Annotated in this window: 48 protein-coding genes (1 of these 48 only partly in view); 27 read left to right on the forward strand and 21 right to left on the reverse strand. The window is 66.4% G+C overall.

Going from position 1 to position 52,760, the window contains the following annotated elements:
- The 3 genes from QME71_09510 to QME71_09520 form a co-directional block, all read right to left on the reverse strand.
- Positions 1–859: the 5' portion of a CaiB/BaiF CoA-transferase family protein gene (locus QME71_09510; GenBank protein ID MDI6858534.1), read on the reverse strand. 293 nt of this gene lie to the left of the window's left edge; the window shows 859 of its 1,152 coding nt (coding positions 1–859); it begins with the start codon at positions 857–859; the stop codon falls past the left edge of the window.
- 361 nt (positions 860–1,220) lie between these two features.
- Positions 1,221–2,396, reverse strand: coding sequence for a sensor domain-containing diguanylate cyclase (locus tag QME71_09515; protein ID MDI6858535.1), 1,176 nt, complete (start codon positions 2,394–2,396; stop codon positions 1,221–1,223).
- 51 nt (positions 2,397–2,447) lie between these two features.
- Positions 2,448–3,299 (reverse strand): hypothetical protein, encoded by an 852-nt coding sequence (locus QME71_09520; GenBank protein MDI6858536.1) that lies wholly within the window; start codon positions 3,297–3,299, stop codon positions 2,448–2,450.
- A gap of 224 nt (positions 3,300–3,523) precedes the next feature.
- Between QME71_09520 and QME71_09525 the strand changes: the two genes are divergently transcribed.
- Complete coding sequence (locus QME71_09525) at positions 3,524–4,561, forward strand: zinc-binding dehydrogenase (protein MDI6858537.1); 1,038 nt, start codon at positions 3,524–3,526, stop codon at positions 4,559–4,561.
- Here QME71_09525 and QME71_09530 read toward each other — a convergent pair.
- The 8 genes from QME71_09530 to QME71_09565 all read right to left on the reverse strand — a co-directional run bounded on the left by QME71_09530 (position 4,558) and on the right by QME71_09565 (position 14,185).
- A complete protein-coding gene (locus QME71_09530; protein ID MDI6858538.1) occupies positions 4,558–5,748 on the reverse strand; it encodes an ArsA family ATPase in 1,191 nt (396 codons plus the stop codon). The two genes, QME71_09525 and QME71_09530, sit on opposite strands and share 4 nt — an antisense overlap.
- Before the next feature lie 4 nt (positions 5,749–5,752).
- Positions 5,753–8,926 carry an efflux RND transporter permease subunit gene (locus QME71_09535; protein ID MDI6858539.1) on the reverse strand — a complete coding sequence of 1,058 codons (3,174 nt, stop codon included), beginning with the start codon at positions 8,924–8,926 and terminating at the stop codon, positions 5,753–5,755.
- 130 nt (positions 8,927–9,056) lie between these two features.
- A complete protein-coding gene (locus tag QME71_09540) occupies positions 9,057–9,533 on the reverse strand; it encodes a PaaI family thioesterase (GenBank protein MDI6858540.1) in 477 nt (158 codons plus the stop codon).
- 63 nt (positions 9,534–9,596) lie between these two features.
- Positions 9,597–11,063: an NAD(P)-dependent oxidoreductase gene (locus QME71_09545; GenBank protein ID MDI6858541.1), complete on the reverse strand. Its 1,467-nt coding sequence runs from the start codon at positions 11,061–11,063 to the stop codon at positions 9,597–9,599.
- A gap of 123 nt (positions 11,064–11,186) precedes the next feature.
- A complete protein-coding gene (locus QME71_09550) occupies positions 11,187–12,059 on the reverse strand; it encodes a metal ABC transporter permease (protein MDI6858542.1) in 873 nt (290 codons plus the stop codon).
- Positions 12,052–12,855, reverse strand: coding sequence for a metal ABC transporter ATP-binding protein (locus tag QME71_09555; GenBank protein ID MDI6858543.1), 804 nt, complete (start codon positions 12,853–12,855; stop codon positions 12,052–12,054). The genes QME71_09550 and QME71_09555 overlap by 8 nt, the downstream gene beginning before the upstream one ends.
- Complete coding sequence (locus tag QME71_09560) at positions 12,852–13,763, reverse strand: metal ABC transporter substrate-binding protein (GenBank protein ID MDI6858544.1); 912 nt, start codon at positions 13,761–13,763, stop codon at positions 12,852–12,854. The genes QME71_09555 and QME71_09560 overlap by 4 nt, the downstream gene beginning before the upstream one ends.
- The gene (locus tag QME71_09565; protein MDI6858545.1) at positions 13,760–14,185 is read right to left on the reverse strand and encodes a Fur family transcriptional regulator; all 426 of its coding nucleotides are present in this window, start codon (positions 14,183–14,185) and stop codon (positions 13,760–13,762) included. Before QME71_09565 ends, QME71_09560 begins: the two co-directional genes overlap by 4 nt.
- A 148-nt stretch (positions 14,186–14,333) precedes the next feature.
- Here QME71_09565 and QME71_09570 point away from each other — a divergent pair, with 148 nt between their 5' ends.
- Genes QME71_09570 through QME71_09580 form a run of 3 tightly spaced genes read left to right on the forward strand, consistent with a single transcriptional unit; the run spans position 14,334 to position 16,521 of the window.
- The gene (locus QME71_09570; GenBank protein ID MDI6858546.1) at positions 14,334–15,257 is read left to right on the forward strand and encodes an alpha/beta fold hydrolase; all 924 of its coding nucleotides are present in this window, start codon (positions 14,334–14,336) and stop codon (positions 15,255–15,257) included.
- Between the two features lie 17 nt (positions 15,258–15,274).
- Complete coding sequence (locus tag QME71_09575; protein MDI6858547.1) at positions 15,275–16,024, forward strand: thioredoxin domain-containing protein; 750 nt, start codon at positions 15,275–15,277, stop codon at positions 16,022–16,024.
- Entirely contained in the window at positions 16,021–16,521 is a 501-nt protein-coding gene (locus QME71_09580) for a vitamin K epoxide reductase family protein (GenBank protein ID MDI6858548.1), read from the forward strand. The genes QME71_09575 and QME71_09580 overlap by 4 nt, the downstream gene beginning before the upstream one ends.
- 3 nt (positions 16,522–16,524) lie before the next feature.
- Here QME71_09580 and QME71_09585 read toward each other — a convergent pair whose 3' ends face one another.
- Positions 16,525–17,088, reverse strand: coding sequence for an HDIG domain-containing protein (locus QME71_09585; protein ID MDI6858549.1), 564 nt, complete (start codon positions 17,086–17,088; stop codon positions 16,525–16,527).
- 329 nt (positions 17,089–17,417) lie between these two features.
- Here QME71_09585 and QME71_09590 point away from each other — a divergent pair, with 329 nt between their 5' ends.
- The 5 genes from QME71_09590 to QME71_09610 all read left to right on the forward strand — a co-directional run bounded on the left by QME71_09590 (position 17,418) and on the right by QME71_09610 (position 22,362).
- Positions 17,418–18,611: a radical SAM protein gene (locus QME71_09590; GenBank protein MDI6858550.1), complete on the forward strand. Its 1,194-nt coding sequence runs from the start codon at positions 17,418–17,420 to the stop codon at positions 18,609–18,611.
- A 112-nt stretch (positions 18,612–18,723) separates the two neighbouring features.
- Positions 18,724–19,089: a spore germination protein GerW family protein gene (locus QME71_09595; protein ID MDI6858551.1), complete on the forward strand. Its 366-nt coding sequence runs from the start codon at positions 18,724–18,726 to the stop codon at positions 19,087–19,089.
- A 48-nt stretch (positions 19,090–19,137) separates the two neighbouring features.
- Entirely contained in the window at positions 19,138–19,959 is an 822-nt protein-coding gene (locus tag QME71_09600; protein ID MDI6858552.1) for a transketolase, read from the forward strand.
- A complete protein-coding gene (locus QME71_09605) occupies positions 19,956–20,870 on the forward strand; it encodes a transketolase C-terminal domain-containing protein (protein ID MDI6858553.1) in 915 nt (304 codons plus the stop codon). Before QME71_09600 ends, QME71_09605 begins: the two co-directional genes overlap by 4 nt.
- Positions 20,871–21,117: 247 nt before the next feature.
- On the forward strand, positions 21,118–22,362 hold the full coding sequence (locus QME71_09610) for an aminotransferase class III-fold pyridoxal phosphate-dependent enzyme (GenBank protein ID MDI6858554.1): 1,245 nt from the start codon (positions 21,118–21,120) through the stop codon (positions 22,360–22,362).
- Here QME71_09610 and QME71_09615 read toward each other — a convergent pair.
- A complete protein-coding gene (locus QME71_09615; protein MDI6858555.1) occupies positions 22,359–23,786 on the reverse strand; it encodes an amidase in 1,428 nt (475 codons plus the stop codon). The genes QME71_09610 and QME71_09615 overlap by 4 nt on opposite strands.
- A 146-nt stretch (positions 23,787–23,932) precedes the next feature.
- Here QME71_09615 and QME71_09620 point away from each other — a divergent pair, with 146 nt between their 5' ends.
- Positions 23,933–24,688, forward strand: a complete 756-nt coding sequence (locus tag QME71_09620; GenBank protein MDI6858556.1) for an alpha/beta hydrolase — start codon at positions 23,933–23,935, stop codon at positions 24,686–24,688.
- Positions 24,689–24,836: 148 nt separating this feature from the next.
- On the opposite strand, the gene QME71_09625 is transcribed toward QME71_09620, so the two are convergent.
- Genes QME71_09625 through QME71_09645 form a run of 5 tightly spaced genes read right to left on the reverse strand, consistent with a single transcriptional unit; the run spans position 24,837 to position 27,879 of the window.
- Positions 24,837–25,496, reverse strand: coding sequence for a hypothetical protein (locus QME71_09625; GenBank protein ID MDI6858557.1), 660 nt, complete (start codon positions 25,494–25,496; stop codon positions 24,837–24,839).
- A 1-nt stretch (position 25,497) separates the two neighbouring features.
- Complete coding sequence (locus QME71_09630; GenBank protein MDI6858558.1) at positions 25,498–26,208, reverse strand: PHP domain-containing protein; 711 nt, start codon at positions 26,206–26,208, stop codon at positions 25,498–25,500.
- Positions 26,209–26,226: 18 nt separating this feature from the next.
- Positions 26,227–26,769 carry a hypothetical protein gene (locus QME71_09635; GenBank protein MDI6858559.1) on the reverse strand — a complete coding sequence of 181 codons (543 nt, stop codon included), beginning with the start codon at positions 26,767–26,769 and terminating at the stop codon, positions 26,227–26,229.
- A complete protein-coding gene (locus tag QME71_09640) occupies positions 26,766–27,035 on the reverse strand; it encodes a 4Fe-4S dicluster domain-containing protein (GenBank protein MDI6858560.1) in 270 nt (89 codons plus the stop codon). Before QME71_09640 ends, QME71_09635 begins: the two co-directional genes overlap by 4 nt.
- Positions 27,036–27,045: 10 nt before the next feature.
- A complete protein-coding gene (locus tag QME71_09645) occupies positions 27,046–27,879 on the reverse strand; it encodes a 4Fe-4S binding protein (GenBank protein MDI6858561.1) in 834 nt (277 codons plus the stop codon).
- A 235-nt stretch (positions 27,880–28,114) separates the two neighbouring features.
- Between QME71_09645 and QME71_09650 the strand changes: the two genes are divergently transcribed.
- The 12 genes from QME71_09650 to QME71_09705 all read left to right on the forward strand — a co-directional run bounded on the left by QME71_09650 (position 28,115) and on the right by QME71_09705 (position 41,123).
- Positions 28,115–29,479 carry an MFS transporter gene (locus QME71_09650; GenBank protein MDI6858562.1) on the forward strand — a complete coding sequence of 455 codons (1,365 nt, stop codon included), beginning with the start codon at positions 28,115–28,117 and terminating at the stop codon, positions 29,477–29,479.
- 69 nt (positions 29,480–29,548) lie between these two features.
- Complete coding sequence (locus tag QME71_09655) at positions 29,549–30,778, forward strand: FAD-dependent oxidoreductase (protein MDI6858563.1); 1,230 nt, start codon at positions 29,549–29,551, stop codon at positions 30,776–30,778.
- 246 nt (positions 30,779–31,024) lie between these two features.
- Positions 31,025–32,074: a hypothetical protein gene (locus QME71_09660; GenBank protein ID MDI6858564.1), complete on the forward strand. Its 1,050-nt coding sequence runs from the start codon at positions 31,025–31,027 to the stop codon at positions 32,072–32,074.
- Between the two features lie 118 nt (positions 32,075–32,192).
- The gene (locus QME71_09665) at positions 32,193–32,828 is read left to right on the forward strand and encodes a methyltransferase domain-containing protein (protein ID MDI6858565.1); all 636 of its coding nucleotides are present in this window, start codon (positions 32,193–32,195) and stop codon (positions 32,826–32,828) included.
- A 153-nt stretch (positions 32,829–32,981) separates the two neighbouring features.
- The gene (locus QME71_09670; GenBank protein MDI6858566.1) at positions 32,982–33,233 is read left to right on the forward strand and encodes an SHOCT domain-containing protein; all 252 of its coding nucleotides are present in this window, start codon (positions 32,982–32,984) and stop codon (positions 33,231–33,233) included.
- Between the two features lie 139 nt (positions 33,234–33,372).
- The gene (locus QME71_09675; protein MDI6858567.1) at positions 33,373–35,406 is read left to right on the forward strand and encodes a copper-translocating P-type ATPase; all 2,034 of its coding nucleotides are present in this window, start codon (positions 33,373–33,375) and stop codon (positions 35,404–35,406) included.
- A gap of 52 nt (positions 35,407–35,458) precedes the next feature.
- Positions 35,459–35,791 carry a non-heme iron oxygenase ferredoxin subunit gene (locus tag QME71_09680; GenBank protein ID MDI6858568.1) on the forward strand — a complete coding sequence of 111 codons (333 nt, stop codon included), beginning with the start codon at positions 35,459–35,461 and terminating at the stop codon, positions 35,789–35,791.
- The gene (locus QME71_09685; protein MDI6858569.1) at positions 35,791–37,014 is read left to right on the forward strand and encodes an FAD-dependent oxidoreductase; all 1,224 of its coding nucleotides are present in this window, start codon (positions 35,791–35,793) and stop codon (positions 37,012–37,014) included. The genes QME71_09680 and QME71_09685 overlap by 1 nt, the downstream gene beginning before the upstream one ends.
- A 169-nt stretch (positions 37,015–37,183) precedes the next feature.
- On the forward strand, positions 37,184–37,783 hold the full coding sequence (locus QME71_09690; GenBank protein MDI6858570.1) for a DUF4389 domain-containing protein: 600 nt from the start codon (positions 37,184–37,186) through the stop codon (positions 37,781–37,783).
- Positions 37,784–37,994: 211 nt separating this feature from the next.
- A complete protein-coding gene (locus QME71_09695) occupies positions 37,995–39,497 on the forward strand; it encodes a PLP-dependent aminotransferase family protein (protein MDI6858571.1) in 1,503 nt (500 codons plus the stop codon).
- A 15-nt stretch (positions 39,498–39,512) separates the two neighbouring features.
- Complete coding sequence (locus tag QME71_09700) at positions 39,513–39,770, forward strand: hypothetical protein (GenBank protein MDI6858572.1); 258 nt, start codon at positions 39,513–39,515, stop codon at positions 39,768–39,770.
- Positions 39,771–40,001: 231 nt separating this feature from the next.
- A complete protein-coding gene (locus tag QME71_09705; GenBank protein ID MDI6858573.1) occupies positions 40,002–41,123 on the forward strand; it encodes a site-2 protease family protein in 1,122 nt (373 codons plus the stop codon).
- 10 nt (positions 41,124–41,133) lie between these two features.
- Here the strand turns inward: QME71_09705 and QME71_09710 are convergent, their stop codons facing one another.
- On the reverse strand, positions 41,134–41,934 hold the full coding sequence (locus QME71_09710) for a MaoC/PaaZ C-terminal domain-containing protein (protein ID MDI6858574.1): 801 nt from the start codon (positions 41,932–41,934) through the stop codon (positions 41,134–41,136).
- Between the two features lie 445 nt (positions 41,935–42,379).
- A complete protein-coding gene (locus QME71_09715; GenBank protein MDI6858575.1) occupies positions 42,380–43,216 on the reverse strand; it encodes a hypothetical protein in 837 nt (278 codons plus the stop codon).
- A 533-nt stretch (positions 43,217–43,749) separates the two neighbouring features.
- On the opposite strand from QME71_09715, the gene QME71_09720 reads away from it, so the two are divergent.
- The 5 genes from QME71_09720 (at position 43,750) to QME71_09740 (ending at position 51,815) form a co-directional block, all read left to right on the forward strand.
- Complete coding sequence (locus QME71_09720) at positions 43,750–46,377, forward strand: family 78 glycoside hydrolase catalytic domain (protein MDI6858576.1); 2,628 nt, start codon at positions 43,750–43,752, stop codon at positions 46,375–46,377.
- 62 nt (positions 46,378–46,439) lie between these two features.
- Entirely contained in the window at positions 46,440–47,624 is a 1,185-nt protein-coding gene (gene rhaI / locus QME71_09725; GenBank protein MDI6858577.1) for an L-rhamnose isomerase, read from the forward strand.
- Between the two features lie 87 nt (positions 47,625–47,711).
- Complete coding sequence (locus QME71_09730) at positions 47,712–49,514, forward strand: aldehyde ferredoxin oxidoreductase family protein (GenBank protein MDI6858578.1); 1,803 nt, start codon at positions 47,712–47,714, stop codon at positions 49,512–49,514.
- Positions 49,511–50,122, forward strand: coding sequence for an aldolase (locus QME71_09735; GenBank protein MDI6858579.1), 612 nt, complete (start codon positions 49,511–49,513; stop codon positions 50,120–50,122). The genes QME71_09730 and QME71_09735 overlap by 4 nt, the downstream gene beginning before the upstream one ends.
- A 202-nt stretch (positions 50,123–50,324) precedes the next feature.
- Complete coding sequence (locus QME71_09740; GenBank protein MDI6858580.1) at positions 50,325–51,815, forward strand: rhamnulokinase family protein; 1,491 nt, start codon at positions 50,325–50,327, stop codon at positions 51,813–51,815.
- Between the two features lie 87 nt (positions 51,816–51,902).
- Here the strand turns inward: QME71_09740 and QME71_09745 are convergent.
- Positions 51,903–52,760, reverse strand: an 858-nt coding sequence (locus QME71_09745) for a hypothetical protein (GenBank protein MDI6858581.1), incomplete at its 5' end; no start/stop codon positions are given.

Here is a 52,760-nt window from a genome sequence, read left to right on the forward strand (position 1 = left end):
GGGTCTTCGTGAGGAAGGTCTCACGCAGGATGGCGTCGAGCTCGGCGTTCCGCTGCATCCTCTCGACAAACGACAGAGCACCGAGGTCCGGACGGCCCATCACCGTCCACAGGTTGCGCCAGAAGTGCGGCTCCAGGGCGACGCTGAGGGTGATGTACTTGCCGTCGCCGGTCCTGTAGACGCCGTAGCCGGCGCCGTCGCCCAGAAACATCGCGCGGCCCGTCTTGAGCTGCGAGTAGAGCGCTGTGGTCATCCAGGAGACGAGGCCGTCCGTCATTGACACGTCGACGTACTGGCCGCGTCCCGTCTGCTGCCGGGCGAAAAGGGCGGCGAGGATGCCCAGCGCCGCGAACATCCCCGACGACAGGTCGCCGATCGCCACCGCCGGACGGTTGGAGAAGCTGCCCCTATCGATAAGATTGGCGAGCAGCCCCGCAATCCCCTGGTAGCTGATGTCGTGGGCTGGACGGTCGCGATAAGGGCCGTCCTGCCCGAAGCCCGATATCGAGCAGTAGACCAGCGCAGGGTTCAGCGTCGACAGCGCCTCGTGGCCCAGGCCCAGGCGGTCCATAGTGCCGGGCCGGAAGCCCTCGACGAAGACGTCCGCCCGCTCGATGAGCCGGCGGCAGACTTCCAGCCCCTCCGCCGACTTCAGGTTGACGGTGATGCTCCGCTTGTTGCGGTTCAGGGCCGCGAAGTGGTCGGACATGCCACCGGGGCCGCGCGACGGGTCGCCGCTGCCGGGGCGTTCCGCCAGGACGACGTCGGCGCCCATGTCGGCGAGGAGGAGCGTGCAGTAGGGGCCGGGGTACTGCTCGGCCATTGAGACGACTCTCACGCCTTCGAGCGGCGGACTCATGTTGGACCCCCAGGCTGATGAACAAGGGGCGAACGCATTGAGGCGCGTTTCGCTGAAGCAGAGGATATCACAGGAGCGAAACCTCACGGAAGGCGAGGAGGAGGCGTGGCGGCGGGCAAGATGCCTGGCGGGCAAGATGCCTGGCGGGCAAGATGCCCGCCCTATCGTTGATGGTGCAGTCCTGCGGGATGAATCCCGCAGCTTTCCGCAGCGAGCGTTGTCGGCTGCTCTGCTGATGCGACGCTCGGCCGCAAGCCTGCCTGCGGTAGGCAGGCATCGCGGCGTCTATCTGCTGAAGAGAGGTCTGGCTGCAAGCAAGCGGCACCGTCTAGGCCCCAGCCTGCGATTACCCATTGCGCTGCTACGCGCGTTCGCTCACGATCCAGCTCAGCGAGTCCCCGGCGCCGCTGCGCGAGTCCTTCTTCTCCCGCTTCGCTTCTTCGAGCGACGCCTCGACCGCCTCCAGCAACTCTTCGCGGTTGCTGCCGTCTTCAGGATAGCAGGCGATGGCCACGCTTGCCGTCACCGGCTCAGGCGGCCCGCTGCCCCCAAACACCGTGACCTGGCCGATCTGCGCCAGCAGCTTGCTCGCCAGCGCCACCGCCGAAGCTCGATTGCTCTCCGGCAGCAGCAGCGCGAACTCGTCGTTTCCGTAGCGCGCCGTCAGTTCCGGCTCCTTAAGCGAGGTCGCGAGGGTCATCGCGACGGAGCGGAGGAGCTTGTCGCCCATCGTCGGACCGTAGCTCTCGTTAAAGACGCTGAAGCCGTCGATATCGAAGAGGACGATTGAAAGGGCACGGCTGTAGCGGCGGGCGCGGGTTATCTCCTCCGACAGCTTCTCCGCGAAGTGACGGCGGTTGTACAGCCACGTCACCTCGTCGACTTCACCAAAGCGGCCGGCCGCGTTCTGATCGAGCGCCGCCTTAAGCGCCAGCATGCAGTGGCCGGCCAGCATCTCCAGCATCTCGACGTCGATGTCCTCGTGATCAAACATGAAGGTGATGAGTCCCAGCGGTTCGTCGCCTATGACGAGCGGCACCATCGCCAGCTTCTTCACGTCCAGCCGCTTCTGTCCGCTTTCGCAGCTTTGCCGGCCGAGAACGTCCTCGGCGAGGTCGCGCACCGTGCTCGTCAGCACCACTTCGCCACCCTCGAGAACGATGCGGCGCGTGCTCCGGAGATACAGGGGAAACTCGAGTTGCGTCATCTCCGCCTCGAAGGCCAGGGACGCCTGGTCCAGCCGCGGGTCGTTCGTTCCCTCCAGCGGCTTGGCGTGCAGCACGTCCCGCCGCCTGTCGAGCAGCAGTGGATAGACGATCTTTGCACCTGTAATGTCCGGCGCCCGTTCGAGGAAGAGGGCCATCATCTCTTCTGTCGTGCCGGCGCTGTGGAGCAGCAGCGACAGTAAGTTAAGCTCGTGCAGCCGGCGCACCTTCGCTTGCAGCACCCCCGGCTCAAGCTCCGCGCCGTCGCCTTCGGCTGCGCGGCGCTTCGTCTTCTCCGAGCCCAGAAGCCACCTGCCTATGCCTCCTTTCATCGGCTGCCGCTCCTCTTTCTGCATCATCTCCATGAATTCTCGCTCCCCGAATCAACTGCTTCGGGCGCTTCGACCTATCTGCACCAGCAACGTGCTCTCATCATGGGTCATGACGCTGCATTCCTGCTTCAGCGTCTTGCTTATCGCGCTCTCCACCTCCGCCGCCGCTATCTCTTCCGTCGCTTCGATGGCGATTGATGCGACGCCGTTCATGTAGCCGATAAGCGACAGATTGCGGATGGCAGCAACATTGTTCAGCGCCTGGTGCAGCGGCACGAGGTCTACCGGCTTCCCCGGCTCCTCGACCGTCATCCGGTATGAGTAGGCCGCGATGGTATCATCGGGCACCAGCGTGACCGGCTTTAGCGCCGCCCGCGGCTCGAGGGCGACCGGCTCCGGCGCCTCCTCCGGCTCCCTTCGGGGCTGCGGCCTTGCCCTTTCCTCCGACCGGCGCCTGAACGACTCCCATCCGACGTCCTGCGGGGTCACCGCTGCCTTCGGTGGCTCTTCTGCCGGCTCCGGCACGACCTCCGGTTCCTCCTCGTCGACATCTTCTACGAGCGTGGGAACCACCGGTCGGGGGAACGGCGTCGGCGTGCGCGCGTCTTCCACGGAACGCTGCGATGGGACGCTCCCTCTCAGCGCGTCCTCCAGGTTCGTCAGGCTCTGCCAGAGCGGCGCCATATCCTGCATCGTGCGGCGCAGGAAGCGAATCGCTTCCGCCGCGTCGTCGATGCTCTTCTGGACGGAACGCAAAGCCTCCGTCCAGCCCTGCATCGCCGCCTTCAGGTCGTCGCCGGCAAGGGATGACTCAGGCCCGCCGGAGCCGTCCTCCGGCTCGCTGTCGTTCTCGAGGCCGTCGCCGTTTTCTTCGGGCGCAACCGAGTCAGCAAGGTCTGGCATTTGACGCAGCACCCACCGGAGAGCGTGTCTGTGATAGAAGCTCTCTCATAGGATCTTCGGCATTTTGCGCGCTGCCAGCATTCCCGCCCCCCCCGCCCGGGGCTCCTGTGGCCCATAACTTTGGCCTTCCTGTAAGATTCTGCCTGGCCGAACGCGCCGCCCTGCTCCGCCTTTCGATACAACCTCGGGGCGGGCGGCAACCGAGCCGGAAGGAGGACGGAAGCGTGAAAGCAGTGGTCTTCGAAGAGCACGGCGGCCCTGAGGTGCTGAAGTACACCGACGTGCCGGAACCGGTGATATCGCCGAATGAGGTCCTTATCAAGATAAAGGCCTCCGGCTGCAACTATAACGACGTCTGGGCGCGCCGCGGCATGCCCGGCATGTCGGTGATCATGCCCCACATCTCGGGAAGCGACGCCTCAGGTGAAGTGGTCGAAGTCGGGAGTGAAGTCAAGAACGTCAAGCCGGGCGATGAGGTCGTCGTCTTCAGCAGCCTCAGCTGCGGCGTCTGCGAGGCCTGCGCCCGCGGCGACGTCTTCTTCTGCCGCCAGTTCAAGATATGGGGCTTCCAGACCGGCCCCCTCGACGGCGGCCACGCCGAGTACGCGAAAGTCCCCGCCTTCAACGTCGTCCCCAAGCCGGCGAACCTGAGCCATGAGCAGGCGGCCTCGATGCCCCTCGTGCTCTTTACCGCATGGCGCATGCTCGTCACCAGGGCGAAGATCAAGCCCGGCGACTTCGTGCTGGTTTGGGGCGCCGGCGGCGGTCTGGGCACGATGGCGGTGCAGATATGCCGGCTGCACAACGCCCGCGCAATTGCCGTCGCCAACAACGATGACAAGCTCGAAGTGGCGAAGCAGTTGGGCGCCGCCTACACCATCAACCGCGGCAAACAGAACGTCGCCGAGGAGGTGCGGAAGATCACCGACCGACGCGGGGTCGACATCGTATTCGAGCACGTGGGCGAGGCGACGTGGGAGACGAGCGTGCAGTGCCTGAAGTGGGGCGGGACGATAGTTACTTGCGGCGCCACCAGCGGCTTCGAGGCGAAGACGGACATCCGCTTTCTCTGGAACAAGCAGCTTAACCTGCTCGGCTCGCACATGGCGAACAAGGCGGAGTTCCTGGAGGCGTTGCGCTTTGTGGAGAGCGGCGACATCAGGCCGGCGATATTCATCGCGCTGCCGTTGAAAGAGGCGGGCCTCGCGCAGCAGCAGATGGAGGACGGCCGCGTGATAGGGAAGATCGTACTCAGCCGCTAGCGCCGGGCCGGTCTCGGCGTCTCGCGCTTGAAGAGGATGTTGAGGCGCGCGTCCTCCATCTCGGCGTTGACTGCGCGCCGTCCGGCGAGGACGCGCGGCAGCAGCACCTCGCGACGGTACGGCCCCGCGCGCACCGTCAGTTCGTCGCCCCGTTGCGCCAGCGACACCTCCGTTTTCTTCACGAAAGGCAGCGCCAGGCTCAACACGTAGTCGCCGTCGCTGGAGCGCACCTCCTGGGCAACGTAGGGGTAGAAGATATCGCTTGGGTCGCGTTCTCCGAACATGTGCCCCGACATCTCGCGCAGCCTGTCGAGCCCGACCACCTCGCGTCCCGCCAGCGGCGCCGTCAGGACGGGCAGCGGCGAAAACGCCTCCTCGATCCGCTTCCGGTGCCGTCGCTGCGCCTTCCTCCACGCCGCGAAGTAGTCCGACTCCACCTGCTCCGGCAGCACCCGGTTGCAGATGACGGCGTCGGTCACGTAGCCGTACAGGTTGAGGTAGGTGAAACTGCGCTGCGTCTCCTTGATGACCATCTTCTCGGGGTTGACCACGAGGCGCACGGTGCAGACCTCCGCGTTCGTGAGGAGCGCGTGTAGGCGCATGAGCCGGTGCAGCAGGTCCTCCGCGGCGTCGAACACCTTTCTGTCCGGTACGGGCATGCCGGTCAGTCCCCGGACGACGGGGCCCGCGATCTGCGCCACCCTTCTCTCCACGGGCAGCACCTTATCGACCCACCAGCGCGCCGATTCGGGAAACGCGAGCAGGCTCAGCGTCTGTCCCGTGGGCGCGCAGTCGACGATGACCACGTCGTAGTTGCCGCTCTCGTAGTGGTCGCTCACCCAGAAGAGGCTGGCAAGCTCTTCCATTCCCGGCAGCACGGCCACCTCTTCCGCCTCCAGCTCCTGCATGCCCTGCCAGATGAGGAGCGCGGTCAGCCACTCCTGGACGATTCCCCACCAGTTCTTAATGCTGAAGTAGACGTCGCTTTCCTGCGCCCAGAGGTTCTCCGTCACGGGCACCGGCTGCGGGCCCAGCGGCGTGTCGAACGAGTCGGCGAGGCTGTGGGCGGTGTCCGTGCTCATCACGACGGTGCGGTAGCCCATGTCCGCCGCGCGCAGGGCGGTTGCCGCCGCCGCCGTCGTCTTCCCGACTCCGCCCTTGCCCGTGTAGAGGATGATGCGCGGCACGGCGTTATCGCTCCTCTTTCTCGCGCGGACGCGGTAGGCGTCGGAAGCGCGCCGAAACCGGCTCTTCGGGCCGCTCTTCTGGTTTCTCTGTGCGGGGCTCCTCGCGCTTGCCTATCTCCGCCGGCCGCGTGGCTACGGGCTTCATCCTCATCTTCCCCCTCAGGTCCATAACGATACTGTACACCACGGGCACGACCAGAAGGGTCAGGAACGTGGAGGTGAACAGTCCGCCGATGACTACCGTCGCGAGCTCCGCCGCCACAAGCGCCCCCTGATGGAAGCCCATCGCCAGGGGCACCAGCGCCAGCATGGTGGCGAGGGCGGTCATCAGTATCGGGCGCAGGCGTGTCCGGCCGCCCTGAATGAGAGCGTCGCGCGGCTCCGACCCTTCCTGCACCAGGCGCCGCACCAGGTCCATCAACACGATGGCGTTCGTCACCACGATGCCGACGAGCATGAGGATGCCGATCAGGGCCGAAAGGCTGAGTGTGCGGTCCGTGATGTAGAGGGCGAAGAACGCGCCTATCGTCGCCAGCGGCAGCGAGAAGAGGATGACGAACGGCTCCAGCAACGAGCCGAAGAACAGCACCATCACGATGTAGACCAGCACAATCGCCAGTCCGATGCCGACGTACATGGAGTTGAAGCTCTCTTCTATCTGGCTGAGCACGCCCCCGACCTGGACCTCCACGCTCTCCGGCAAATCGAGGGCCTCAATGTCGTCTTTCACTTTATTCGCCGCCGCTGCCGTGTCCTTCGCCACGATGTCGCCCGTCACGGTCACCGCCGGCCGCTCGTCTACGCGCGTGATCTGCGCTGGTCTCTGCACGAGCTCAACGTCAGCCACGGAATCGAGAGGGACGCCGTTGCTACCCACCGGTAATTGACGCAGGTTTTCGAGATCGGCAAGGTTTTCTGCCGCGATCGTCAGGACCACGTCGGCCGAACGGTCATTATCGATGGGCGCCTGCGCCACCGTCTGCCCGATGAGCAGGTCACGCATGTAGGCCGCTATCTCCTGCGGGCTGAGCCCGGCGAGGAATGCCGCGTTCGCGTCCACCTGGATGCCGATCTCCGGCCTCTCCCGCGCCACGTCGCTGACCACGTTCTCCACGCCCTCGACCGCGGCCGCGGCCTCCGTTATCATCGGGCCCGCTTCCCGCAGCGCGTCCTCCTGCTCGCTCCAAGCCGTCACCTGCAGCCGCGACAGCGTCGACGTCTGTATATCGGAGACTGATATGAGACTGTTCGTCTCGATCTGCTTCACCTCTTCGCGAACGCGGTCCGCCAGATCGCCGGCGTCGACTCCCTCTTCCGGCCGCACGAACATGTGGGCGGAACTGAAGCCGCGTCCCGCCAGGGCGGCGCCCAACGTTGCCAGGCTCTGCGTCTGGCCGCCTACCACCGTCTCGTACGTTTCGATGCCGGGCGTCTGTGCCAGCACCTCCTCCACCTTCTCCGCCTCAGTCAGGACGGCGTCGATGTCGGAGCCGGCAGGCGCGATGACGGTGATATCGAAAACGTTCTCCATCACCTGCGGAAGCAGGCTCACGGGTATCGTGCGGAGAAGGAACAGGCTGACGAGGAACAGCGCGGCGGCTGAGCCGAGGGTGATGATGCGGTGCCGCAGCGACCAGCGGAGAATGGGGGTGTAGATTCTCTGTAGCCACGTTTCTTCGCTTTCCTTCGCCGCTCCCCGCCCAACGAGAACGCGCGCGAGGCCCGGCACGACCATGAGCGCGACCGCCAGTGATGCGAGCAGGGCAAAGGAGACGGTGAAGCCGAACGGCTGGAACACCTCGCCGACAAGCCCGCCGATCAGGCCCAGCGGCACGAAGACGGCCACCGTCGTCAGCGTTGACGAGGTGATCGCCGACGCCACCTCGCGCGGCGCCGAACGCACCGCGCTCCCGATCTTCTCGCCCTCCTCGTGGACGTGCCGGTAGATGTTTTCCAGCACAACGATGCTGTCATCAATTACGCGCCCGATGGCAATCGTCAGGCCGCCGAGGGTGAAGATGTTAAGGGTGAAATCGAGCCAGTACATGAGCAGCACCGCCACCACCACCGACAGCGGTATCGAGATGGCGGTCACAAAGGTGCTGCGAATGCTGAGCAGGAAGAGGAAGACGACGAGCACGGCGAAGAGCGCGCCCCATCCGCCCTCGCGCAGCATCCCTGCAATCGACCGCTCGATCTGGACCGACTGATCGTAGACGATAATCAGTTCCGCTTCGTCGCCAATCTCGCCTCGCAGCCGGTCGACGGTCGACTGGATGTCGTTGGCCACCCGCACTGTGTTCGCTTCCGGCGACTTGCTGATCGAGATGGCGATGCTCGGCCGGCCGTTCGTGCGGGCGGCGCCCTGCGTGGGAGAGCGTCCCAGGGTAACCTCTGCCACCTCCGAAAGCCGCACGGGCCCTTCCGCGCCGTTGGCGACGACCAGCCCCTGCAACTGCTCCAGCGATTCCGTGGCGCTGTAGGTGCGGACAGGGACGGTGATGTCATCGCTTGTCACAGAACCGGAGGGCACGGCAACGTTGGCAGCCCGGACTGCATTCGCTATCGTCTGGGTCGATACGTTGAGTTCGCGCAGTTTCGCGGGGTCGAGTCTGACGTTGACCTGCGGGACGGCGCCCCCTATCAGCTCGACGCGCAGAACGCCGTCGATGGCGCTCAACTCCGGCACGACCTCTTCCCGCGCTATGCGCTCAAGCTCCTCCACGGGGAGGTCGCCGCCCAGGCTTAACTGGATCACGGGGATAAGCTGCGGGTTTATGCGGGTGATGCTCGGCTGGGAAGCGGCGGCGGGCAGGCCGGCGCCGCGCAGCCGCGTCGCCAGCGTCTCCTCTCGCTGCCGCATGTCGGTGCCGTAGCCGAATTCGAGCAACAGTATGGAGAGCCCCTCCGAAGAGACGGTCTGCATGCGCTTGAGACCCTCCAGCGTTCCCGCCGCCCTCTCCATCGGCCGCGTGACGTCGTCGACGACCTCCTGTGGTCCGGCGCCGGGATATGTCGTGACGACAGTCATGGCCGGGAATTCGACGTCGGGCAGGAGTTCGATCTTGATCTGCGTCGCGGCGTAGAGGCCGCCGGCGAAAAGGGCAGCCACGACGACCGCCATGATGACGGCGCGGCGCAGAGCCAGCTCGATCAGCCAGTTCAGGAGCGAAAGCAACTGTTGCCCCTCTCCGATCGGGTCTCCGCCGATTTCCGCGGATCCCAACACGTCATGATAACCCAACGACCAAGCGCAGACTAGGGAACTTGTCGGAGGGAGTGATTGAGGGGGCGGCGCGCGGGCGTGGTCAAGTGCCGCCGGCGCGCTGGTAGTCCTCCGCGGTCGACCGGCGGAAGTAGATCTCCGCCAGCTCCTCACGCCGCTCGCCCGATACGCGCATAAACAGGGCGTCGGCCTCCGCCAGCACCTTACCCTCTGGCGTTCTCACCTCCGCCTTCACGACCAGCCAGCGGCGGCGGTCCCTCTCGATGAGAGCGCTGACGGTTACGGGCTTCAGCAGCGGCACAGGCTCCCGGAAGCGGACGTTCATCTTCCCTGTCACCGCCCAGGCGCCGCGAAACGCGATGCACCAGCCCATCGCTTCGTCAAGAAGGGTGGCCACCAGCCCGCCGTGCATGTGCCCGGGGTAGCCCTGATGCTCGTGCTGGGGGGTGAAGTCGGCAACGGCGCGCTCGCCGTCCCATCGAAAAGTCAGGCGCAGCCCCTGCGGGTTCAGCCCGCCGCAGCCGAAGCAATAACGGGCCTCGCGGTCTCGCTCGTCCATCCGGTCTTCTGAAAGCATCATGCCGGAACGACGCAAGAATTCGCCCCGGACGCGGGCGGACGATCAGAGCTCCTTCAGGTAGCTATCGATGCCCGACACCGCGCGCTTGGCCGCCGCAATCGCCGTAACAACGAGGTCGGCGCCGTGGACACAATCGCCGGCCGCGAACAGGCCGCGACGGCTCGTCGCCCCCGTCTCCGCATCGGCGATTATCTGCCCCCATTTGTCGGTCTGCAGGCCGGAGCAGCTTTCCGCAACCCGCGGGTCCATCCCGAAGCCGATGGCAAAAACGACGTTGTCGGCGTCGACCATGAACTTGGCGTCGGGCACGGGCACGGGCCGTCGGCGTCCGCTCTCGTCCGGCTCGCCCAGCTCCATCTGCTGGCACTCCAGCTTGCGGACGTGGCGGTTCTCGTCGCCGATGATGCGCAGGGGCGCTGCCAGGAAGTGGAACTTGACCCCCTCGTCGCGGGCGTTGATGCGTTCCGCCGCGCGGCCCGGCATCTCCGCCTCCGTGCGCCGGTACACGCATGTCACCTCTTCCGCGCCCAGCCGCACGGCGCTGCGCACGCAGTCCATAGCGGTGTCGCCGCCGCCGATGACGGCCACCCGCCTTCCGATCTTGACCGGCTCCCTCTTATCGGGAGGAAGCCTTTCGGGGGGCACGTTGGAACGGACGAGGAAGTCCATCGCCCAGAAGACGCCGTCCATCTCCTTGCCGGGCATGGTGTAGGAGCCGTCCGCGCCCTCGCCGGGGATATCGAGTTCCGTCTCCTTCGTCGCCCCGTGTCCGAGGAACACGGCCTGGAACCCCTGCTTGAAGAGGTCGTCGACCGTCAGATCCTTGCCGACGATCGTGTTTTGCACGAACTCGACACCCAAACGCTTAAGGAAATCGACTTTCTCGTCGACGATGCCCTTGTTCATCTTGAAGCTGGGAATGCCGTAAAGGAGCAGGCCGCCCGGCAGCGGCCACGCGTCGAAGATCGTGGAGGCGTGCCCGGCTCTTGCCAGGTACTCGGAGGCCGCCAGGCCGGCGGGGCCGGCGCCGACGATCGCCACGCGCTTGCCGGACGAGGGCAGCATCTCGGGCATGGGGAAACCCTGGGTCTTGCGCTGGTAATCGGCCACGAACGCCTCGAGGCGCCCGATGGAGACCGGCTGCCGGTTCTTGCCCACGACGCACTTGCCCTGGCAGAGGCGTTCCTGCGGGCAGAGCCTGCCGCAGGCCTCCGACATGGGGCTTGTCTCGCGGAACTTGTTCGCCGCGCCGATGACGTCGCCCTGCTCGAGAAGGGCGAAGGCGGCGGGAATGTCGTTGTGCAGGGGGCAGCCGTTATTCACGCACTGTTTTGCGGGGCACTGAAGGCAGCGGCTCGCTTCCCGCTTGGCGGTCTCGAGATCGAGTGGGAGATATATCTCCTCCCAGTCGCGGATGCGCTCGGCGGGCGGCCGCTTCGGCATCTCCTGAGGTGGTATCTGGAGGCGCGCCTTGCGGTCGACCTCCGTCCCTGACTTGGTCCCCTCCATGTTGCTCCTTCCCGACGAATCGAGGCTTTGTCTTCAGCTTATCCGAGGCGCGTTGTCAGGGCAAGCCGAAAGCGTGTGTCTGCCGGCGCGTGGGACACCGATAAGCGGATGGCGTGCGCGCGCCTAGTGGTGGTGCTCCGGCGGCGGCCACGCCAGGTGACGCGGCACCAGCAGCCCCCGCCGCGGCGAAAACAGCATCGCCAGGATGAATATCGCCGTCGCCACCAGCACGATGCTCGCCCCTGACGCTACGGACGCGTAGTAGGACACGTAGAGACCGACAACGGACGAGGCCATTGCCAGCAGCGCCCCCACGATCATCATCTGGTGGACGCGCCGCACCAGCAAAGTGGCCGTCGCCGCCGGCGTGACCAGCATCGCCACCACCAGCACGATCCCCACCGCCTTCAGCGCCACCACTGCCGTCACCGCTATCAGCGCCAGCAGCCCGTAGTGCACGAGCGTCACGGGCACGCCGGAAGCGGCGGCCATGTCCGGATCGTAGGCGTAAAACAGAAGCTCCTTGTAGAAAGCGACGACGAGGCCGATCACGCCCGCCGCCATAGCCGCGATTAGAATCAGATCGGAGCGGCCGACACCGAGCACGCTCCCGAAGACAAAGCTGAACAGATCAACCGCGTAGTTGCTCTGATGGCTGACGATGACGATTCCGAGGGCAAACGCACCCACGAACAGGATGCCGATCGCGGTGTCGAAGTTGAGGCGCGCCCGCCGTCCGACGAAACCGATCGCCAGCGCCGTCGCGACCGCCGCAATCACTGCCCCCAGGTAGATGCTGCCGCCGAAAACAAACGAGACAGCCACCCCCGCAAACGAGGCATGCGCCAGCGCATCGCCGATGAACGCCAGCCCCTTGAGCACGACAAACGCGCCGATGACCGCGCTCACGACGCTCACCATGAGCACCGCGAAGAGCGCGCGCTGCATGAACGCGTACTGGAACGGGTCGCTCAGCCAGCCCCAGATCTCACTCATGGTGATGCTCCACGTAGACCGACTGCTCCATCGGCAGGAGGATGAGGTGGCTCTGAAACGCCTCGTTCAGGTTCTCTTGCGTGAACACCTCCGACGGATTGCCGTACGCCACCTTGCGCCGGTTCAGAAGGAGCGCGCGATCGAAGCAACACGTGACGCAGGAAATGTCGTGCGTCGCTACGATGAGGGTCTTCCCCTCATCTCGCAGCGACTCGAATAGCGCGACCAGCTCGTGCTGGATTGACGGGTCGAGTCCCGCCATCGGCTCGTCGAGGAGGAAGACCTGGGGCTCTTGCGCCAGCGCGCGCGCCACAAGCATCCGCCGCTGCTGCCCGCCCGACAGCTCGCCGATTTGCCGCTTCGCCATCTCCGAAAGCTGCACCCGCTCCAGCGCGAGCTCTACAACCTTGCGGTCGTTCGGACCCGGTTGCCGCAGAGGCCCGAGTCGCCCGTAGCGGCCCATCATCACGACGTCATGTACCGTGACCGGGAACTGCCAGTCGACCGCTTCCATTTGCGGCGCATAGCCGATCAGGTTTCGGGCCGCTGCCGGCTCCTTCCCCATGATGCGGACGCTTCCCCGCCAGGGACGCATCACCCCCAGCATGACTTTTATGAGCGTCGATTTCCCCGAACCGTTCGCGCCCACGAGGCCGACGATTGTCGACCGCGGCACCTCGAAACCGACGTCTTCGAGCGCGACGCGGCCGTCGTAGCCCGCCCATACGCCTTCCGCCCTGATGGCCGTCTGGTCGTCGCCTTCCTGTTCCGGACTCTTCGATGCGAATAGCTTCATGGCCCCCTCAACCCCTGCACGATCTCCTGCGCGTCAAAGCGCATCATCTCGATGTAGCTGCTCACCCTGCCGCCGAACGAGCCTGTGAGCAACGTCCTCACCTGCACGTCCGTATCTCTCGCCACCGCTTCCAGGATTGTGCCCGCGAACTGGGGCTCGATGAAGACGACCGGAACGCCCTCTGCGCCTATTCGGTCAGCGAGATGCGCCAGCTCCTGCGGGCTCGGCTCCCTGCCCGGCGACTCGACGACGACGCCGACGACCTCCAGCCCGTAGCGCTCGGCAAAGTAGGGGAAAGCGTCGTGGAAAGTGACGAGCTTGCGCCGGTCAGGCGGTATTGACTCGATGGCGGCCGAGATCTCCTGATCGAGGGCGGACAGCTCCGCGATGTAAGCCTCCGCGTTTGCCCGGTAGACCTCTGCCGATTGCGGGTCCACCTCTGTGAGGGCGTCGCGGACGCTCTCGACATAATGGATCGCGTATCGCACGTTCAGCCACAGATGCGGGTTGCCGAACTGGTGCTCGTCGCCGCTCTCGTCGATTACCGGCAGCCCTGCCGCCATTTCTATCACCGGGACGCCGCCGCTAACGTTGTTTTCGATGACGTCGCGCAGAGTCTCCTCCAGCCCCAATCCGTTCAGCACCACGAGATCGGCGTTCGCAATTTCCGCTACTTGCGAGGGGACAGGCTCGTACGTGTGGGGGTCGGCGTCCCCGGGCACGAGCGACGTTACTTTCACGCGGTCGCCACCAACCTCCTGAACGAAATCGCCGAAAAGCTGGAGGCTCGTGACCACGCGGACCCTGCCGTCCTCTCCGCCGGCCTCGCCTCTGCACGAGACGAGCGCGAAGACGGCGAGCAGCGCGGCCGGGACTGCCGCCGCGAGTTGCCGCGACACGAGCCTCACCCGTCGCTCCCGGGCGCAGCGCCCTCCGCCGCCTGGCAGGCCGGACAGCGGCCGTACATCTCCAGGCGGTGGCCGTTGATCTCGTAGTCGGTGCGCCGGCTCAACTCAAGGGACAGCGGCCCGAGGTCGCACTCCACGAAGTCCTGCACGTCGCCGCACTCGACGCAGATGAGGTGGTGATGGTGCGCCTCGCGGCGGCTCAACCGGTAGCGGACGGAGCCGTCCTCCAGCAGAACGCGGCAGAGGAGCCCCTGCTCGAGCAGCAACTTGACGGTCCGGAATACCGTCGCGCGCCCGACCGCGGGCAAACGCCGCGCCAGCCCGTCGATGGTGAAATGATCGTCCGACTCGGCAAGCGCCCGCAGCACGCGTCGGCGGCTCTTCGTGACGCGCTGCCCGCCCAGTCTCAACTTCTCGGCCAATTCTTTGTCGGGCTTAGTGATACCTTGTATCATTTACTCCATCTAATCACCGCCGCCTGATTCTGTCAACAGGCGCCGGGGATGTTATACTCTAATCTCGCGGAAGGGACGGTTTTCGCCGCCGCAGGAACGGCCCGCGGAGCCCGCAATGTCGAAGAGGAGACGGCTGTTCTTTCTCGCCGCTCTCGGCGCCATAGGCACCGCCTGGAGCTACTCCAAGCGTGCGCTGCAGCGCTGGGAGAACGTCGAGCTCGACGAAGTGGAGAAGCCCGGCCGCATGGCGCCCGTCGGCGGCGTCGACATGCACTACGTCGAGGCCGGCTCGGGGCCCGTTCTCCTGTTACTGCACGGCCTCGGCGCCTCCACCTTCAGCTTCCGCCGTCTGCTTCCCCTCCTCGCGCCTCACATGCGCGCCGTCGCCATCGATCTCAAGGGCTTCGGTTTCTCCGAACGCCCGCCCGACGGCGACTACTCGCTGAGCGCGCACGCCCGCGCGGTTCGCGACTTCATGGATGTGATGGGCATCGAGAAGGCTTCGGTCCTGGGGCATTCGCTGGGCGGCGCCGTCGCCATGCACGTGGCGACCGCTTTTCCGGAGCGCGTCGAGCGCCTCATACTGGTGTCGAGCGCGAGCCAGAGCGAGGTCGGCAGGGGGGTATTCGGCGCCCGCTTCCTCCGGCTTTTTCTTCCTCTCGTGGCGATGCTCACGCTCCAGAACCGGCGCTTCCGCTCGCTCTCGCTTCGCAGCGCTCTGTACGACCCCGCCTCGCTTACTGATGAGGTGATGGAAGGTTACATCCGGCCCACGCGCATTCGCGGTCACCTTCACGCCCTCGGCGAGCTCATGGTCGATCGCGCAAAAGACCCTCGCATCGACCCTTCCGCTATCCGCCAGCCAACGCTTATCATTTGGGGTAGCGGCGATCGCTGGCTTCCACCCTCGAATGGGCGGCGGCTAGAGCGGCAGATACCGGATGCGCGCATGGTCGTGGTCGACAGGGCCGGCCACCTGGTTCCCGAGGAGCAGCCGGAAGCGACCGCTGAAGCGATAATCGATTTCCTAAAGAGGTGAGAGGGGTCGGCGGCAAGATGGAGAGAAAGAAAGCGCTGAGAAACAAACCGAAACGGCGGAGGCGCCGTTCGCTCCTGCCGATCCTCATTGTGGGCGGCGCTGCGATAGCCGCCGTCCTCGCCTTCATCCTCCTGACGTCGGGTGGCGAGGGGGGAGGGGGGCCGGCGATCATCCCCACGCCAGGCTCTACTCGTGTCGCGGCGCAGACCGGCACCGTCCTGGGGGAGGAAACCGCCCCCGTTACCGTCGTCGAGTACTTCAGCTTCACGTGCCCGCACTGCGGCAATTTCGCCCTTCACACGGCGCCCCTGATCGAAAAGGACTACGTGGAGACCGGGCGCGTCAAGTTCGAGTTGCACGCGTTGGCGGCGAAAGGGCCATCCCTCGACGCCGCCGCTGGCGCGCTCTGCGCCGCCGACCAGGGACGCTACTGGGACTATCATGATGTCCTCTTTGCCAACTACGACGCCGCGGGCTCGGACGCCTATGCCGCGGACAGGCTGAAGGAGTACGCTGCGGGACTCGGGCTGGATGCCGCATCGTTCAACGCTTGTCTGGATTCGGGCCAGTACGAGACTGCGGTGCTCGACGACACGAAGCGGGTGGTGGACGTGGGAATAACGGCTACGCCCAACTTCTTCATAGGGCTGACGAAAGACATGAAGGACTCCGCTCCTCCTTTCCCCGGCGCGAGAAACATCGTCGGCGCGCAGCAATACGACGTCTTCAAGGTCGCGATTGAGGACGCGCTGGGGAAGGTGCCGTGAGTGGAGCGGACGTCGGCGCGGGGGCAAAGCAGGGGCGAGAAAGGACGCTGCGGGCAGCGACCGATTGGTGGGGGCCGCCGGGCGTTATCGCAGCGCTTTCCCTGATCGGGATCGGCGTCGCCGGCTACCTCACGTACACCCACTGGCTCGAGGAATCTGTGGCGTGCGCCGGCTACAGCGGCTGCGACGCGGTTGCCGAGAGCGAGTACGCGCGTGTCTCCGGCGTGCCCGTGGCCTTCCTCGGTGTGCTGGGGTATGCGGCGATCATGCTGACGACCCTGGTGTGGCTGCGCGTGGGCGACCGCTTCGGGGAGACGCCGCCGCTCCTGGTCTGGGGCATGGCGCTGGCGGGGACCACCTACTCCGCCTACCTCACGTATCTGGAGTTTTTCGTTATCGAGGCGGTCTGCATCTGGTGCCTCGCCTCGGCCGCTGTAATGGTCGGCATCCTGCTCGTGGCGACGGTTGCGGTGGTGAGGGCCCGCCGCCAGCTCTGAAGCTCACGATGTCCCGCGCAGGCCCAGCTCGTCAGCGACCCCTTTCAGCGCCTGGATGACCTCGCCGATGTGCTCCTCGAGCGGTACCCCCAGGGCTTCCGCGCCCTTCACGATGTCGTCGCGGTTGACGGCGCGCGCGAACGCCTTGTCCTTCATCTTCTTGCGCACTGACTTCGGTTCGACGTCGAGCACACTTTTGTTGGGCCGGACAAGCGCCACGGCGATGACGAAGCCCGTGAGTTCGTCGACCGCGTAGAGCGTCTTCTTCATCAGCGTGTCGCGGGGGAGGCCGAGGTGGTCGGCGTGGCTGAGGACGCCGTCGATGATCTCTTCCGACACGCCCCGCTGGCGCAGTATCGTCGCCCCTTCCTGCGGGTGCTTATCGAGGGTGGGGTGTATCTCGTAGTCGAAGTCGTGCAGGAGGCCGACGACGCGCCACTTCTCCTCGTCCTCGCCGAACTTTCGGGCGTAGTGTCCCATCGCCGCCTCCACGGCGAGGGCGTGCTTGAGCAGGCTCTCGTTCTTGGTGAACTCGGTTAGCAGTTGCCAGGCGTCTTCTCGCGTCATCGCTTTCTCCCTCTTCGATAGCCGGTCGCGCCATTGTAGGAAGAGGCGCGCGCTGCGGTCAAATCGATCGACTTCCTTTCCCCGGCAAGGTCGGGACTTGTGCTCGACCCGCGCCCGGCGCGCTCTCGCGGCGTCGGCGTTGGTCGCCGAAACATTAGCGTGGTTCTTCCCACCCTCCCACCCACAAGCGTTCTTGGGAACTCCAGGGGGGCACCCCCTGGAACCCCCGTCAGAGGGGGCCAGCCCCCTCTGAACTCCCCCGGGAACCGGGGCAATCCTGCCGTGGCTTGACGAACACACGTTCGTTTGCTACCATGAGGGCGAAGCGCATGGACACGCCGGAAAAGCTGCAGCTCCTCGGCAGCGGCTCGTTCGTCATCGGCGACCGCGACGCTTGCGGCGCCCTCCGCGTCCCGCCCGAACGCGTGCAGGCGCGCGCCATCCCCGGCATTTATCGCGCCGCCGTACCCGGAAAGGGGCGCATCGCCCTCCTGCGCGTCCTCATGACCAACGTCTGTCAGTTCGACTGCCGCTACTGCGCCATCAACTGCCACCGCGACCTCGAACGCGGCGCCTTCCAGCCCGAGGAGCTTGCCCGCCTGTTCATGGACCTCTACCGGCAACGCCGTGTCGAGGGGCTTTTCCTCACGTCCGGCGTCGGCGGCGACCCCGAGAAGGTGCAGGCGCGCATGCTCGACGCCGTGTCCATCCTGCGCCGGAAGGAGGGATTCCGCGGCTACGTCCACCTCAAGATCATGCCCGGCGTCCGCCCCGAGTACATCGAGTGGGCCGCCGGTCTCGCCGACCGGCTGTCGATCAACCTGGAGGCGCCTTCCCGCGAGCGGCTCGCCCTCATCGCGCCCCGGAAAGCGGCCGCTTCCGACGCCCTGGCGGCGATGGAGGCGGTGCGCCTCATCAAGGACCGGACACCCTCGCTCCTCACGGGCGGCCAAACGACGCAGCTCGTCGTCGGCGCGGCGGGCGAGTCCGACCGTGAGATACTGGAGCGCTCGAACCACCTGTACGGCCACATGAAGCTGCGCCGCGTCTACTACAGCGGCTACCATCCCGTCTGCGGCGAGGAGCTTGCGCCGCCGGCACCGCCCGCGCGCGAGCACCGCCTCTATCAGGCCGACTGGCTGCTGCGTCAGTACCCGATACCCTTCGACGAGATGCTGTTCGACGATCACGGCAACCTGCCGCTGGGCGCCGACCCGAAGCTCGTCTGGGCGATGCGCCACCCGGAGCGCTTCCCGGTCGAGGTGAACCGCGCGTCCTACCGCGAGCTGTTGCAGGTGCCGGGGATCGGGCCGCTGGGCGCGAAGCGTATCGTCGAGCTGCGACGGGGGCGGGCGTTCCGCGAGCCGTCGGAGCTGCAGGCGATAGGGGTTGTGACGAAGCGGGCGCGACACTTCCTGCTGCTGGACGGTCGCTACTTTGGCGGCCGCGACGTTATGCACACGCAGCTCCGCCTCCTCGACGAAATCGATCGACCTGAAGCGGTCGCGGTTCCCACAATGTAGGGGAGGCTTCAGCCCTCGACATCCGAACGCACACAAGTCTCGTCCTCTGGCGGCGCGTGGTACCATGAGTGTGTGGGGTGAAAGCGCTGACGTCGCGAAAGGAGGCCCGACAATGCAGGAATCCGCGTCCGTGGGACAGAACATTCTCTCCGGACTCGTCGAACGGCTCAAGCAGAGCGCCCACATTGAGGCCGCGGTCGGCGAGCCCAAGACCGTCGGCGACAGGACGGTCGTCCCCATCGGCGTCGTCCTCTACGGGTTTGGCGCAGGCGCAGGCGCCGGCGGCTCCGAGCGCCAGGACAGGGGTGGCGGCGGTGGCGGCGGCGGGGGCTACGTCCGCGTCCAGCCCATCGCCCTCATGGAGATAACTTCCGCCGGCAGCCGCCTGCTGCCCGTCATCAACTGGACGCAGATCGCCCGCAGCGTCATCATGTTCGCCGGCATCTGGATGATTATTCGCGCTCTCAAAGGACGCTGACACGCGGGCTAGCGACACGGGCGGCGTGGTGGTATTCTTCAGCCGATCATGCTGGAGAAGCCGCCGATAAGCGATCTGCAACAAGAGGCGCTGGATATCCGACGGCACGTCATCGGGCTGGCGGCCGAGCACCTGTGCCACGTCGGCGGCGCCCTCTCCGCGGCCGACATCCTCGCCGCGCTCTACTTCCGCGTCATGCGAATCGATCCCGCCGCTCCCGCTTCACCCGACCGCGACTACCTCATCCTCAGTAAGGGACACGGCGTCCTCGCCCTGTACGCCGCCCTCGCCGGGCGCGGCCTCTTCCCGGTCGAGACACTCGCCTCCTTCGAGCAGACGGGCAGCATGTTCGCCGGGCACCCGACGCTCAAAGTTCCGGGCGTCGAGGTCGCGACCGGATCGCTCGGCCACGGTTTGCCGGTAGGCGTGGGCATTGCCCTCGCCCTCAAGACGGACGGCGACCCCAACCGCGTGTTCGTGCTCATGGGCGATGGCGAGCTTCAGGAAGGCTCGGTGTGGGAGGCGGCCATGGCGGCGCCGCGCCTGCGACTCGATAACCTGGTGGCGATAGTGGACCGCAACCGCTTCCAGGCGTTCGGCGCCGTCGAAGAGATCATGCCGCTGGAGCCGCTCGCCGATAAGTGGCGCAGTTTCCGCTGGGACGTTGTCGAGGTCGACGGCCACGATATGTCGCGGGTGGTCGAGGCGCTGGAGCGGTCTCCGGCGAAGGACGTTCCGCGGGTGATAATCGCTTCGACGGTCAAGGGTAAGGGCGCGCCCTGCATCGAGGACACGCCGCGCGCGCACTTCACAAAACTGACCCCGGAAGAGGCCGAGGAGGCGCTGCGCGCCCTGGGGGTAACGGCGTGAGCATCCAGGACAACGTCAAGTCGTTCTTCGAAGTGCTGCTCGAGCTGGGCGAGGCCGATCCGAACGTCTTCGTCATTAGCCAGGACATGGGCAGCGTCGGGCCGTTCGCGCAACGCTTCCCCGACCGCGCAATCGACGTGGGCATCACGGAGCAGAACCTCGTAGGCGTAGCCGCCGGCCTGGCGATCCGGGGGAAACTGCCGTTCATCTACGGCATGGCGCCTTTCGTCACCATGCGCGCCTTCGAACAGATACGCACCGATCTCGCCTACAACGGACGCAACGTCAAGATCCTCGCCGTCTTCACCGGGCTGGCCGCCGGCGCCTGGGGCGCGACGCACCACGCCCTCGAAGACATCGCCCTTATGCGCGCCATCCCCGGCATGACCGTCATCGCCCCCGCCGACATGCACGAGACGGAGCGCGCGGTCCGCGCCGCCGCCGCGCATCCGGGGCCGGTCTACCTGCGGCTCGGCGCCTTCCTCCCCGTGCACGAGCAGGAGTACGACTTCGAGATCGGCCGCGCGATAACCCTGCGCAAAGGGACGGACGCGGCGATAATCGCCACCGGCAACATGGTCTGGGCGGCGCTCCAGGCCCGCGAGAGCCTGCAGCAACGGGGTGTCGCCGCCCGCGTCATCGATATGCACACCGTGAAGCCGCTCGACGCCGAGGCCGTCCGAAAAGCGGCCGCGGAGACGGGGCGCCTCGTGACCGCGGAGGAGCACAGCGTGATCGGCGGGCTCGGATCGGCGGTGGCGGAGGTGCTGGCGGAGACGGGGGCCGGCAGGCTGGCGCGCGTGGGTGTGCGTGATGTCTTCTGCACGGAGGTGGCGAGCTATCCCGAACTTTGCGCCATGCACGGCGTGACTGCGGAAGGGATAGAGCGGGCCATCCTCTCGCTCCTCTGACGGCTTGGAGTGGGATGCCGAACGGACAGCCGCAGCGTCTTCGCCGGGGCAACGTGGGCCCTAGTCGCCGTAACATGAGCGCTCTTTGACCCACCTGCCTACCGGCAGGCAGGCCCGCCCGCAGGCGTCTTAAAGGATCTTGGGGGACACGCACTCTGTACACCCCCGCGAACGCCTTGATACTTGGGCCGCGCGCGAATATGATCCGCCTATAGCCGGCCGCTTCACTCGGAAAGGAGACACCTCTATGGCTCCTGACGCACTCTACTCGTTCGAACGCAGCGACGCCCTCTTTGAGCGCGCGCAAAAAGTGGTACCCGGCGGCATATACGGACACCAGAGCCCGCGGCTGCTAACGCTCGGCTCATACCCCAGCTTCCTCGCGCGCGGCGATGGCTGCCGCATCTGGGACGTCGACGGGAACGAGTACATCGACTTCATGTGCTCGTACGGGCCCATCGTTCTCGGTCACCGTCACCCGAAGGTGGAAGCGGCCGCGCGCGCGCAGCAGGAGAAGGCCGACTGCCAGAACCTGCCCTCCGAGGCGTGGGTCGAGCTCGCCGAGCTGCTCGTCGGCATCACCCCCTGGGCGGCGTGGGCCGTCTTCGCCAAGAACGGCTCCGACGTCACCACGTGGTCGCTCGCCCTGGCCCGCGCTTACACCGGCAAGGACAAGATAATCATGGCCCGCGACGCCTACCACGGCGTCGGCGCCTGGTGCACGCCGGGGAAGGCCGGCATCACCGCCAACGAGAAAGCCGACATCCTCTGTTTCGAGTGGAACGACCTCGAAGACCTGCGACGCGTCGTCGACGAGAACCGGGGCGAGATCGCGGGCATAATCCTCACGCCCTTCCGCCATGAAGCCTTCCACGACTCCGTCATGCCCGCGCCCGGCTTTCTCCAGAGCGTGCGCCGCCTCTGCGACCAGGAGCACCTGATCTTCATCCTCGACGACGTGCGCGCCGGCTTCCGGCTCGACCTAGCGGGCTCCGGCGAGTACTTCGGCGTCGAGCCCGACATCACCTGCTACTGCAAGGCGATCGCCAACGGCTACCCGGTTGCCGCCGGGCTCGGTCGCGAAGAGCTCCGCGACTTCGCGCAGGCGGTCTTCTTCACGGGCTCCTTCTGGACCGCCGCCGTGCCGATGGCCGCCGCGAAGGCGACAATCGAGACCCTCCGCGACGAGGGCGGCATTCAGCAGATGGACGCCATGGGCCGGCGCTTCTGGGAGGGGCTCGATCAGCAGGCGCGGTCGTTGGGACTGAAGATAACGCTGTCGGGCCCACCGTCGATCCCGTTCATGTCGTTCAAGGAGGACGAGGCCTTCGAGCGCAACCGGCTGTTTTGCGGCGAGGCAGCGAAGCGGGGCGTTTTCCTGCACCCGCACCACAACTGGTTCATGATGGCGGCGCACACGGAGAAAGACATTGACGAGGCGCTGGTGGCGACCGAGGCCGCGTTCAAGGTGGTGAAGCAGCAATTCGGCTAGCCACGGCGCGACGGAATGTCGCGGGGCCAGCGGTCGTTCCAGGGACGCTCGCACTCGTACGCGTACGCTGCTTGCAGCACCAGGTCGTCGCGGTGACGCGGTCCCACGATCTGCAGTCCTGCCGGCAGCCCCGCGTCCGTGAAGCCCGCGCGCACCGTCGCCGCCGGATGCCCCGTCAGGTTGAAGGGGCACGTGAACGCCACCATGTCCAGCGGCGTTTCCAGCGGCCGGCCGTCGATCTCCTGCGGCATATCGCCGCGCGCCCCGAACGCCTCCGTGGGCAGCGTCGGCGTCAGCAGCAGGTCGTAGCGGTCGAACAGGCGCCACAGCAGGTTCACCAGCTCCGCTCGCACCTTCTGCGCCGCCCCGTACTGCGCGGGCGTCAGCTTCCCGATCTGCTCGATCCCCCTCAGGAAGCCGCGCCCGAACTCCTCGCGGTGCGCCTCCAGTTTCTCGACGATCTCCGCGTATACCTCGCCGCCCGATATCGCCGCCCAGGCGACGCAGCTCTGCGGGAAGACTTCCGGAACCTCTTCGACTTCGTGGCCCAGCCGCTGGAAGACGCCGACGGCCTGCTTCACCTCGCGCATCACGTCCGGCTGCACCTTCGCGTAGCCGAGCGTCGGGCTCCAGCCGATGCGCAACTTCGACGGCAGCCGCTCCAGCGTCTCGACGTACGACAGGCCGGGGTGCGGCAGCGAGTCGGGGTCCGCGGGATGCGGCCCGACCACGGCGTCGAGGTAGAGGGCGGCGTCGCGTACGGTGCGCGTCAGCGGCCCGTAGCAGACGGTATCGCTCCAGGTCAGCATGGTGAAGGGGCCGCGCGGGACCCGGCCGTAGTGAGGCTTGATGCCGAAGCAGCCGACGTAGCACGCCGGTATGCGGACCGAGCCCCCGCCGTCGGAGCCGGTGGCGATCGGCACTATGCCGGAGGCGATCGCCGCCGACGAGCCGCCGCTGGAGCCGCCGGGCGTCCGCGTGAGGTCCCACGGGTTGAGCGTGGCCCCGAACAACAGGTTGCGCGTGAACGCCGTCGAGCCAAACTCGGGCGCGTTCGTCTTCCCCACGACGATGGCGCCCGCCGCCCGCAGCCGCTCGACCTGGACGGAGTCGCGCTCGGGACGGTTCTCCTTGAACGGCACCGACCCGAAGGTGGTGGCAAAGCCCGCGACGTCTTCGAGGTCCTTCACCCCGAGGGGCAGGCCGGCCAGGGGCCCCGGGTCGCGCCCGCGGGCGATGCCGTCGGCCATGGCCTTCGCTTCCGCGAGCGCCCGCTCGCCGTCGACAGCGACGAACGCGTTGATGACGGGATTGACCTGCTCGATGCGCGCCAGGCACGCTTCCATCAGCTCGACAGGCGATAGCTCCCGCGAGCGGACGCGTCGGGCCAGCTCGTACGCGGGCGTGAACCAGAGCTCGGACATAGCGCACCTCCCCGGAGCGAGACGGATACCACGGACCGCCTGCATGATAGCCCAACTTGCGCTATAGTGGGCAATCATTAAGGGACTCAGCCGGCGCCGCGTCCTTCAGGGCGCGGTGTGGGGAGACGACAGAATAGGGGGATGCTATGCCTTTCTTCGACTCGAATGGGGTGAAGATCCACTACGAGGTCGCCGGCGAGGGGCCGCCGATCATGCTCGTGCACGGCTTCGCCAGCAGCCTGAACGGTAACTGGGTGATAACCGGCTGGGTGAAGCGCCTGGTCGACGCTGGAAGGAAGACCATCGCCCTCGATTGCCGCGGCCACGGCGAAAGCGATAAGCCGCACGAGCCGGGCGCCTACAGCGGCGAATCGATGAGCGGCGACGTCGTCAACCTGATGGACCACCTGGCGATTGAGAAGGCCGATCTTTTCGGCTACTCAATGGGCGGCTGGATATCGATGGAGCTGATGACGCGTCACCCGCAGCGCTTCCGGCGCGTCGTGCTCGGCGGCGTGGGCAGCGTCTCGCGCGGCGCCACCGAGTCGTCGGCCATCGCGTCTGCCCTTTCCGCCGACGATGCCTCTGCCGTGAGTCATCCCGTGGGGCAGCGGTTTCGCGAGTTCGCTGAGTCGCAGGGGAACGACCTCAAGGCGCTCGCCGCCTGCGTCAGCCGGCCGCGCTCGCCGCTGGACGCCGAAATGCTGGGCAAGGTGCGCTTGCCGGTGCTGGTCGCCGTGGGGGAGAAGGACGATCTTGTGGGGCGGGCCGACGCCCTCGTGGCCGCGATCCCGGGTGCCCGCTTCGTCTCAATTCCCGACCGCGATCACCTGACGGTTGTGCCCGACCCCCGCTTCAAGGAAGCGATCCTCAGCTTCCTGGCCGAGGAGCCGTTCGCCTAACGAACCGCTGCAAAACCCTACTGCTGCAAAGATCCTGGCCGATCAGGGTGGCTGCGCCTGCTTCACTACTGCATGCACCGAAGATGGCTGCCGCACCGTTGTTCATACGGTTCTGAGGGCCGTCATCTCCCCAATGAAGCTGAGGGTTTCAACCCTCAGAATAGTTCACACCCCCTGGGCTTGAGAAGACCGCCTCGACGGACGACGGGTCTGAAACGGATAACACGAGGGGGCTGCCCGTCAGCCGCGGGGTTGCCGACCATTCCGAGCCGCTCCACGTCACCAGCCGCCTGTCGGTGAGCACGACCGCCGCCTCGTCGCCGAGAAGGCCGCGATAGGCCTCCTGCAACGCGGCGGCATCGTACGGGTACTCGTATTCGCCCCCGGGGTGGCTGACGCCGCCGTACGACGGCTGCGAGCGACCCCGTAGCCGCGCCTCCTCCGCGTCGACCTCACTCCGCATGGGCAGTATGCGGTAGTCTTCCTTCGCAACGTCGCGCACGCGGGCCCACGCAATCGCGTTCGCGGCTGTCGCCACGATGCGCCGCACCTCGGTCTGCGGCCGCCCGGCCAGCGCCGCCACGATGTCGCCCATCACCACTGCTTGCCGTCCCAGCGCCTCGGACAGGCGCCCGGCGAGCCTTTCGACGTCCAGCCCGCGCGCGTCGCCGTCGATGTAGATGCGGACGGCATCGCCCTGCGCCGTTTTCGCTGCCTTCGCTGCCTCCTGGAGCTCCTTTGCCGGCACCTTCGGCAGATAGACCGGCCGCGTTGAGAGGGGGTTGGAGCGTGTTGGTCTTACCGGCATGTCATTCCTCCAGGTCGGCGCGTCCGCCGCCGGAAGCGCTGAGCTCGCGGCCCCGCCTATCGATGAGCCCTTCCGACGCCCAGTCGCCGCCGCGGCAGCGCCCCCGTTTGATTGCCTCTACCAGGTCGTGCTCGCTCCTGATGTCGTCCTCGAACACGGTGAACGACCTCGCGACCTCCATCAGGCGGTGCGAGTCGCTGCCGCCCGTTGTCGGCAACGCGAGCCGTCCGGCTAACTCCGACGCCATCCTCCGTTGCTGCTCGCCCATGCGCCCGTTGTGCACCTCAATGGCGTCCATCAGCCGCCAGCGGTACCGCTGCGTGAGCCGCGCCCACTCTTCCTCGACGGACCGGCCGGCGAGCAGGGCCGACGCCAGGTCCTGGAACGGGTGCGCCGCGATCATCACGCCGCCCGCTTCGTCCACCTGCGCCCGCAATTCCTCGACGCTGGGGATGCGCAGCCAGCGCTGTGGCCCTGCCAGCCCGAAGACGAGCACGTGCCCGATGTCCGTATCGACCTCCGCGCCGACCACCACCGGAAAGTCCGTCCGCTGCCGCAGCATCTCCACTTTCTCCGGGTCCCACAACTGGTCGTGGTCGGTGATGGCGATTCCGTCGAGGCCCCAGCGGCGCGCCTGTTCGACGAGACGAAACGGGTCGACGTGGCTGTCGCCGGAGCCCCAGCCGGTGTGATTATGGAGGTCGATGAGCATCCGAAAGCGATATCAAGGTCAGGCAGGCCTTATGCTGAACTGGCAATAGTCATCCTTTGGGACGGCGGCCTCCAATGCCACCTTCACATTGAAGCCGAAGCGTTCGAAAGCGAGCCGGCAGGCGGCGAGACAAGCCTCTTTGCAGGGCAGGCGGGCAGCCTCTTCCTCGCCCAGCTCCTCGCGGACCGTCTTGACATAATCGCAGAACGGCACCCAGAAGACGAGGCCGCGCGCTCCGTTTTCGACGATGGGCAGCGTATATATGGGCTGCGTCGCCAGGTACGCTATCTCAACGAACCGCTCCGGTATGAACGGGAAGGCGAGGCTGCCCGTCTTCGCCGCCGCCGCCTTAAGCACCTCATACGTGCGGTCGCTGTACTGCTCGCCCAGCTCCAGCGTGCGCTCCATCCACCGCCGGCCGAAGTCGGCGAAGAAGGCGTCGCGAGGTGCGTTGCCCGCCGCTTTTAGTTCGGCGCGCAGCGCTTCCGGCCCGAACTCGCTTTCGAGCCTCGTGATCATCTCCTCAGCCAGGTCCCAGGTGTAGCCGGCAGTCGAGGTCATGCGGAAACCTCCTCGGGCATAGTCAGGCTGATTGCGCCGACGGGACAGACCTCGACGCACTTGTTGCAGGCGGTGCACTTGTCGCGGTAGGCGGGAAAGACCACGTAGTTGCCGGGCTCCTTCCTGTCGAGCTCGACGCCGCGGATCATTTTGACAGCCGTCACGTTGAATACGGCCGGCGGGCAGACGCGCAGGCAGCGCTTGCAGTCAAAGGGGGTGGTGCAGAGCTCGCGGTTGATATTGATTATCGGGCTTACCGGGTTCATCGCGTTCTCCTTACCACACCCTCTTCAACACAGGGTACTTGTCCCTTTCCACCAGGCTTATCGCGCCGCGGTTGCAGGCGGTCATGCAGAGGCCGCAGCCGAAGCAGGCCATGGGGTCGATATTCGGCTTGTCGATCGTCGCCTCGTACTTGAGGGCGTTGAACTGGCAGCGGCCCAGGCATTCGCCGCAGCCGTTGCATCGCTCGTAGTCGACCTCGCAGATGTACTCGCCCTTGACGAGCTGATAGTCCAGCCCGTAATCGACTCGCAGGCGGATGGGCAGGCAATCGGGGTAGTCGCAGTTGCAGATGCCGCCGATGAAGTCGCCGCCCTCCTGCATGAGGATGTGCACCATGCCGCGCTTGTCCCAGTACTCCAGGAACTCCGCCGTCTGCTTCGGGCTGAGGAATTCGACGCCGCCGCGGTAGCGTTCCGGCCAGCGCTCCCACTTGAACATCCCCGTGCCCAGCCCGAGACAACTGTACTCGTTGATGTTCGTCTCCTCTTCGCCGCGCGCCGTTTTCCGGCAGATGCAATGCATGGCAGCGGTGGGCGTGCCCATTTCCATGACCACGTCAATGCAGTCCTTCAGGGGGACGACCTGCGTGCCCGGCTGCGTTGCGTGGCGACGGTTCATCTCGCTGATGATGGAGCGGAACTTATCGAGGTCGCCGTTGGCCTTCGCCTGTATGGCGTCCTGGAGGCCCATCCCTACGTTTTGCGGGTCGCCGCGAAAGTTGCTCTTGGCGCCGGGCTCTCGCAGCTTGTACATGCGGTTGGAGTAGTTCTTGGGGTTCTTATACCAGACGGTCCCGTCGCCCAGCCATTCGCACATCCGGCACATCGGCCTCTCCTTCCTCGGTTGCAGCGGGTCGAAGCCGTTTCAGTATAGCACTTCGCAATTCAATAAGGCCCCCCGGCTCCAAGGGAGAAAGTGTCCGTCAACGGATAGATAACGGACAAACGGACGGTGGCGCGGGCGTTCCCCCGGCGGGGTGAGATGCGGCCCTGCGTTGACAGGGGGGCGAGCTCCGATTATGTTGACGGTAGTCCCATTGAATCGCAAACGGAACTGACGGATGGAGCCTCCTGCCACGAAAATACCCGGTGGGGAAGAGGCCGCAAGCGGCCGTCGCCTCGCGGCGGCGACAAACGAGGGCGCCCGCGGCGGAAGCAAAACGTTCGCCGCACTCAGCAGTCTCAACTACCGCTGGTACTGGACGAGCCTCCTCCTCTACTTCATGGCCATGCAGATGTCGCAGGTGGCGCGCAGCTTCCTCGCCTACGACATCGCGGGGAAGGCGACCGCGCTCGGCTTCGTGAGCGTCGCCTGGGGCATACCCATGTCCCTCTGCTCTCCCCTGGGCGGCGTCATCGCCGATCGCGTGGACAAGCGGAAGCTCCTGCTCGTCACGCAGAGCTTCATCACCTTCTTCTATCTGGTGATGGCCGTGCTCGTGCACGCCGGCGTCATCGAGATCTGGCACCTCGTCGTCATAAGCTTCTGCCAGGGAATTGTGTGGGCGTTCAACATGCCCGCGCGCCAGGCGCTGGTGCCGGAGCTGGCGGGCGAGGGCGAGTCGCTGATGAACGCTCTCGCTTTGAACAGCGGCGCCATGAACGCCACCCGCATCATCGGGCCTTCGCTCGCGGGCGGTCTCATCGCCCTGCCCTGGTTCGGCATGACCGGCACCTTCTACACCGTCGTCGCCCTCGATACCGCCGTCCTCTTCGCCCTGTGGAAGATCGAGTCGCCGGGTGCGGCGCGCCGTCAGACAGCACGTCCGTTCTGGGAGGAGATGACCGTCGGCGCGAGGTACATCCTCAATTACTGGTCGCTGGTCGTCCTCATTATGATGGCCTTTGTCGTCGTGCTCGTCGGCATGTCGTACTTCGTGCTCCTGCCCGTCTTCGCCGGCGAGGAGGTCTACGACGTCGGCTCCTTCGGCTTTGGGATGATGAACACATTCGTCGGCATCGGCGCGATCATGGGGTCGCTGCTGATGGCGCGCATCAGCGGCTACCCGCACCGCTCCGCGTTGCAGCTCCTCGTCGGCATCGGCTTCGGCGTCGGGCTGCTGCTGTTCGGGATTGCGCCCGTGTTCGCCCTTGCGCTTGTCACGCTGGCGCTTGTCGGCTTCATGTCCACAAGCTACGCCACCCTGAACAACACCCTCATCTTCGCCCACACAGAGCGTGAGTTCACGGGCAGGGTGATGAGCGTGTACACGCTCACATGGTCGCTCCAGCCGATCGCCATAATGCCGCTCACCGCCACCGCCGACCTCGCGGGGGCGCGGCCAGTGATGGCGGCGATGGGGGTGGCCGTCGCCTCGTTCGTAGCGCTGGTTGCCGTCCTCTACCCCGGCTATCGCCGCATCGGCACACCCGCCGCCATCGCCCTCGAACGGGCAAGCGCGGTCGAGGCCGCTCCCGGCAAGTGATTTCCTCCCCATGTTATCCTTGAAGTAGGAGGCGGCTCCAATGAGGCTGCCTTTCCACGGAGGACGGCAATGAGCGACGAAACGATAACGATGTACGGCGCCCTGTGGTGCCCCGATTGCATACGCTCGAAGGACTTCCTGACCGAGCAGCGCGTCCCCTTCGAATGGATCGATATCGAGGCCGACCCGACGGCCGCGGCCAGGGTAAGGGAGATCAACGACGGCAAACAGATAATCCCCACAATCCTGTTCGCCGACGGCTCCATCCTCGTCGAGCCGTCAAACGACGAGCTTGCCCGTAAGCTGGGCCTCAGACTGAGGGCGAAGAAGGACTCGTACGACCTGATCATCGTTGGTGGAGGGCCCGCCGGCCTCACCGCCGCCATCTACGCCGCCCGCGAGCGCATTGATTGCCTGGTTATCGAGAAGAGCGCGCCCGGCGGCCAGCCGGGAAGGGTGGAGCGTTACGACAACTACCCGGGGTTCCCGGGAGGAGTATCGGGCGCGGAGATAGCAGACCGGATGGTGGCGCAGGCACGCGAGAACGGCGTCGAGATACTGCAAGCGGTGGCCGTCGGCGGCATCGCGCGGGACGGCGAGCGGCTCCGCGTGACGACGGACCAGGGCGATGAGTACTCGGCGCGGGCCGTGCTCATCGCGACAGGCACCGGGAGGAGAAAGCTGGGCGTTCCGGGCGAAGAGAGGCTGACCGGCAGGGGCGTCCACTACTGCGCCACCTGCGACGGGCCGCTTTACCGGGGCGCGGATGAAGTGATGGTGGTCGGCGGGGGGAACGCGGGTCTGGAGGAAGCGATCTCGCTGTCCCGCTTCGCGAAGCTCGTGCGCATCGTCGAGTTCCTGCCGTCGCTCAGCGCGTTCCGGGCGCTACAGGAGAAGGTGCTCGACCGCCCCGAGTTCCGAGTGCACACCGAGACCGAGGTGCTGCGCTTCGAGGGCGAGCGCAAGCTGTCGTCGGTCGTGTGCCACGACCGGAAGACGGGCGAGGAGACGACGTTTCAGCCGGCCGCGGCCTTCGTCGTTATCGGCATGCAGCCCCACAGCGATTTCCTGCGCGGCTCCCTCGACCTAGACGAGAAGGGCTTCGTCGTCGTCGATGACTCCTTTCAGACGAGCCTGCCGGGCGTGTTTGCCGCCGGCGACATCCGCTCGCGCTCTCCGCGGCAACTGGCCGCTGCCGTCGGCGATGGGGTGGCCGCGTTCATGGCGCTGCGCCGCTACTTGCAGGAGCCCGTCGCGCAGCCCGCCGGAGAACAGAGACCGCAGGCCGTCAAGGAGTAACAAACAGGCGAGCGGATGCGCGAGGGGCGGGCCCGCGTTCGCAGCACCCCGCTTGCAGCCGCCGGCGGGGTTTCCCCAGAGGCTTGATAAACCCTCGGACCCCGGCTATCCTTGTGGCGCTGGTATGAAGGAAGGGGGGATCGGCTACGATGCTCTGAGCAGATGTTGCACCTGGCATCCTGGGTTCGGTGAGGGAAGACGCCGCGTAGTTGGTGCAGCGCCAACAACAGGGAAAGGAGTGCAGCGATGAACTTTGCCGGACGCATATTATGGCCTTTTGTGACGGTCGCGAACCTGGCTCTGCTGCTCGCTATCTCTACCGCGAGTCCCCTCCCCGCCACAGCCGAAGAGCCGACAGCCACAGCAACCCCTGCCGTCAATACGCCGACCCCTGCGCAGGACGTTGCACCCACTCCACCGGTCGAGGGCAACGCGCTGGCTATTAACGGGACGGCATGGATTGACGCGACCCCCGCCCCTGAGGGAACAGTTGTGCAGGCGCTCGCAGACGGCGTGGTATGTGCGGAGGGTGTGGTGGCAAAGGGCCGTCCTTCCCTGCCGCCGCTGTCCTTCGAGGCCGCCGTGGCGCTTGCAGAGGGGAAGGAGCTGTGTCTGGAAGAAGGGACAACCATGTCCTTCACCATAGGCGGGAAACCGGCGCACCAGACATTGAAGCTCGACGCGGCTGCGCTCGCCTCTGCATCGCCCATCTTTATCGATCTCTCGGCCGGCGAGCCGTTCGCAGCCTACAGCGGCCCGATGTCCATCCAGGGGAAGCCTATTACGGAGTACGAGTTTCCTGATGGCTCCGGTCGCCTCCCCTCACCCATAATAATCGATGCGTCCATAGTGGACCTTTCGCAAGAGCTCTCATGGCACAAATGCGGTGAGGTTGTTGTGGGCCAAGAGGGTCTCTCCACAGCCACGCCCACGTCTTACGCTTACCTTGTTGTGCCGTCTACGAAACAGGTGCCGGGTTGCGGTGCTGAAGGGGCATCCGTCGGCTTTAGGATAGCGGGGGCGGTAGTAGCTTATGACAAATGGAGTGCAGGCTTCCATCAGTTAGCTCTGCAAACCGAAGGGCCCATCATACGCGTCCCGACGACGCAAGGCGAAGCGCCTGCTGCCGGTCAGGCGGAAGTCGCTTTGCCTCCTGCGGGGCTGTCCAACACGCAACAAGAAGGGGACAGTCTGGCCTTCTGGTGGGCCGCCGCCGCCGTTAGCGGTGCGGTGAGCGTCATCGCCGCGGCTTGTCTCGCCGCTTCGCTTGTGCGGTCACGGCGGCATAGTGGGTAGCAACTGACTCAAGGAACGGGAGGGCCGTCCAAGCAAGGCGGCCCTCTCTTCATCTCGCTGTCGTGGCGCCGGTGGTATTATTAAGAATGACTCACTTCATTTGTTCACGGGCGACGCGATGAACTCGAAGTCAGTTGACGAGACCGCGAAGGAGCAGGCGCGCTACCAGGGCGTCGCCCGCTGGTACGACCTCGCGACTCGCCCCATGGAGTTGCTCGGCTTCCGCCGCCTGCGACGCCGCCTCTGGCAGCAGGTGGACGGCGCGCGCGTGCTCGAGATCGGCGTGGGCACCGGCGTCAACCTGTCCCTCTACCCGGACGGCTCGCGCGTCGTCGCCATCGACATCGCCCCCGCGATGCTCCAGCGCGCGGTCGAGCGGGCGAGGCGCGACAGCCGCCGGGTCGACTTCCTCCTCGCCGACGCCCAGCATCTCCCGCTGAAGGACGCCGTCTTCGACACGGTCATCGCCACCTGCGTCTTCTGCTCTGTCCCCGACCCACAGGCCGGACTCCGCGAGGCGCTGCGCGTTTGCGCCCCCGGCGGGAAGTTGCGCCTCTTCGAGCACGTCATCGCGAAGAACCGGCTTCTCGGCAGGGTGATGCGCTGGCTCAACCCCATCGCGGTCCGGATAGGCGGCGAAAACATTGATCGCGACACCGTCGGGAACGTGCGCGCCGCCGGCTGGACCCTCGAGCGCGAGGAGTCGCGGATGCTGGGCATCCTCAAGCTCATATACGGGCGGCCCCAACCGTAGCGGGAGCGGACGCGCCCGGCAGACGTTCACAAATCTTCTATCACGCGCCGCCCAATCTTCATACTCCTTCAACATTCGCCTTCTAAGATGCAGTGAACGGACCTTCAGCAGGTCTCCGCGATTTTGTGCCCGTGGCAGGAGAAGGGGAGAGACATGTGGTGGCATGCGCATGAGGGGATGGGCTGGTGGATGCTCTTCGGCGGCATACTCTGGCTCGTCTTTCTGGGGACGATCCTCTATTTCATCGCGTACGCGCTTGGCGGGACGCGGACGTCGCGGCGCGGTGACGAAGACGACGCCCTCGAGATAGCGAAGCGGCGCTACGCGCGGGGCGACATCACCCGCGAGGAGTTCGAGCAGATCCGCCGCGACCTCACCGGTCGGTCATCGTCAGGGCCCGGGTAGCGCCCCCAGCGTCCTCGCGGCACCGATGCCCACATAGGAGCAGCGTATGGAGCACGCAGAGCACCGGCACCAGCACGCCGGCCCCGAGCACGGCGGTGGGCCGGAGCGGCCGGGCGCAGGCATGACGCACCACGCCCACATGGCGGAGGACTTTCGCCGCCGCTTCTGGATATCGCTCGTCCTCACGATTCCGGTAGTGCTCCTTTCGCCCCTTATCCAGGACTTCCTGGGCATCGAGGAGGAGCTCGACTTCCCCGGTGACGAGTGGGTGCAGTTCGCCTTCGCCAGCGTCATATTCTTCTACGGTGGCTGGCCGTTCCTCACCGGCATCATCGGAGAGCTGCGGCGGCGCGAGCCCGGCATGATGACGCTCATCGCCCTCGCGATAAGCGTCGCCTACGTCTACAGCTCGGTCGTCGTCTTTGGCGTGTCGGGCGAGGTCTTCTTCTGGGAGCTGGCCACCCTTATCGACGTCATGCTCCTCGGCCACTGGCTGGAGATGCGCTCGCTGCTCGGCGCGTCCGGCGCCCTGGAAGCGCTCGCCCGCCTCCTGCCCGCCGAGGCCCACCGCCTCCTGCCCGACGGCTCGACGGAGGACGTGCCCGTCGCCCAGATCGGCAGGGGCGAGCGCGTGCTGGTCAAGCCCGGCGAGCGCGTCCCCGTCGACGGCGTCGTCGTCGAGGGGCGGACGTCGCTGAACGAGGCGATGCTCACGGGCGAAAGCAGGCCGGTTGAGAAGGGCGAAGGCGACACCGTTATCGGCGGCTCGATCAACGGCGAGTCGGCCGTCACCGTCGAAGTGCAGAAGACCGGCGACGAGACCTACCTCTCTCAGGTCACGGAGATGGTGCGGCGGGCGCAGGCTTCGCGCTCCCGCACGCAGGACCTCGCCAACCGGGCGGCGCTGTGGCTTGTCATCATAGCGCTGGGGGCGGGCAGCGCCACGCTTGTCTCCTGGCTCGTCAGCGGCCGCAGCTTCGAGTTCGCCCTCGAACGGACGGTGACGGTAATGGTCATCGCCTGCCCGCACGCGCTGGGGCTGGCGGTGCCCCTCGTGGTCGCCGTCTCCACCGCCCTTGCCGCGGGAGCCGGTCTGCTCATCCGCAACCGCAGCGCCTTCGAGCGGGCGCGCAGCATCAACGCAATCGTTTTCGACAAGACGGGCACGCTCACGGAGGGACGCTTCGGCGTGACCGATGTCGTCGCCCTTAACGGCCGCAGCGAAGATGAGGTGCTGTCGCTGGCCGCCGCGCTCGAGAGCCGCTCCGAGCACCCGATTGCCGCCGGCGTCGTCGAGGCCGCCCGCGAGAGGGGGCTGGACGTCGCGCAGCCGCAGGAGTTCCGCGCTATCGCCGGCAAGGGCGTCGAAGGCACGGTCAACGGCAGAGGCGTCATGGTGGTCAGCCCCGGCTATCTTACCGAGCGGCAGCTCACCGTCGGGGACGGCCGGCTGCGCCAGATAGCGGAGCAGGGGAAGACGGTCGTCTACTTGCTGGTCGATGGCAAAGTGGAGGGCGCAGTCGCCCTCGCCGATATCGTCCGCGAGGAATCGCGGGAAGCGGTCGACCGGCTGAAGGGCATGGGGGTGCAGGTCATGATGCTCACCGGCGACTCGGAGCCCGTCGCGAGGTGGGTGGCGGGAGAGCTCGGCCTGACGCAGTACTTCGCGGGTGTGCTCCCCGACAAGAAGGCGGACAAGATCAGAGGGGTGAAGGCGCAGGGGCTGCGGGTAGCGATGGTGGGCGACGGCGTGAACGACGCCCCCGCCCTCGTGGAAGCGGACGTCGGCATCGCCATCGGCGCGGGCGCCGACGTCGCAATCGAATCGGCCGACATCATTCTCGTGCGCTCCGACCCCCGCGACGCCGTCGACGTCATCGAGCTTGCCCGCGCCACTTACAGCAAGATGGTGCAGAACCTCCTCTGGGCGACGGGCTACAACGCGGTAGCCATTCCGGCAGCGGGCGGAGTCTTCTTCAGCCTGGGATTCTTCCTGCCGCCTGCCGCCGGCGCCATCCTGATGTCGCTGTCGACGGTGATCGTCGCAGTGAACGCGCAGCTTCTGTCACGCGTCGGCGGACGCTTCAGGCGAGCGAAGGAGGGGGCGCCGCCGTCCGGGAACGCGGAAGCGGCGCCGCGTCATCCATCGATGCACATTCACGCCGGCCATTAGGGAACGGCAGACACAAAGAAAGATGCGCGCATTTCGAAGGAGGAGATGAACGATGCAACCTGAACAAGAGCACCAGGCCGTCGCGAGCGAGGGAGACCTTGACGATGGAGGTCTGCTGGGGGTTGAGGTGGACGGGCAGCGTATCGTTCTGGCGAAGCTCCGCGGCGAGGTCTACGCGCTCGGCGCCGTCTGCACCCACAGAGGTGCCGATCTCTCCGAGGGCGTGATCGAGGGCGAGATGGTCCGTTGCCCGTGGCATCGCAGCGGCTTCGATATCAGGACAGGCGAGGCCGTGAAGCCTCCCGCCAGGGAGCCGGAGCCTGTGTACGATGTCAAGATCGAGGACGGACAGATCTGGGTGTCGCGCCGGCCAAGGGGGACATGATGAACGATAAACCAACGTACGTCATCGTCGGCGCGAACCTGACGGGAGGCACCGCCGCCGAAACGCTGCGCAGCGAGGGCTTCGATGGGCGCATCGTCCTCGTCGGCGCCGAACCCGACCCGCCTTACGAGCGTCCGCCGCTCTCCAAGGACTATCTGCGGCGGGAGTCGCCGCGGGAGCACGTTTTCCTGCAGGGCGCGCAATACTACCGCGAGCACGAGATCGACCTGCGCCTCGGCGAAAGGGCAGTGTCTCTCGACCCCGGCGAGCGGCGTGTCGAGCTGGAGTCGGGCGAGCTGGTCCGCTACGACCGGCTGCTGATCGCGACGGGGGCCGACCTGCGGCGGCTCTACGTGCCGGGCATTGGGCTGGAGGGCGTCCGCTACCTGCGCACCCTGCGCGACGCCGACGCCCTCGGCGACGAGCTGCAAAAGCGACCGCGCGTCCTCGTCGTCGGCGCGGGCTTCATCGGCTCCGAGGTCGCTGCCTCCGCCCGTGTCCTCGGCTGTGAGGTCACGATGATAGAGATCGCGCCCGTGCCGCTTGTTCGCGCGCTCGGCGAGGAGATGGGGTCGATATACGCCGCCATCCACCGCGACCACGGCGTCGACGTGCGAACCGGCATGGGCGTGGCGGAGTTCCGTGGAGCGCGGCGGCTGGAGGCGGCCGTTACGACCACCGGCGACGTCATTTCCTGTGACATTGCCGTCATAGGCGTCGGCGTGGCCTCGGCCGTCGGCTGGCTCGAGGACTCCGGCGTCGCGCTTGAGAACGGCGTGCTGACCGACGAGCTGGGCCGGACAAACCTGCCGGACGTCTACGCCGCCGGGGACGTCGCCAACTGGTGGCATCCGGTATGGCGGGAGCGCCTTCGCCTCGAGCACTACGACAATGCCCTGAACCAGGGCGCCGCTGTCGCCCGCAACATGCTCGGCGCAGCGGAGGCGTACGCGCCCGTCCCCTACTTCTGGTCCGACCAGTACGAGCTGAGTCTCCAGTACGTCGGCTTTGCGAGCAGGTGGGACAGCGTGGTCTTTCGCGGCGATCCCGCGACCCGTTCGTTCAGCGCGTTCTACGTCGTGAACGGGCGTCTGCGCGCCGCCCTCAGCGTCAACCGCATCACCGACCAGGCGCCTGCCGAGCGCCTCATACGCGCCGGCGTCCCCATCGACGAGCAAAGGCTCTCCGACGAAGGCATTGAGCTGGAGCAGGCGGCAGCCTAGCGAGCGGCAAGAGCGCCCCGTCGTCCCAGCCTGCCGGCTCAGGCAGGCCGCCAGTCTTTCTCCGCCGCTGAGGTGAAATTGGGGTTTGGCCTATGGACAGAGCGCGTCGCTGCGCGTACCATCGCTCTAACGGAAGACGTTTGCTGATCACGCCAAAAGGAGGTGGCATGTGGCGGTTTACCCCGTCTCCTTCGACATAGCGCGCCCCGAGAAGTTCGAGCGGCCCCACGTCTTTCTCCGCATCGTCGTCCTGATAATCCTGTCGATTCTTGGCGGCGCCTTCGGCTGGATACTGGGCCTGGTGTACCTGCTCTTCCCGGCGCTGGCGGCGATTTTCATTTCGCAGAAAGGCGCGGAGCGATTCCTCCAGGAGGACGGCCCCCGCATGACCGGCTGGATCCGGTGGGTGATGGCTTTGTATGCCTACCTGGGCCTCGTCACCGACCGGTTTCCCACCGAGAAGCCTGAAGAGATAGTTCGCGTGGAGATCCAGACCGGGGGGACGCCGACGGTCGGAAGCGCCCTCCTGCGGATCATCCTGGCAATCCCCAGCGCCTTTGTGCTGGGGATCCTTGGCCTGATCTCCGGAATCATCTGGATCATCGCCGCCATCATGGTGCTGATCCAGGAGAACTACCCCGACGGGCTGTTCGGCTTCCAGGTGGGCGTCCTGCGCTGGGAGGCGCGGCTTCTCGGCTACCAGGCGTCGCTCGTCGAGCCTTACCCGCCGTTCGCGCTGGATACGGGCACCGGGACGGCGGCAACGTAGCGGCGGTTCTTTCGATTGGTCTCTCTCAGCCGCGGACGCGGCGCGAAAAACCACCGTAGCGCGCTGCCATCCGGCCCTGTCGTGGCGACTCCCGAATGGATGGCTTCTGGAACCTCCAATTGGCTGTTGACAGCCTTCTCTCGCGCCGATAAGCTGTGAATGGCTGGCACAGCGGCAATCGGGAACCATCCAATTCAAGGAAGCGAAGGAGTTGGACCTCGACATCGACCGGCGCTCTCCGGTGCCACTCTACCGTCAGATAGCCGAAGCCCTGCGCGCCCGCATTTTGGACGGCAGTATCCCCATCGGCAGCCGCCTCCCGTCCGAGCGCAGCCTTGCCCGCGCGCTCGACGTCAACCGCTCGACGGTTGTGAACGCTTACGACGAGCTGGCGGCGGATGGACTCGTGATCGGCAGGGTGGGCCGCGGGACGGCCGTTGCCTGCTGCCCGGAGGAAGACGAGCCACTGAGCCGGCCGGTCGTATGGCAGCAACTGTTCGCCGAAGAGGGGCAGCACCTGGTTCCCTGGCGGCAGGAGATCCGCTCGGGTGAGGGAAGGCCGGACGGCGCCGGTCTCGTTTCGGCGGAGCTCGACCCCGAGCTTGTGCCGCTGGCCGAAGTCGGGAGACTCTTGAGGGAGCTGCTGGACGCACAGGGCAGCGGGGCGCTCGCCTACCTGCCGACGGAAGGGCTCCCGCCGCTAAGGGAGGCGATAGCGGAGCGGCTGCGCCAGCGGGGCGCGCGCTACCATCCCGAAAACGTGGTCATCACAGCGGGGGCGCAACAAGCGCTCGACCTGGTGGCGAGGGCGTTCCTGGGGTCTGACGACGAGGCGGCAATTGAGTCTCCGACATACCCGGGCGCAATCCATGCCTTTCGCCAGCGGCGCCCGCGCCTCGTCGCCATCCCATCTGACGACCAGGGCATGCGGATCGATGCCCTTCAGCAGGCGTTTGCGCGCCGCTGCCCCATCCTCGTCTTCACGATCCCCAACTTCAACAACCCCACGGGAACGAGCATGTCGCCGGAGCGGCGCGGGCAACTGCTGCAATTCAGCCGCCGCAACCAGATCCCCGTCGTGGAAGACGATGCCTTCAGTGAGATCTACTTCGGAGGGGAACGCCCCCTGCCGCTGGCCTCCCTGACGCCCGCCGACCACGTCATTCACATCGGCACGTTTTCGAAAATGCTTGTGCCGGGACTCCGGGTCGGCTGGCTGGCGGCGCCGAAACCGGTAGTCGAGCGCGTTCTGTTGTTCAAGCAGATCGCCGATCTGCATACGGCGACTCTGAGCCAGTGGCTGGCGTTGCGCGCCCTCGAGACCGGCCTCGTCGACGCGTTCCTCGACCGCGCGCGGCCCGTCTTCGCCCGGCGCCGCGATGCCCTCATCTCCGAACTGACGCGCGAGCTACAAGGCGTTGTCCACCTTGCGCCTCCTCAGGGGGGACTCTGCGTCTGGTGCCGCCTTACCGAGGGGCTGCCCGCCCGCAGGGTGCTGGGCGTCGCCGCAGAGCGCGGAGTCGCCTTTCTGCCCGGCGACGTCTTCTCCGTGGAAGGCGGTCACCATTCCTACCTGCGCCTCGCCTTCGGGCGTCTGCGGGAGGAGGATGCCCGCGGGAGCGTCGCCGTGCTGAAGCAGGCAATCGATCAGGTGCGGGCGGAAAGCAAACGGGAGCAGGGCCGGGAGGCGAGGAAAGTCGTGCCATTCGTATAAGGAGCGGCCGGACGGATGTGGCTGCATCTCTACGTACAGGAAGTGCTGCGGGAGCGCGAGGAGCGGATGCTGGAGCGGACGCTCCGCGTGCGACGGGAGCTGCCGCCCCGCGCGCACCCGGCGCTCCGACCGGCGCGCCTGCTCGGCCTTGCCCTGATTTCAGTCGGGACGCGACTCTGCGCCTGGGGGGGCGGCGACGCCGTCGGCCCGCAGGCTACGCCCTCGCTCGAGCGGATCGAGGGAGCGGTGAGGCGCCGAGCAGCGCGGGGATAGCTCCCCCCTTCGGCGCCCTTTCTCTCCGACCCCGGTGAGATGCCGCACAGGCGTCTTCCATCGACTTCCGCCGTGTGATTGCCCGCCGGAAGTCGACGCTCCCCACGCCCTGCCGGTCCAGCGTCTCTGCGCCCGTTTCGTATTCGCCTCGACAGGCCTTGATCTGGGGTATACCATTAGATCAGGAGGTCATACAGGAGACTTCCAGCGGTATCGGACTGGAGGAAAACGATGCCGGGATCATTCAAAATCGGCAAGTATGGTGGCGTCGATGTCTCAGTTCACTGGAGCTGGGTAATCATCTTCCTCCTCATAACGTGGTCGTTCGCGGAAGGGATCCTGACCATATTCGATTGGACGGCGACGCAGCGCTGGGTTGCGGGAGGGTTCATCAGCCTCGTTTTCTTCGCGTCGTTGCTCATGCATGAGTTGGCCCATTCGTGGGTGGCCAGAGGCCGCGGCGTCGACGTGCGGGGGATCACTCTCTTTCTGTTCGGCGGCGTCTCCAACCTGAAGGGAGAGCCGAAGTCGGCCGAGGACGAGTTCGTTATCGCCATCGTCGGTCCGCTCACCAGCCTGGGCATGGGCCTTGTCTTCGCCATCGGCTGGGCCGTCCTCCAGTTCTGGAATAGTGGGGTAGCGGGCATATCAGCCAATCTGGCGGTGCTGAATGCCGTGATCGCCGCGTTCAACCTGTTGCCCGGCTTCCCCCTCGACGGCGGGCGCGTTTTCCGCTCCCTGCTCTGGTGGCGAAAGAAGAACCTGCTTGCCGCGACGCGGACAGCGTCTCGTGTGGGTGAGTACTTTTCCTACGGGCTGATGGGGGTGGGCGTCATCTTCTTCCTCTTCGGCAACCTCATCGGCGGCATATGGCTGTTTGTCATCGGCCTCTTCCTGCGCAGTGCCTCCCTCGGCAGCTACCAGCAGACGCTGGCGCAGGTCACACTCGCCGGCATGACGGCGGGCCAGGCAGCGCGGACCGATTGCGAGATCGTCTCGCCTGATACGTCCCTCGAACAGCTCGTCGACGGCTACATCCTGCCCCGGAACGTCCGCTGCTTTCCCATCCAGCGCGACGGGCAGCTCCTGGGACTCGTCACCCTCGAGGACGTCCGGCGCGTCCCGCGCGATGAGTGGGCCACGACGTCCGTCTCGAAGACGATGACCGCTTTCGACCGCTTGCACGCCGTTTCCCGCGAGGAAGACCTGCGACGTGTGGTGCAGATCATGAGCGAGGAAGACGTGAACCAGGTGCCCGTCGTCGAGGGCGATCGCCTTGTCGGCCTGATCTCGCGCTCCGACATCATGCGGCTGCTCAAGATACGGCAGGACCTGGCGGAGGAGGCGCAGTAACCCTCAAAGGTCAGCGCGACGGCTCGTAAGCGCCGGTGTGGAGCATTCGGGCGACCACCGTTCCCTCGCTGTCTACGGTCAGCACCCGTTGCGTCACGAAGAAGCGTCCCTTCCGCTCGCGGGCCTCTTCGACCCGTCCCCAACTGTACAGCGTTCTGCCTAACCGCGCCGGCGAGACCCATTCCGTGGCGCTCGCGGTGTGGATAACGACGCTGTAGGGGTAGTTCCGCCACAGCAGGGTGAAGGGCAGTGCGGCCAGGACGCTGGGCGGGACCAGCCCGCGCGATAGCAGCGCCGCCGCCAGCGGTGTTCCTTCCAGGCCCGCCGCAGCGAGGAAGTGCTCCAGTTCTGGTCTTGTATACGTACGGTCGTCCGCCCTCTTGAGCAACGCGCCGGTCATCGCCGCGTCCTTCACGAGCACCTGTGGCTCCACCGTGTCGTCGCGCTCGAGGTCGTCGACCCTGATCTCCTCGCGATAGGGCCCGGCCAGCGCCTCTGCCCGTAGCCCGTCGCGCGACAGCGTGATCCGCCAGTCCGCCTCGCCGACCGGCTCCGCGCGGATGGCCAGTTCTTCGCCGTCGAAGACCGGACGCCGGAACTCGATCGCGCCGTAACCCCTCTCTAGCCAGTCGGCGCCGAGAGCGCGGATGGCGGCATCGGCCGCGAAGGCGTAGAGGGTAACGCCGGCGACCAGGCCGCCCGGGTAGCCCAGCGAGCGCGCGTAGTCGTCGCGGTGAATAGGGTTCCACGAGTCGGGCACGTCGTTCTTCGCCGTCACCCGGTACTCGAACGCTTGGCGTTGCTGCCTCATGTGTCGCTTCCCTCCTTCGCCAGCCGACGGGATCATTGCCGGACGTCTCAGACCTTGTCCGACGCATGGACCCGTCGCCTTAACGCTTTCTCCGGCCCTCCCGGATGTCACGTCGAGGGCAGGCGCGTTCGACCTCTCGTGTCGCCGGGCGCGGCGTCGACTGCATCTTAGCACGGAGCGCTCTTTCTGACTTCGCGGCGGCCCGTCGGGCGCCGGCATCAGTGGGGCACGTCCCCAATGCAGCAGGTTCGCTCTAATCGCAGTCCGCGGCATGCGTTGTGGAAGAAGGAGGCGGCCAATTCCGACGAGCGCGAACGCCGCGGGGAATTTCTGCAACGCGCTTGACAAAGCCTCCTCAACCTGCGGACGAAGCGATGAAGAGAGAAGCCCCAAGATCATCTCGAGGCCTCTCATCTCATCGTCCGGCGGTTCCAGCCGCCTGGTCTTAGCTCTTGCGGTTCACTCTTCTCCCGGCGAACAGAAGCCCACCGGCAGCGAGGGCCACAGCCAGAGCCGTGCCCAGTATCGCCACGTCGGGCTGTGAAGCGCTCTCACTGCCTGTTCCCGCGCTCGGAAGAACGCCCACGGGCCGCGGTGTGGGAGCGATTATCACCGGCAGCACCTGCGCGAGAGGTGTGGCGGTGGGCGTCGCGGTTGGCGTGGAGGTCGGCGGCGTTGTGCTTGTGGGTGTCGGCGTGTTCGTCGGCCCGACCTCCGTCGCCTCCGGGGTTGCCGTCGGTGTCTCCGGCGTCTCGGTCACTGTCGGCGTGTTGGTTGCGGTTGCGGTCGGCGTGTTCGTCGCCGTCGGCGTGTTGGTGGCGGTTGATGTTGGAGTACTGGTCATAGTCGGCGTCGGCGTGTCTTCTTTGTCATAGCAGAAGCTGATGTGACTGAGGCCGCACGGGTTGTCGCCGACGCCGCAGTTGGCCGGCGCGGTGAGATTGGCGTCGCCGAACGACTCCTCCGGTGGGTCATACGTGTATATGTTCGAGTCTGGGCCGCCTTTCACGATGACCTTGTCGATGCCCAGCGTCGAAGTCCAGTCGAACGAGACGCCGTCCGTGGTCACAGTGATGCTCTGGGGGTTCCCGTCGATGTCGAAGAAGTCGTAGGACTGAGTGTTTGGAGGGTCAGGCCGAACGGCCTCCAGCAGGCCGAAGTCCTCGCAGAAAACGTTGCCTTCCATAATAACGGGCGTCACGCTGGCGGCCTGCAACCCGGACGTGTAGACGGAAGCGGCCAGGACCGCCAGTGCGGCGACCGCCATGAGACCAAGGCTCATGCCAAGCCGACTCCGGCCTAGCTCAGCTATCCTGGAAACGATTCGGGGATGTCTTTCCTTGTTCATCTCCTACCCCTTTTCGTGAACGGAGGGTCGGCGCCCTCTCGGCCTGCGAGCTCTCCTTCGTCACCGTCACCTCCGTCCCCACACGATCGCCCGGTCACTGTGCATCCCAGATGCCTGGCGGAAAGCAGAGGATAATTTAACGTTAAGGCGGTTGCCGTTCAGACTTGCTAAGAGAAGCACCCGCAGCCGTTGCTGTTTCATCGCAAACTCGGCCCGAGCGTACGGCTTGCGGCGGCGCGACAGAAACGCCTTCTTCGCCTCGAATGCGACCGCGTGAATGCGGGACGCTCCGATCGCGGAAATCGAGGCTGTGCCGCGCCGCGACGAGCTAAGGGCAATCGAACCCGGGCGACGGAGGCGGTGGTGCCCACTCTCCGATTCTGCTGGACGCTGTCCGCCCTCAGGCTTTATCCTCTAGCGGGACCAGGTTCTCTCTTCACAGGAACGGAGCAACTGGAGGTAACGAATTGGACGAGCGTTTTACGCGCAGGGCGAATTGGATAACGCCGCCGCGGCTCGCCGCCGGACCCGCCGCCGTGGCGGAGGCCTACTTTTATTCCCGCCGGCCTGACCTGTCGGAGCAGCGCAACGGCTTCTGGTACTTCCGCCGCCGCTTCGACCTGCCTTCGGACGCTGCAGAAGCCGTCGCCCACGTCTCCGCCGACGGCCGTTATCATCTCTACGTTAACGGCGTCTTCGTCGGGCGCGGCCCCGCTCGCTGCGACCCTGCGTTCCAGAGCTACGACGCCCGCGACATCGCTCCCTACCTTCGCAAGGGCCCGAACGTCGTCGCTCTCCTGCTGCACTCGTACGGGCGCGACATGTCGTGGTACCAGCTCCCGCCGCTGCACCATCTCGCCGCCTTCGGCTGCGCTTCCCTCTTCTTCCAGGCCGATGTCCTCACAGAAGACGGTAAGAGGATCGAGATCGATTCCGACGATGCGTGGCTCGTTCAGAAGGCCGACGCCTGGGAGCAGCAGACCATGTACGGCCCCGTCGGCTACATGGAGGTGTTCGACGCCGGGAAGGCGCCCGGCGGCTGGACGGAAACAGACTTCGACGACGGCGGCTGGACCAAAGCCGTCGCGCCCGAGTTCCCCGCCCTCAACCTGGCGACGCCCACGCGGCCGTTCCCCGTCATGGCGCCGCGCGGCATCCCCTTTCTCAGCGAGGAGGAGCGGCTGCCCGAATCGGTCGCCGGCACCGGCGAGGTGGCGCCAGCCCGCGACGCCGCCGATCCGTTCGAGCAGGCGGAAAAGGAATCGATTGCCCCGGCGCGCGAAGGCCGGATCCGGGGGGCTGAGGCGCTGCCGTCGGGCGGCGAGGCGGTCGTTGCGCCGGACGGCGAAAAGGGCGCCGCCATCGTCCTCGATTTCGGCGACACCGTCACCGGCTACCCGCGCCTCGACCTTACGGCCCCGGATGGCGCCGTCATCGACATCGCTTACTCCGAGCGCCTGCGGGACGGCCGCCCCGAGCTGCCGCAGCGCGGACCCATCACGTCGCCCACTGTCCACCGCTACGTCGCCCGCGACGGCCGCCAGAGCTGGGAGAAGTTCGAGTGGGCCGGCTTCCGCTACCTCCAGCTCACCGTCCGCAACCCGCAGGGGCCGGTTAAGCTGCACCGCGTCTCCCTCAACGAGACGATGTACCCCGTGGAGGAGCGGGGCTCGTTCGAGTGCTCCGACCCGCTCCTGAACGATATCTGGAAGGCGGGCGCGAAGACGTTGCGCCGCTGCATGCACGACGGCTACGAAGACTGCCCCTCGCGGGAGCAGCGGCAGTGGCTGGGCGATCTCTACGTCGAGGCGCTGGTCAACTTCGTCGCTTTCGGCGATACGGCGCTTGTCGCCCAGGCGTTGCGACAGGGCGCCCAGAGCCAGCGCTCCGACGGCATGGTCGCGATGGCCGCCCCCGGCGACCTTGCAGCCCGCTCCATCGTCTCCATCCCCGACTGGGGCATCTGCTGGGCCCTAACCATCGACCGCTATGTCGAGTACACCGGCGACCTCGATATCGCGCTCGAGCTGTTCCCCGCCGTGCTCCGGCTGACCGACTGGTTCCACCGCCACACCGATGAGCGCGGCCTGCTCAACAACGTGCCGGAGTGGAACTTCGTAGACTGGGCGGAGGTGGACCGCCGCGGCGAGGGGACAGCGTACAACGCCCTCTATTACCGGCTGCTGCGCGTAATCGAAAGCCTGGCGCAGAAGCTGGAGATGCCGCGCGTCGCCGCGCAGTGCGCCGAACGCGCCGAGCGTGTGCGCGTTGCCGTGAACGCGCGGCTGTGGGACGAGGAACGCGGCGTTTACGTCGACGCCTGCATCGACGGCAGGCAGAGCCGCCGCGTCAGCCAGCAGTCGAATGCCGCCTGCATCGCCTACGGTATTGCTCCCGCCGAGCGCTGGGACCGCATCTTCAACGCAATCCTGGACGAATCGCGCCTCGTGGTCACTTCTACGGGCATGCTTTCCGCGCCCGACGCGTCCGCCCCTCCCTTCGACGAGGAACGGAACGTGGTGGCCGCCCAGCCGTACTTCTCGCATCACCTGCACCGCGCCCTTGCCCTCGCCGGCCGCTACGGCGACCTGCTGGCGAACATCCGCAGGCGCTGGGGAGCGATGCTCGCCGCCGGCGCGACGACGATCTGGGAGGTCTGGCACCCGCACGTGAGCCAGTGCCACGGCTGGTCGACGACGCCCACGTTCGATCTCTCGACGGAAGTTCTCGGCGTGTCGGCGGCCGCGCCCGGATTCCAGCGTGTGCGGATCGCCCCGCAGCCGGTCGACCTCGATTGGGCGCGCGGCGTCTATCCGACGGTCCACGGCGATATCCGGGTCGACTGGCGGCGGGAGGGCAAGGAGTTGCGGCTTTCGTGCGGCGTGCCGTCCGGCGTCGTGGCGGAGTTGGCGCTGCCGGCTACGCCCGGCGGCTGGTGTGAGGTGGTCGTAGAGGGCGTGGGTGACGTGCTTCAGGGTGTGGGGATGGCGGAGGGGGCGCGCGCCGCGATAAGCGACGTCGTTGTCGAGGGCGAGAGCGTTGCCCTTGTGATCGACGGCGGTCGGCGGCTCGACGTGGCGGCGCGCGCACGATAGACGCCGCTCGAGCGCGACCGCACATCCCGAGAAGCGGCGCCCTCAGCGTGTGGGAGGAGAACATGGCGGATCACTCAATAGCGTACGAGGCGCTGGCCGCTGGCCTGGCCGAAAAGGGCATCGATGTCGGCGCAGTGAAGCGCGCGCTCAAGTCGCAGCGGATTGAGACGCCTTCCTGGGGCTACGGTGACAGCGGCACCCGCTTCAAAGTCTTCCACTGGCCGGGCGCCGCCCGCGACGTGCGCGAGAAGCTAGCCGACGCCGCCGTCGTCCACCGCCTCACCGGCGTCTGCCCGTCCGTCGCCCTGCACATCCCCTGGGACATGACCGATGACTGGGCCGCCCTGCGACAGTACGCTGAATCACTCGGCCTCCAGATCGGCGCTATCAATCCCAACCTCTTTCAGGAGGACTCCTACCGCCTGGGCAGTCTCTGTCACCCGGACCCCGCTATTCGCCGTCGCGCCGTCGATCACGTCCTCGAGTGCATCGAGATCGCCAGAGCGACTGGCTCCCGTGTTATCAGCCTCTGGCTCGCCGACGGCACGAATTACCCGGGGCAGGACTCGCTGCGCGAGCGGCGCCACCGCCTGCTGGAGTCGCTGCGAACGGTGTACGACGCCATGCCCGCCGGCGTGCGCCTGCTCATCGAGTACAAGTTCTTCGAGCCCGCCTTCTATCACACCGACATTCCGGACTGGGGCACCGCCTTCTGGCTGTCGCAGGAGCTGGGGCCACAGGCGCAGGTGCTCGTCGACACCGGCCATCACGCCCGGGGGACGAACGTCGAGCAGATCGTCGGCTTCTTGCTCGACCAGGGCAAGCTGGGCGGCTTCCACTTCAACGCCCGCAAGTACGCGGACGACGACCTCATTGTCGGCTCTATCGACCCGTTCGAGCTCTTCCTCATATTCCACGAGATCTACGACTCGGGCAGCGACGCCGACATCGCTTACATGATCGACCAGAGCCACAACATCGAGCCTAAGATTGAGGCGATGGTGCAGTCCGTAGTCAATGTCCAGTCGGCGGCGGCGCGCGCCCTCATCGTCGACCGCGCGCTGTTGGCTCAGCGCCAGGCCGCCGGCGATGTCCTGGGCGCCCACCGAGTCCTCACCGACGCCTTCCAGACCGATGTGCGCCCTCTGCTGGCGCAGGTCCGCGTCGAGATGGGCCTGCACCCCGACCCGGTCGTCGCCCTCCGGGAAAGCGGCTACGAGCAGCGCATCGCCGCCGAACGCGCTTGACCGGCGCTGACGCGACGGCTGAAGACCGTATCTGCCCTTTGTGGCAGAATGAATTCGCCCGGTGTGCTTTGCTGAAATGAGGTTCGCGTGAACGGCTGGATGGGAAAGGTCCTCGATGTCGATCTGACAGCGGGCGAGACACGTGTCGTCCCGCTCGATGCTGACGCGGCCCGCCTCTTCATCGGCGGCCGCGGCCTGGGCGCCCGCTACCTGTGGGACCTCGTCGGGCCCGGCGTCGACCCGCTTTCGCCGGAAAACGCCCTCGTCATCTGCACCGGCCCCCTCACTGGCACCGCTTTCCAGACAACGAGCCGCTTCTCCACCACCACGAAGTCGCCGCTCACGGGCACCATTCTCGACGCGAACTGCGGCGGCTTCTGGGGCATGCGCTTCAAGCGCGCCGGCTTCGATGCCCTTATCGTCAGGGGCCGCGCCAGCCATCCCGTTTCTCTTGAGATCACCGCGGGGGGCATCTCCATTGATGATGCTTCGCACCTTTGGGGCAAGACGGTTCCCGAGACGGCTCAGGCGCTGGGGCAGAGCACCAGGCGCAGCGTCCTCTGCATCGGCCCCGCGGGCGAGAACCTGGTCCGCTTCGCCTCCGCCATCAGCGACTGCACCCGCGCCCTTGGCCGGGGCGGCGTCGGCGCCGTCATGGGCTCCAAGAACCTTAAGGCGATCGCAGTCGAAGGCGACGCGAGGGTCGAAGTCGCCGACCGCGAGCGCCTGCGCTTCGTGCGCTACGAAGCGAGCAAGCATCTCACAGCAAGCCCGCTCACTTCCCAGGGCCTGCCCCAGTTCGGGACAGCGGGCGTGGTCAACGTCGTGAACGCCATAGGCGCGCTGCCGACGCGTAATTTCCAGGAGTCGCAGTTCGAGGGCGCCGAACGCATCTCCGGCGAGACCATCGCGGAAAGCATCCTCGTCAGGAAGAGCGCTTGCTGGTCCTGTCCAATCGCCTGCGGCCGCGTCACGCGCACCGCTCACGCCCAAGGCGAGGGCCCCGAATACGAGACCGTGTGGGCGCTTGGGGCCGCCTGCGGCATCGACGACCTCGAGGCAATCACCGAGGCCAATTACCTCTGCAATGATCTCGGCCTCGATACTATTTCTGCCGGCGCGACCATCGCCTGCGCGATGGAGATGGCGGAGCGCCGCGTCATCGACTCCGAGCTGCGGTTCGGGCGGGCCGATCTGCTTAAGCCGCTCCTGCGCGACATCGCCCATCGCGCCGGACTCGGCGATGAGCTGGCTGAGGGCAGCCGTCGCTTCGCCGAGAAGCGCGAGGCTCCTCAATACTCGATGTCGGTGAAAGGCATGGAGATGCCCGCGTACGACCCGCGCGCTATGCAGGGCCAGGGGTTGCTGTTCGCCACTTCGAACCGCGGCGCCTGCCACATGCGCGGCAACATGCTCGGGCCGGAGGTGCTGGGACTGCCTAAGCTCGTCCACCGGCTCCAGGCGCAGGGCAAAGCCCCGATGGTCATGCTCCATCAGGACTCGGCGGCCGCCATCGATTCCCTTATCGTCTGCAAGTTCACCAACATGGCCGTCGCCGAGGAGTACTTCGCCCGCGCCCTCAGCGCCGTTACGGGTGTCTCGTTCTCCACCGGCGACCTTATTCGCGCCGGCGAGCGGATATGGAACCTCGAGCGGCTATACAATCTGCGGGAGGGGTTCACCCGCGCCGACGACACGCTGCCGCGTCGCATGCTCGACGACCCAATAGCGGCCGGGCCGAGCAAAGGCTGGGTGTCGCGTCTGCCGGAGATGCTCGACGAGTACTACGCCACGCGTGGCTGGGACGTGGACGGTGTGCCGGGGCGCGAGAAGCTGGCGGAACTGGGCATCGAGCGGCTTCTTGAGCAGATTCCGGGAGTTGCGAAATGATCGACGAGCAGGTGTTGCGCAGCTTCCAGGAGATAGGCCGCGACCTCTACGTCGCGGGGCTCGTCTCGTCGCACGGGGGCAATCTGAGCGTCCGCTTCGGCGACCGCATCATCATCAAGCGCCGTGGCGCCATGCTCGGCCGGCTGACCGAAGAGGACCTCGTCGAAACGCGACTCGCGAAGCCCGATAGCGGTGTCATGCTCGCCTCCACGGAGCTCGTGGTGCACCGCGCCATATATCTCGCGACCCCGGCGCTCGCCGTCGTCCATGCGCACCCGCGCGCGGCGATCGCCCTTTCCCTCTCCCGTGAGGAGATCGTCCCCATCGACAACGAGGGGTCGTACCTGCTGCACAAGGTACCGGTTGTCGCGGCTGAATTCGCCTCCGGGTCCGCGGAAATGGTCGAAAAGCTGCCGGCGGCGCTGCGGCAGTACAAGATCGTCATGTTACGCGGCCACGGCTGCTTCTCCATCGGGCAGACGCTCGACGAGGCGTTCCAGTGGGTCTCCTGTCTCGAGGAGTCGTGCGAGATCATCCTTGCGGCGAAGCTGATCGATGAGCCCTTCCTCGAGTACCGGAAGATGAGCGAGGAGTACAGGAGCTGGTAGGCCCAGACCTATTCCCGACGGCGACGGATCCGGCAGCGGAGCGGAATTATCGATATGTATTGCCGCCGCGAGTTTGCTGTGTGAAGCGCCCGTGTATGGGCGGCGTGGGACGTGGTCGCTGTAACATAAACGTCCTGTCTTCCCACCCGCCCGCCCACAACGTCGCTCCGCACTCTCTCCAACCGCTTCTTCTAAACTGCAAATGACACCGAGCACCAACGCCCTGGCCTTCGACCTTGGCGCCGAAAGCGGACGCGCCATCCTCGGCCGCTTCGATGGCGACCGGCTTCAGATGACCGAGGTGCACCGCTTCCCCAACGGCCCCCTGCGCGCCCCCGACGGCCTCCACTGGGACGTCCACCGGCTCTTCGCCGAGATGAAGCGCGGCCTCGAACTCGCAGTCCGCGACCATGGCCCGCCCGCTTCCGTCGGCGTCGACACCTGGGGCGTCGATTTCGCCCTTCTCGACGGGCGCGGCGAGCTGCTCGGGCTGCCGTTTCACTATCGCGACAGCCGCACCGCAGGCGTGATGGAGAAAGCGCTCGAGCGCGTCACCCGCGAGGAGATATTCGAGCGGACGGGCGTGCAGTTCCTGCCCATCAACACCCTCTACCAGCTCTACTCCATGGTGCTGGACCGCTCGCCGCTGCTGGAGCGGGCCACAACGTTTCTCACCATTCCCGACCTCTTCAACTTCTGGCTCAGCGGCCGCGCCCTCTGCGAGTTCACCAACGCCACGACCACCCAGTTCTACGACCCGCGCGCCCGCGCCTGGGCGACGCCGCTCCTCGAAAAGCTGGGCATCCCCACGCATTTCCTGCCCGAGATCGTGCCGCCGGCCACCGTGCTCGGCCCGCTGCTCCCCGAGGCCGCGGGCGAGGCGCTCGGCGGCGTGCCGCTCATCGCCCCTGCCTGCCACGATACCGGTTCCGCCGTCGCCGCCGTGCCCGCCACGGGCAACGATTTCGCCTACATAAGCTCGGGGACGTGGTCGCTTGTCGGCGTGGAGGAGCCGGAGCCCATCGTCACGCCGAAGGCGCTGGCGAACAACTTTACCAATGAGGGAGGAATCGGCGGCTTCCGCTTCCTGAAGAACGTGAGCGGCATGTGGCTCTTGCAGGAGTGCCGCCGGCGCTGGGCTGAGGAAGGCGACGCCCTTTCCTACGATGACCTGACCGCCCTCGCCGGGCGCGCGCGGCCCTTCCGCTCGTTCATCGACCCCGACGACGGCGCTTTTCTCAGTCCGTCCGACATGCCGTCGGCAATCGCCACGTTCTGCCGGCGGACGGGGCAGGAGGTGCCTGAGGAAAAGGGCGATATTGTGCGTTGCGCGCTGGAAAGCCTCGCTCTCAAGTACCGTTGGGTCATCGAGCGCATCGAACGGATACGCGGACGTGCCGTCGATGTGGTCCACGTCGTGGGCGGTGGTTGCCGGAACGCTCTTCTGTGCCGGTTCACTGCCGACGCGACGGGAAAGACCGTGATCGGCGGCCCGGTTGAGGCGACGGCAATCGGCAACGTCCTCGTGCAGTTGATGGCGCTGGGCAGCCTGTCGTCGCTTGCCGAAGGGCGCGCGCTCGTCCGCCGCTCTTTCCCTACCGAGACGTATGAGCCCGGGGCGCAGGCGCGCTGGGACGATGCCTTCGGGCGGTTTGTGTCGGTCTTGCAGACAACACCCGCCGCCGACGAATGATCTCCGGCGCCGCTCCTCTCGCGGTTCTAAGAAGGAAGGGCTCCGAGATGACCGGAGCCCTTCTCCCAACACCACCTTCTGCTGGCATTACTCCAGGATGTTCTTCTTCGATCCGTGTGACCACAGCATCGAGGCGCGGCCGCCGAGAGGACAGGACGAGTCGTTCGAGTCCTCGAACATCTCCTTCGTCTCCTCGATGTCACCGCTGTCGTACCCGGCCTGGAAGGCTGCGATTACTTCAGCGGCCGTGTCGAGATCAGGCTTGGAATCGACGTCCGGGTGGGCAGCGTTGAGAAGAGCCGCGACGGCCTGCCGCCCGAGGGCGTAGATTCCGCCTCCCCCGCTGCGCAGGACCTCGTACAGCGTTGGGTCGCCGGGGAACGCATTCCTGCCTAAGACGCTCTCGAAGGAGTTGCCGGGCATGTAGCCGGTGGCTACCCATGCGCCGAGGTGCGTCTTCCAGTAGCCTGGCGTGCACCCCTCAACTTTCCCCGGCGTCGTGGTTGCACCGGGTGTGGCCGTCTTGGTCGGTGTCGGTGGGACGGGCGTGTTCGTCGCAGTCGGCGCGATAGGTGTGTTGGTTGCGGTCGGCGGCACAGGCGTGTTCGTCGCAGTCGGCGCGATAGGTGTGTTGGTTGCGGTCGGCGGCACAGGCGTGTTCGTCGCAGTCGGCGCGATAGGTGTGTTGGTTGCGGTCGGCGGCACAGGCGTGTTCGTCGCCGTGGGCGGGACAGGCGTATTCGTTGCCGTCGGTGGGACAGGCGTATTCGTCGCCGTGGGCGGGACAGGCGTATTCGTCGCCGTGGGCGGGACAGGCGTGTTCGTCGCCGTTGGTGCTACCTCCCCCTTGATGTCGGTGCCGTCGAGGCAGACCATCGGGAACAGGACGCCCGGGTTGCAGGTCCCCATCTCCGAGGCGTCGGTGTAGCCGAGCGTCCCCCAGCT

The organism is Dehalococcoidia bacterium (assembly GCA_030018455.1).
In the GTDB taxonomy this organism is placed as follows: Bacteria; Chloroflexota; Dehalococcoidia; order DSTF01; family JALHUB01; genus JASEFU01.

Bases quoted from the DNA above. Each gene is read 5' to 3' on its own strand.
- QME71_09515 (MDI6858535.1), bottom strand. From the start codon at position 2,396: ATGAAAGGAGGCATAGGCAGGTGGCTTCTGGGCTCGGAGAAGACGAAG.
- QME71_09520 (MDI6858536.1), bottom strand. From the start codon at position 3,299: ATGCCAGACCTTGCTGACTCGGTTGCGCCCGAAGAAAACGGCGACGGC.
- QME71_09540 (MDI6858540.1), bottom strand. From the start codon at position 9,533: ATGGACGAGCGAGACCGCGAGGCCCGTTATTGCTTCGGCTGCGGCGGG.
- QME71_09545 (MDI6858541.1), bottom strand. From the start codon at position 11,063: ATGGAGGGGACCAAGTCAGGGACGGAGGTCGACCGCAAGGCGCGCCTC.
- QME71_09550 (MDI6858542.1), bottom strand. From the start codon at position 12,059: ATGAGTGAGATCTGGGGCTGGCTGAGCGACCCGTTCCAGTACGCGTTC.
- QME71_09555 (MDI6858543.1), bottom strand. From the start codon at position 12,855: ATGAAGCTATTCGCATCGAAGAGTCCGGAACAGGAAGGCGACGACCAG.
- QME71_09570 (MDI6858546.1), top strand. From the start codon at position 14,334: ATGTCGAAGAGGAGACGGCTGTTCTTTCTCGCCGCTCTCGGCGCCATA.
- QME71_09575 (MDI6858547.1), top strand. From the start codon at position 15,275: ATGGAGAGAAAGAAAGCGCTGAGAAACAAACCGAAACGGCGGAGGCGC.
- QME71_09585 (MDI6858549.1), bottom strand. From the start codon at position 17,088: ATGACGCGAGAAGACGCCTGGCAACTGCTAACCGAGTTCACCAAGAAC.
- QME71_09590 (MDI6858550.1), top strand. From the start codon at position 17,418: ATGGACACGCCGGAAAAGCTGCAGCTCCTCGGCAGCGGCTCGTTCGTC.
- QME71_09595 (MDI6858551.1), top strand. From the start codon at position 18,724: ATGCAGGAATCCGCGTCCGTGGGACAGAACATTCTCTCCGGACTCGTC.
- QME71_09600 (MDI6858552.1), top strand. From the start codon at position 19,138: ATGCTGGAGAAGCCGCCGATAAGCGATCTGCAACAAGAGGCGCTGGAT.
- QME71_09610 (MDI6858554.1), top strand. From the start codon at position 21,118: ATGGCTCCTGACGCACTCTACTCGTTCGAACGCAGCGACGCCCTCTTT.
- QME71_09615 (MDI6858555.1), bottom strand. From the start codon at position 23,786: ATGTCCGAGCTCTGGTTCACGCCCGCGTACGAGCTGGCCCGACGCGTC.
- QME71_09620 (MDI6858556.1), top strand. From the start codon at position 23,933: ATGCCTTTCTTCGACTCGAATGGGGTGAAGATCCACTACGAGGTCGCC.
- QME71_09625 (MDI6858557.1), bottom strand. From the start codon at position 25,496: ATGCCGGTAAGACCAACACGCTCCAACCCCCTCTCAACGCGGCCGGTC.
- QME71_09630 (MDI6858558.1), bottom strand. From the start codon at position 26,208: ATGCTCATCGACCTCCATAATCACACCGGCTGGGGCTCCGGCGACAGC.
- QME71_09635 (MDI6858559.1), bottom strand. From the start codon at position 26,769: ATGACCTCGACTGCCGGCTACACCTGGGACCTGGCTGAGGAGATGATC.
- QME71_09640 (MDI6858560.1), bottom strand. From the start codon at position 27,035: ATGAACCCGGTAAGCCCGATAATCAATATCAACCGCGAGCTCTGCACC.
- QME71_09645 (MDI6858561.1), bottom strand. From the start codon at position 27,879: ATGTGCCGGATGTGCGAATGGCTGGGCGACGGGACCGTCTGGTATAAG.
- QME71_09650 (MDI6858562.1), top strand. From the start codon at position 28,115: ATGGAGCCTCCTGCCACGAAAATACCCGGTGGGGAAGAGGCCGCAAGC.
- QME71_09655 (MDI6858563.1), top strand. From the start codon at position 29,549: ATGAGCGACGAAACGATAACGATGTACGGCGCCCTGTGGTGCCCCGAT.
- QME71_09660 (MDI6858564.1), top strand. From the start codon at position 31,025: ATGAACTTTGCCGGACGCATATTATGGCCTTTTGTGACGGTCGCGAAC.
- QME71_09665 (MDI6858565.1), top strand. From the start codon at position 32,193: ATGAACTCGAAGTCAGTTGACGAGACCGCGAAGGAGCAGGCGCGCTAC.
- QME71_09670 (MDI6858566.1), top strand. From the start codon at position 32,982: ATGTGGTGGCATGCGCATGAGGGGATGGGCTGGTGGATGCTCTTCGGC.
- QME71_09675 (MDI6858567.1), top strand. From the start codon at position 33,373: ATGGCGGAGGACTTTCGCCGCCGCTTCTGGATATCGCTCGTCCTCACG.
- QME71_09680 (MDI6858568.1), top strand. From the start codon at position 35,459: ATGCAACCTGAACAAGAGCACCAGGCCGTCGCGAGCGAGGGAGACCTT.
- QME71_09685 (MDI6858569.1), top strand. From the start codon at position 35,791: ATGAACGATAAACCAACGTACGTCATCGTCGGCGCGAACCTGACGGGA.
- QME71_09700 (MDI6858572.1), top strand. From the start codon at position 39,513: ATGTGGCTGCATCTCTACGTACAGGAAGTGCTGCGGGAGCGCGAGGAG.
- QME71_09705 (MDI6858573.1), top strand. From the start codon at position 40,002: ATGCCGGGATCATTCAAAATCGGCAAGTATGGTGGCGTCGATGTCTCA.
- QME71_09710 (MDI6858574.1), bottom strand. From the start codon at position 41,934: ATGAGGCAGCAACGCCAAGCGTTCGAGTACCGGGTGACGGCGAAGAAC.
- QME71_09715 (MDI6858575.1), bottom strand. From the start codon at position 43,216: ATGAGCCTTGGTCTCATGGCGGTCGCCGCACTGGCGGTCCTGGCCGCT.
- rhaI (MDI6858577.1), top strand. From the start codon at position 46,440: ATGGCGGATCACTCAATAGCGTACGAGGCGCTGGCCGCTGGCCTGGCC.
- QME71_09735 (MDI6858579.1), top strand. From the start codon at position 49,511: ATGATCGACGAGCAGGTGTTGCGCAGCTTCCAGGAGATAGGCCGCGAC.
- QME71_09740 (MDI6858580.1), top strand. From the start codon at position 50,325: ATGACACCGAGCACCAACGCCCTGGCCTTCGACCTTGGCGCCGAAAGC.